The 57,671-nt window shown below is 34.6% G+C and carries 49 protein-coding genes and 4 pseudogenes (2 of these 53 cut by a window edge); 27 read left to right on the top strand and 26 right to left on the bottom strand.

The genetic code is table 11. From position 1 onward, the window contains the following. The 11 genes and pseudogenes from hisF to acpP form a co-directional block, all read right to left on the bottom strand. On the bottom strand, positions 1–550 hold the 5' portion of the coding sequence (gene hisF / locus NAAC61_RS00835) for an imidazole glycerol phosphate synthase subunit HisF (protein WP_012208845.1). Its footprint begins 209 nt before the window's first position; the window shows 550 of its 759 coding nt (coding positions 1–550); the start codon lies at positions 548–550; the stop codon falls past the left edge of the window. Continuing rightward, positions 550–1,209 (bottom strand): 1-(5-phosphoribosyl)-5-((5-phosphoribosylamino)methylideneamino)imidazole-4-carboxamide isomerase, encoded by a 660-nt coding sequence (hisA, locus tag NAAC61_RS00830; RefSeq protein ID WP_237729684.1) that lies wholly within the window; start codon positions 1,207–1,209, stop codon positions 550–552. Before hisA ends, hisF begins: the two co-directional genes overlap by 1 nt. A gap of 49 nt (positions 1,210–1,258) precedes the next feature. Beyond that, a complete protein-coding gene (hisH, locus tag NAAC61_RS00825; protein WP_103065517.1) occupies positions 1,259–1,849 on the bottom strand; it encodes an imidazole glycerol phosphate synthase subunit HisH in 591 nt (196 codons plus the stop codon). 11 nt (positions 1,850–1,860) lie between these two features. Beyond that, complete coding sequence (hisB, locus tag NAAC61_RS00820) at positions 1,861–2,397, bottom strand: imidazoleglycerol-phosphate dehydratase HisB (RefSeq protein WP_103065516.1); 537 nt, start codon at positions 2,395–2,397, stop codon at positions 1,861–1,863. Further along, positions 2,394–3,524 (bottom strand): annotated as a pseudogene (gene hisD, locus NAAC61_RS00815) (histidinol dehydrogenase); the annotation flags it as partial. The gene hisB and the pseudogene hisD, both read right to left, overlap by 4 nt. A gap of 50 nt (positions 3,525–3,574) precedes the next feature. Further along, complete coding sequence (gene hisG, locus NAAC61_RS00810) at positions 3,575–4,207, bottom strand: ATP phosphoribosyltransferase (protein WP_103065514.1); 633 nt, start codon at positions 4,205–4,207, stop codon at positions 3,575–3,577. Then, on the bottom strand, positions 4,204–4,989 hold the full coding sequence (locus NAAC61_RS00805) for an ATP phosphoribosyltransferase regulatory subunit (RefSeq protein WP_103065513.1): 786 nt from the start codon (positions 4,987–4,989) through the stop codon (positions 4,204–4,206). The genes hisG and NAAC61_RS00805 overlap by 4 nt, the downstream gene beginning before the upstream one ends. Before the next feature lie 400 nt (positions 4,990–5,389). After that, on the bottom strand, positions 5,390–5,908 hold the full coding sequence (locus tag NAAC61_RS00800) for a transglycosylase SLT domain-containing protein (protein WP_237729683.1): 519 nt from the start codon (positions 5,906–5,908) through the stop codon (positions 5,390–5,392). Positions 5,909–5,945: 37 nt separating this feature from the next. Then, positions 5,946–7,391 (bottom strand): alpha-amylase family glycosyl hydrolase, encoded by a 1,446-nt coding sequence (locus NAAC61_RS00795; RefSeq protein ID WP_103065512.1) that lies wholly within the window; start codon positions 7,389–7,391, stop codon positions 5,946–5,948. Between the two features lie 15 nt (positions 7,392–7,406). After that, the gene (locus NAAC61_RS00790) at positions 7,407–8,990 is read right to left on the bottom strand and encodes a CTP synthase (RefSeq protein ID WP_103065511.1); all 1,584 of its coding nucleotides are present in this window, start codon (positions 8,988–8,990) and stop codon (positions 7,407–7,409) included. 84 nt (positions 8,991–9,074) lie between these two features. After that, positions 9,075–9,332 carry an acyl carrier protein gene (gene acpP / locus NAAC61_RS00785; RefSeq protein WP_012208836.1) on the bottom strand — a complete coding sequence of 86 codons (258 nt, stop codon included), beginning with the start codon at positions 9,330–9,332 and terminating at the stop codon, positions 9,075–9,077. 260 nt (positions 9,333–9,592) lie between these two features. Between acpP and NAAC61_RS00780 the strand changes: the two genes are divergently transcribed. From NAAC61_RS00780 to NAAC61_RS00700, 17 genes and pseudogenes are all read left to right on the top strand, one after another. Then, on the top strand, positions 9,593–10,156 hold the full coding sequence (locus NAAC61_RS00780) for a hypothetical protein (RefSeq protein ID WP_103065510.1): 564 nt from the start codon (positions 9,593–9,595) through the stop codon (positions 10,154–10,156). Next, positions 10,144–10,825, top strand: a pseudogene (rsmI, locus tag NAAC61_RS00775) (16S rRNA (cytidine(1402)-2'-O)-methyltransferase). The gene NAAC61_RS00780 and the pseudogene rsmI overlap by 13 nt, the downstream one beginning before the upstream one ends. Next, on the top strand, positions 10,797–12,203 hold the full coding sequence (xseA, locus tag NAAC61_RS00770) for an exodeoxyribonuclease VII large subunit (RefSeq protein ID WP_103065508.1): 1,407 nt from the start codon (positions 10,797–10,799) through the stop codon (positions 12,201–12,203). The pseudogene rsmI and the gene xseA overlap by 29 nt, the downstream one beginning before the upstream one ends. Positions 12,204–12,298: 95 nt before the next feature. Continuing rightward, positions 12,299–12,571 carry a hypothetical protein gene (locus NAAC61_RS00765; protein ID WP_103065507.1) on the top strand — a complete coding sequence of 91 codons (273 nt, stop codon included), beginning with the start codon at positions 12,299–12,301 and terminating at the stop codon, positions 12,569–12,571. A gap of 80 nt (positions 12,572–12,651) precedes the next feature. After that, positions 12,652–12,957: an extracellular matrix/biofilm biosynthesis regulator RemA family protein gene (locus NAAC61_RS00760; RefSeq protein ID WP_233186707.1), complete on the top strand. Its 306-nt coding sequence runs from the start codon at positions 12,652–12,654 to the stop codon at positions 12,955–12,957. 3 nt (positions 12,958–12,960) lie between these two features. After that, positions 12,961–13,578: an ATP-dependent Clp endopeptidase proteolytic subunit ClpP gene (gene clpP / locus NAAC61_RS00755; protein ID WP_103065505.1), complete on the top strand. Its 618-nt coding sequence runs from the start codon at positions 12,961–12,963 to the stop codon at positions 13,576–13,578. Between the two features lie 165 nt (positions 13,579–13,743). Next, positions 13,744–16,196, top strand: a pseudogene (mutS, locus tag NAAC61_RS00750) (DNA mismatch repair protein MutS). 54 nt (positions 16,197–16,250) lie between these two features. Next, positions 16,251–16,694: an Asp23/Gls24 family envelope stress response protein gene (locus NAAC61_RS00745; protein ID WP_202694946.1), complete on the top strand. Its 444-nt coding sequence runs from the start codon at positions 16,251–16,253 to the stop codon at positions 16,692–16,694. Then, on the top strand, positions 16,687–17,121 hold the full coding sequence (gene nusB, locus NAAC61_RS00740) for a transcription antitermination factor NusB (RefSeq protein ID WP_202694945.1): 435 nt from the start codon (positions 16,687–16,689) through the stop codon (positions 17,119–17,121). Before NAAC61_RS00745 ends, nusB begins: the two co-directional genes overlap by 8 nt. Before the next feature lie 61 nt (positions 17,122–17,182). Continuing rightward, positions 17,183–19,027 carry a 1-deoxy-D-xylulose-5-phosphate synthase gene (gene dxs, locus NAAC61_RS00735; RefSeq protein ID WP_202694944.1) on the top strand — a complete coding sequence of 615 codons (1,845 nt, stop codon included), beginning with the start codon at positions 17,183–17,185 and terminating at the stop codon, positions 19,025–19,027. Between the two features lie 15 nt (positions 19,028–19,042). Continuing rightward, entirely contained in the window at positions 19,043–19,564 is a 522-nt protein-coding gene (locus NAAC61_RS00730) for a hypothetical protein (protein ID WP_121959509.1), read from the top strand. Then, positions 19,558–21,891, top strand: a complete 2,334-nt coding sequence (locus NAAC61_RS00725) for an endonuclease MutS2 (RefSeq protein WP_121959508.1) — start codon at positions 19,558–19,560, stop codon at positions 21,889–21,891. The genes NAAC61_RS00730 and NAAC61_RS00725 overlap by 7 nt, the downstream gene beginning before the upstream one ends. Before the next feature lie 17 nt (positions 21,892–21,908). Next, positions 21,909–23,996, top strand: a complete 2,088-nt coding sequence (locus tag NAAC61_RS00720; protein ID WP_202694943.1) for a cell division FtsA domain-containing protein — start codon at positions 21,909–21,911, stop codon at positions 23,994–23,996. Next, positions 23,974–24,333, top strand: a complete 360-nt coding sequence (gene acpS, locus NAAC61_RS00715) for a holo-ACP synthase (protein WP_012208822.1) — start codon at positions 23,974–23,976, stop codon at positions 24,331–24,333. The genes NAAC61_RS00720 and acpS overlap by 23 nt, the downstream gene beginning before the upstream one ends. Positions 24,334–24,347: 14 nt before the next feature. Continuing rightward, positions 24,348–26,354, top strand: a complete 2,007-nt coding sequence (ligA, locus tag NAAC61_RS00710; protein ID WP_103077560.1) for an NAD-dependent DNA ligase LigA — start codon at positions 24,348–24,350, stop codon at positions 26,352–26,354. Then, positions 26,317–27,471 carry a hypothetical protein gene (locus NAAC61_RS00705; RefSeq protein ID WP_202694942.1) on the top strand — a complete coding sequence of 385 codons (1,155 nt, stop codon included), beginning with the start codon at positions 26,317–26,319 and terminating at the stop codon, positions 27,469–27,471. Before ligA ends, NAAC61_RS00705 begins: the two co-directional genes overlap by 38 nt. A gap of 86 nt (positions 27,472–27,557) precedes the next feature. After that, on the top strand, positions 27,558–28,928 hold the full coding sequence (locus NAAC61_RS00700) for a cryptochrome/photolyase family protein (RefSeq protein WP_233187754.1): 1,371 nt from the start codon (positions 27,558–27,560) through the stop codon (positions 28,926–28,928). An 83-nt stretch (positions 28,929–29,011) separates the two neighbouring features. Here NAAC61_RS00700 and NAAC61_RS00695 read toward each other — a convergent pair whose 3' ends face one another. From NAAC61_RS00695 to NAAC61_RS00685, 3 genes are all read right to left on the bottom strand, one after another. After that, positions 29,012–30,028, bottom strand: a complete 1,017-nt coding sequence (locus NAAC61_RS00695; RefSeq protein WP_202694941.1) for a 6-phosphofructokinase — start codon at positions 30,026–30,028, stop codon at positions 29,012–29,014. A gap of 320 nt (positions 30,029–30,348) precedes the next feature. Further along, the gene (locus NAAC61_RS00690; RefSeq protein WP_121959501.1) at positions 30,349–32,331 is read right to left on the bottom strand and encodes a sodium-translocating pyrophosphatase; all 1,983 of its coding nucleotides are present in this window, start codon (positions 32,329–32,331) and stop codon (positions 30,349–30,351) included. A gap of 78 nt (positions 32,332–32,409) precedes the next feature. After that, on the bottom strand, positions 32,410–35,073 hold the full coding sequence (locus NAAC61_RS00685) for a calcium-transporting P-type ATPase, PMR1-type (RefSeq protein ID WP_337919675.1): 2,664 nt from the start codon (positions 35,071–35,073) through the stop codon (positions 32,410–32,412). A gap of 344 nt (positions 35,074–35,417) precedes the next feature. On the opposite strand from NAAC61_RS00685, the gene NAAC61_RS00680 reads away from it, so the two are divergent. The 4 genes from NAAC61_RS00680 to NAAC61_RS00665 are packed head-to-tail and all read left to right on the top strand — an operon-like array spanning position 35,418 to position 38,315. Next, on the top strand, positions 35,418–35,819 hold the full coding sequence (locus NAAC61_RS00680; RefSeq protein WP_202694940.1) for a Fur family transcriptional regulator: 402 nt from the start codon (positions 35,418–35,420) through the stop codon (positions 35,817–35,819). A 58-nt stretch (positions 35,820–35,877) separates the two neighbouring features. After that, positions 35,878–36,765: a metal ABC transporter substrate-binding protein gene (locus tag NAAC61_RS00675; protein ID WP_202694939.1), complete on the top strand. Its 888-nt coding sequence runs from the start codon at positions 35,878–35,880 to the stop codon at positions 36,763–36,765. Then, complete coding sequence (locus tag NAAC61_RS00670; protein WP_202694938.1) at positions 36,755–37,504, top strand: metal ABC transporter ATP-binding protein; 750 nt, start codon at positions 36,755–36,757, stop codon at positions 37,502–37,504. The genes NAAC61_RS00675 and NAAC61_RS00670 overlap by 11 nt, the downstream gene beginning before the upstream one ends. Further along, positions 37,497–38,315 carry a metal ABC transporter permease gene (locus NAAC61_RS00665; protein ID WP_202694937.1) on the top strand — a complete coding sequence of 273 codons (819 nt, stop codon included), beginning with the start codon at positions 37,497–37,499 and terminating at the stop codon, positions 38,313–38,315. Before NAAC61_RS00670 ends, NAAC61_RS00665 begins: the two co-directional genes overlap by 8 nt. Positions 38,316–38,428: 113 nt before the next feature. Here the strand turns inward: NAAC61_RS00665 and NAAC61_RS00660 are convergent, their stop codons facing one another. The 4 genes from NAAC61_RS00660 to NAAC61_RS00645 form a co-directional block, all read right to left on the bottom strand. Next, a complete protein-coding gene (locus tag NAAC61_RS00660; RefSeq protein ID WP_041534071.1) occupies positions 38,429–38,620 on the bottom strand; it encodes a hypothetical protein in 192 nt (63 codons plus the stop codon). A 65-nt stretch (positions 38,621–38,685) separates the two neighbouring features. Next, positions 38,686–39,804 (bottom strand): DUF5655 domain-containing protein, encoded by a 1,119-nt coding sequence (locus NAAC61_RS00655; RefSeq protein WP_202694936.1) that lies wholly within the window; start codon positions 39,802–39,804, stop codon positions 38,686–38,688. A 36-nt stretch (positions 39,805–39,840) separates the two neighbouring features. Next, positions 39,841–41,463, bottom strand: coding sequence for a cobalamin-dependent protein (locus NAAC61_RS00650; RefSeq protein ID WP_202694935.1), 1,623 nt, complete (start codon positions 41,461–41,463; stop codon positions 39,841–39,843). Further along, positions 41,460–42,545, bottom strand: a complete 1,086-nt coding sequence (locus NAAC61_RS00645) for an NAD/NADP-dependent octopine/nopaline dehydrogenase family protein (RefSeq protein ID WP_202694934.1) — start codon at positions 42,543–42,545, stop codon at positions 41,460–41,462. Before NAAC61_RS00645 ends, NAAC61_RS00650 begins: the two co-directional genes overlap by 4 nt. Positions 42,546–42,848: 303 nt before the next feature. On the opposite strand from NAAC61_RS00645, the gene NAAC61_RS00640 reads away from it, so the two are divergent. Beyond that, entirely contained in the window at positions 42,849–43,589 is a 741-nt protein-coding gene (locus tag NAAC61_RS00640; protein WP_202694933.1) for a sulfite exporter TauE/SafE family protein, read from the top strand. Between the two features lie 2 nt (positions 43,590–43,591). Here NAAC61_RS00640 and NAAC61_RS00635 read toward each other — a convergent pair whose 3' ends face one another. Further along, positions 43,592–44,929, bottom strand: a complete 1,338-nt coding sequence (locus tag NAAC61_RS00635; RefSeq protein WP_121514999.1) for an alkaline phosphatase family protein — start codon at positions 44,927–44,929, stop codon at positions 43,592–43,594. 129 nt (positions 44,930–45,058) lie between these two features. Here NAAC61_RS00635 and NAAC61_RS00630 point away from each other — a divergent pair, with 129 nt between their 5' ends. Further along, positions 45,059–45,307 (top strand): DUF5320 domain-containing protein, encoded by a 249-nt coding sequence (locus NAAC61_RS00630; protein ID WP_041534070.1) that lies wholly within the window; start codon positions 45,059–45,061, stop codon positions 45,305–45,307. A gap of 25 nt (positions 45,308–45,332) precedes the next feature. Here the strand turns inward: NAAC61_RS00630 and NAAC61_RS00625 are convergent, their stop codons facing one another. Genes NAAC61_RS00625 through NAAC61_RS00615 form a run of 3 tightly spaced genes read right to left on the bottom strand, consistent with a single transcriptional unit; the run spans position 45,333 to position 48,678 of the window. Further along, positions 45,333–46,103, bottom strand: coding sequence for a fumarylacetoacetate hydrolase family protein (locus tag NAAC61_RS00625; RefSeq protein ID WP_012208805.1), 771 nt, complete (start codon positions 46,101–46,103; stop codon positions 45,333–45,335). A 44-nt stretch (positions 46,104–46,147) separates the two neighbouring features. After that, on the bottom strand, positions 46,148–46,789 hold the full coding sequence (locus NAAC61_RS00620; protein WP_012208804.1) for an anaerobic ribonucleoside-triphosphate reductase activating protein: 642 nt from the start codon (positions 46,787–46,789) through the stop codon (positions 46,148–46,150). Continuing rightward, positions 46,786–48,678 carry a ribonucleoside triphosphate reductase gene (locus tag NAAC61_RS00615; RefSeq protein WP_012208803.1) on the bottom strand — a complete coding sequence of 631 codons (1,893 nt, stop codon included), beginning with the start codon at positions 48,676–48,678 and terminating at the stop codon, positions 46,786–46,788. Before NAAC61_RS00615 ends, NAAC61_RS00620 begins: the two co-directional genes overlap by 4 nt. A 253-nt stretch (positions 48,679–48,931) precedes the next feature. Here NAAC61_RS00615 and NAAC61_RS11265 point away from each other — a divergent pair. The 4 genes and pseudogenes from NAAC61_RS11265 (at position 48,932) to murB (ending at position 53,105) form a co-directional block, all read left to right on the top strand. Further along, positions 48,932–50,508: pseudogene (locus NAAC61_RS11265) on the top strand (bifunctional aspartate carbamoyltransferase catalytic subunit/aspartate carbamoyltransferase regulatory subunit). A 95-nt stretch (positions 50,509–50,603) separates the two neighbouring features. Beyond that, on the top strand, positions 50,604–51,200 hold the full coding sequence (locus tag NAAC61_RS00605; protein WP_202694932.1) for an HAD family hydrolase: 597 nt from the start codon (positions 50,604–50,606) through the stop codon (positions 51,198–51,200). Between the two features lie 20 nt (positions 51,201–51,220). After that, positions 51,221–52,168: a sulfotransferase gene (locus NAAC61_RS00600; RefSeq protein ID WP_202694931.1), complete on the top strand. Its 948-nt coding sequence runs from the start codon at positions 51,221–51,223 to the stop codon at positions 52,166–52,168. Positions 52,169–52,184: 16 nt separating this feature from the next. Continuing rightward, complete coding sequence (murB, locus tag NAAC61_RS00595; protein ID WP_202694930.1) at positions 52,185–53,105, top strand: UDP-N-acetylmuramate dehydrogenase; 921 nt, start codon at positions 52,185–52,187, stop codon at positions 53,103–53,105. Between the two features lies 1 nt (position 53,106). Here the strand turns inward: murB and rnr are convergent, their stop codons facing one another. The 4 genes from rnr to NAAC61_RS00580 all read right to left on the bottom strand — a co-directional run. Beyond that, positions 53,107–55,320, bottom strand: a complete 2,214-nt coding sequence (rnr, locus tag NAAC61_RS00590; protein ID WP_202694929.1) for a ribonuclease R — start codon at positions 55,318–55,320, stop codon at positions 53,107–53,109. Positions 55,321–55,419: 99 nt separating this feature from the next. Beyond that, positions 55,420–56,790, bottom strand: a complete 1,371-nt coding sequence (gene dnaB / locus NAAC61_RS00585) for a replicative DNA helicase (RefSeq protein WP_202694928.1) — start codon at positions 56,788–56,790, stop codon at positions 55,420–55,422. Positions 56,791–56,803: 13 nt separating this feature from the next. After that, a complete protein-coding gene (locus NAAC61_RS10935; RefSeq protein WP_273542551.1) occupies positions 56,804–56,929 on the bottom strand; it encodes a hypothetical protein in 126 nt (41 codons plus the stop codon). An 83-nt stretch (positions 56,930–57,012) separates the two neighbouring features. Next, positions 57,013–57,671, bottom strand: the 3' portion of a protein-coding gene (locus NAAC61_RS00580) for an alanine/ornithine racemase family PLP-dependent enzyme (protein WP_202694927.1). It continues 406 nt past the right edge of the window; 659 of the gene's 1,065 nt are visible here — the last part of the coding sequence; the start codon falls outside the window, past its right edge; its stop codon occupies positions 57,013–57,015.

Genomic DNA, 57,671 nt, shown 5'->3' with positions numbered 1-57,671 from the left:
ACCCTTTTTTTACTCCATCGGTGTTCATAGAAGTAACCAGTAGTTCCCCTGCTCCCAACTCTTGACACTTTCTAGCCCACTCAACAGCGTCTAAATCCGTTTTTTTACTTCCTCCGTGTGTGTATACATAGTACTTTTCACTTTCGACGTCTTTTTTTGCATCTATTGCAACTACTACGTTGGAGCTCCCTATTATTTTTGAACTTTCTTTAATTAAATTTGGATTTTCAACGGCAGCTGAATTTATGAACACTTTATCTGCTCCACATTTTATTATTTCTACCATTTGTTCGACTGTTTTTAATCCACCACCCACGGTGAAAGGTATGAAAAGTTCTTTGGCAATTTCCTCAACAAGGTTTTTGAGTATATTACGTTTTTCTTTAGATGCCGTTATATCTAAGAATACGATCTCATCAACCCCATCTTTTTCATATTTTTTGGCAAGTTCCACAGGATCTCCCGCGTCCCGTATGTTCTCAAATTGTACTCCCTTTACGACTCTTCCTTCTTTTATATCCAAGGCTGCTACGATTCTTTTTGTCAACATTATCGTTCACCTCTTAACTCCTGCAGATTGATTTTACCTTCGTAAAGAGCTTTTCCTATTATAGCCCCATCGAAACCTATATTTTCCAATTTTTTTAAATCTTCTTTTTTACTTACACCCCCGGCGTATATTATTTCTTCATCTTGCCAGAATCTTTTTATGTTTAAAGAAACACCTTCTAAAGTTCCGTCTTTGCTTGTGTCTGTATATATGAATCTGTTGGTGTATTTTTTAAAAATAGAAAAAGCATCTTCTAAGGTAATTAGTGAGTTTTCTAACCAACCTTTTGTTTTTAAAGTTCCGCTCTCAACATCCAAACTAATGGTTATATTGTTAAAAGCACTGGTGACTTTTTCTAAGAATTCTAAGTTAAAGGCTGCCGTACCTATGATCACATAAGTAACACCTATTTCGTAGGCATTTTTTATGTTCTCAAAAGTTCTTAATCCTCCACCCAGTTCAACTTTCAACCCGGTTTTTTTGATTATTTGTTTTACAACATCTAAGTTTTTTACAGAGCCTTCAAAGGCACCATCTAAGTCAACAATATGAATCAGATCGACATATTTTGAAAATTCTCTGGCTATTTCTATGGGATCTCCATATTCTTTTATTTCATTTTTGCTACCTTTAAAGAGTCTTACCGCTTTTTTGTTCATAAGGTCTATTGCCGGTATTATTTTTATGTTGTTGATAGACTTCACCTCGTTATAGATTTTTAAAGTTTTCTAATAATTTAATACCTTTTTCGCCTGATTTTTCAGGATGGAACTGTACTCCGAATACATTTTCCTTTTGAACACTTGATGCAAATCTACAAATTTTTCCTTTGCTTTCGTATTCTGTGTATGAAATTGTGTATTGATCTTCAGTTGTTATGTAATAAGAGTGTACAAAATAGAAGAAACTCCCATTCTCTATTCTTCGAAAAATCAGAGAATCTTTTGAAAATTCCACACTGTTCCAACCTATGTGGGGTACTTTCATGTTTTTAAACTTAACCACTTTTCCAGGTAAATAAGAAAGTCCTGTGCCTTCACCTTCTTCGCTACTTTCAAATAACAGTTGCATTCCTAAACATATACCTAAGAAAGGCTTGTTTTTGTCGATATGTTCCAATATATAATCTTTTAGAGGAATTATGTTATTTGAAACTATTCCAAAAGAACCTACCCCGGGTAGTATGATTTTATCTCCTTTTTTTATGTCATTTATTTCATTGCTAATAATGCCTCCGACAGCTTTTTGGACATTTGAAAAGTTACCAACTCCACCATTTAATATGACTATTTTCTGCATATCTACCACCTCTATACTTCGTAAACTCTATTTGTACTTTCGAGTTTGTCACTTGGTTCAAGGGCCGTTTTTAAAGCGCTACCCAATGCCTTGAAAGAAGCTTCAATTATATGATGAGCGTTTTCACCATTTATTTGCTTAATATGGATAGTTGATTGTAAATACCTTGATAACCCCAGAATTAATTCTTTGAAGTTACCTAATTCAAACCCTTTTTCAGCATCTTTTATGTCGATATCTATGTTTGTATAGGATCTTGAAATATCAATCGAAACGAGAATAAGGGCGTCGTCCATTGGTAGGATGGAGGTTCCAAACCTTTTTATCTTCTTGCCTTCCACTTCATTCTTTAAAAATTGGCCGATTGTTATACCCATATCTTCCCATAAATGGTGGTTAAGATCGAACTTTGCCTTGATAATTACATTCTTTCCCATGTAGTAGAATAGGGTTTTCAATAAATGGTTTAACACAGGATCCCCGGTATCAACAAATAATTCCTTAGAATAATTTATTTCTATGTCCGTTTCGTCAGTTTTTCTTCTCATTTCCTCACCTCCATAGACTTTTTGTGTTGGTACATACCCTCGATTTCCGCCATTCTTATACCTAAGTATCTCTCTTTTAACAACTCGTCTTTACTCACTTTTGCAACGGATATTTTTTTTGTAAAATCTGATAAGTTCAAAACGGAGGAGAAACGTGCCGCACCACCCGTTGGCAGTACGTGGTTAACTCCCAAGAAATAATCCGCTGCCGGTACAGGTGTGTAATCTCCCAAATAAATAGCCCCAGCATTTTGTATGAGTGGTAGTACAGATTCAGGATCTTTTGTCATTATCTCTAAGTGTTCAGGTGCTATTTCATTAGTTTTAGCAGCACAATCTTCTATACTTTTGAAAAGGTATCTATCTATCCCTTCTCTTTCGCAATATTCGTATAATTCTTTTGAAGTAGTGACCAAGAAAGCTCTAGATTCATAACCATGTTCAAGTTGGGAAAGTAAGTCGTTTAGAATGTATTCTGGTTTTGCTGTCTCATCGGCTATCACACAGATTTCTGATGGTCCTGCCAAACTGTCTATCCCAACTTCCCCAAACACCTGTCGTTTTGCTTCATTCACATATTGATTTCCGGGACCAAATATTTTATCTACCTTCTTCATGCCTATGCCGTATGTCATAGCGGCTATTGCTTGAATTCCACCAATTTTGTAAATTTCTTTTATTCCTAACTTTTTTGCTATATAAATTATGTAAGGGTTTATTACCCCATCTTTTGGAGAGGAAGTGATCAACATTTCTTTTACACCTGCAATTTTTGCTGGAATGGCGACCATCAACAAACTTGAAGGTAGAGGTTTACCTCCAGGAACATAAATACCTATCCTGTTTATGGGTCTATTAATCAGTCCGTAGGTTGAGTTATATTCATTGGAATACAAGATATCTTCTGTTTTTTGTTTTAGATGGTAATCCTCTAACCTTTGAATCGTTCTTTCTATAATTTCTTTATCTTGCATTGGGATTACTTCGTCGATATCCCATTCTTCAACTTTTAATTCTAAATCACCATCATAATTATCGAATTGTTTTGAATACTTTTTTACTGCAAGCATTCCGTTGTTTTTTATGTCGTTTAATATCTGTGAAACATAGCTCTGCAATTCCATTGATTTTCCCTCCTTCGATTTTTTGCACCGTCTTTATAGACTCTAGAATTTGCTCAGAGTTCTTTTGTTCCGTTTTTATAATTCTTTGCCTTATTTATTAGATCGTTTATAAAATCGAACTTTGTTTTTTGGGTTATCCTGTTTACCAAGAGTACTGCGGAGATATCCATTATCTTGTATGACTCTTTTAAATTGTTTGCTTTTATCGTGTTTCCCGTATCAACAATATCTACTATGGCATCCGCTATACCGGTTTTTGCTGCCAATTCTACCGCTCCATTTAACTTGAGTATCTTCACCTTTAAACCCTTTTCAGAAAAGAAATTTTTTGTAATTTCAGGGTATTTGGTCGCTATTTTGTATCCTTCCATATTTTGAAAAGATATTTCTCTGTTTTCTGGTAAGATGATACTCATTCTACATTTACCAAAAGGTAGTTCTAATGGAATATACACTTCATTGTTTCTTTCAAGGACAACATCACTTCCGCATATCCCAATGTCTACTCCATTTTCTACGTATACAGGGACATCAAAAGCTCTTGGAAAATAAAAGGCATAACCATTTTCATATGATATAAGTTCTCTCTTCGCAGGTTCTTTAACATTTATACCTATCTTTTTTAGAAAAGCCTTACTGTCTTCCAGCAATCTTCCTGATGGCAATGCGGCTGATATTGTTGTCATCTCATCATCTCCCCTATAATATCCAAATTTAAAGCCATTCCACACGAATATTTGCCGTTTATCTTGTATTGACCACCGTTGCCTAAAAGGTAACCATTATCCGGTGAATAAATTTCAAATACAACATCTTCATAGTAATTCATGTATTTCATTGTTCCAAGATCGATATATATTCTTGGGTCGTTAATGTTTTTAATTATTGTGTTTAATTTTGGAATGTTTGTTTCTTTTCCTCTGTAATTGAAAAGAGTAGCTATAGATGCTTTTACCCCCTCATCCAGCGGAAGGTTTTCAATGATCTCAAAATTTCTCAACTCAACAGCCCTTAAAATTTTGTCTCTGTATTGTGGGACTGTTTTTAAAATTCTCTCCCAACTCCTTATTGAACTTACGTCTATAAAGAAATTTTTTATATCCAACAGTGATAGAATTTCGATGGTTAAACGCAGAATTTCTTCTTCGATTTTGACTTCTTCTCCATTTAGTATTTCAAATCCAAACTGCCAAACACCGGATAAATTTTCATCTAAAATTTCCGAAATGTAAAATACTTTTTCTTTTTCTTCTACTTTATCCATGTCGATCAACCAAGAAGTCACATCGGGTTTTAAAAGGTAAAAATTTCTTCCATCAGCAAATTTCAGCCCCTTTATTAAATTTTCAGAATACTTTGTTATAGAAGGGGGAAACAGTTCATAAAAATCGTGTTTAAATAGGACACTCCTAATTTTGCTAACGATATTTGATAATTTTTGAGATTCAGTAAAGATGTCTTTTTTCATTTTAAACCCCTTTCTTTTGTATTTTAAAAATAAAAAACCGGTCACAATTATTCGTGACCGGTTATTACGTTTAGCCTTGTATGCGGTGATTTATAAATAACAACATACATGGCATGTGTTAACTCGGCCACGCCATGTATGATGATGAGTATTTAAATTAAACAATGTTTTTGAATTGATGCTCGTTTTAAAATTAGACATTATATTTACCCCGTTTATAACAAATAATCAAACCAACTAACAAAATTTTATCATATTTTTGCAACAATGTCAATCAAATAAATTGTTTGAACAAAAGTCAGATAGCTTTTTTAAATAATGGGATATTTAATGGCAATCTTATTTATGTTATAAACTACTTTATTTGCGTAATAATCATTTCCGCCGCCATTGTACCACCCTAGGCTTTGTAAGGATCGCCGTGAGTTTCCATCAAATACTTCAAATAAGCTGTCCCGACAAGTATGTTGTACCTAGGATCTAATAAAAGTCTTTCTTCAATCCAATCCAAACTCGTTTCAGTATAATTCAAGCTTGCAAAAAGGTCATAATATTTGTTTACAACAAACTGCGCGGTTGATGGTCTAAGCTGCATGTAACCTACTTCTCCGTAACTGCCAATAATATTTTTGAAATTTGTTTCAGTGTCTATTATTGCCGCTATCATCAAAGGGGATATTTCAAAGATTTTTGAAGCTTCCATAATGGAGGAAACAAGTAATTGCAACCTATCTTGTGGCATATCTTTCCCGACTGCTAGTTTGTATTGTGATGAAATAAAATCGAATAAAACGGTTTTAATAGTTATATCTTCTTTGACATCCTCTTGATTGTTAACATTTACATAGGGGGATAAAGAGAACGCTGCCAACGAAAGCGTTAAGAGCATTATAATAGTAGTGTATCGTTTTTTGTGCATTTTTGTATCACCTCTCTAATGGACCCCCACAATCCCTTCAACTTTTTTTGATTAAATAAACACCGTAAGGTGAAAGTTCAACATAACCTTGTGCTGCTTTATTGTTTCCAATAGACAATAATTCTTCTCCATTTTCAAGCAAAACGGAGCATTTGGAAGATTTTAGGTTATAATAAGCTATAAATTCATTTAATTGACTATAACACCTTAATTTTACCATATTTTGGTCAAAATTCAAAATCTCGATCCGTGCATCGTCAATCCATGGGTTAGACTTTCTAAATCTAATCAAATTTTTTATGATATTTAAAATCGAATTTTTCTTGTTTATCTGCTCTTCAAAAGATTCCCCCGAATATGGAGGGTTGAATTTATACCCTTTCCATTCCGTTTGACCAGGTCCAAAACCATTTTCGTACCAATGAAATGGTTCTTGACTGTCTTCGGTAAAATTAACGTCAAGGGGTATGCCTTTCATTCCTGTTTCCTCGCCATAGTAGATAAAAGGAATCCCTGGAAGGGTATAAAGAATTGAAAAACCTAACTTTACTTTCTCCTCGTCTTTTAAGTCAGACAGAATCCTTGTCATATCGTGATTAGTTAAAAAATTACCTGACATAGATAGAACCTTACCATTTGGTAGATACTCTGTCATACATTTTTTCAATGTTTCTACTAGTTCCTGAGGTGATTCGTTCTTTAGCGTCATCTTTAAATCCTCTGCAAGAGGAAAATTAAAACTTATATCGAATATTCCTTCGTACTTTCTTACTATTTCCGGTGCATCCCAGACCTCACTTATAACTAAAGCATCGTTTTTTATGGATTTTATATAGCTAACCATCTCTTTCCAGAATTCGATATTTTTTTCATGTTGGTAATGGAATCTCATCTTTTCAATGTCAAAATCAAAAATGTGTTTTGCAGCGTCCAATCTAAAACCATCAAAACCATTGTCTAACCAGAATTTAAAGATCCTTTTTATCTCTTCCCACAATTCTTTGCTTTCAAAATTAAGGTCAGGAGAGGCAGGACCGAAGATGCCGTAAAAATATCTGTCACCTATCTTTTGCCAGATTTTACTTTCATCCCAATGCCTTTTTTCTTCTAAATCAGCTTTCTCGTTAGCCCAAATGAACCAATTTTTGTAGGGCTCTTCTCCCCTAAGTGCGCGTTGAAACCATTCTGATGTAACTGCAACGTGATTAATGGGAAGATCAAGGATAAATTTAATACCTTTCTTGTGGCCCTCGTTTAATGTCTCTCTTAAATCTTTTAAATCCCCATAAACAGGGTTAACCTCAAAAAAATTGGAGACTGTATAACCATGAAAGGCTGGAGATTTCATAATTGGTAAGAACCAGACATGATCAACTCCCAAATCACAAAGGTAATCCAGTTTTTGTTTTAATCCCTGTAAATCTCCCAGGCCGTCACCATTTGAATCATAAAAAGAACGTAAATATAATTCATAAAAAGTCATTTATTTTCCCCCTTTTCACTTATTTTGTTCTATTGCTTCAATAAATGCTTTGAAGATAGGATGCGGATCTCCAACTTTTGTTTTAAATTCTGGATGGTATTGAATGCCAATATAAAAAGGATGAGAATTCAATTCAATGGCTTCAACGAAATCTGTCATAGCTGAAATAGAAAGTTTATTAGGAACATTTTTTCCTTTTTCAAACATATTCTCGAACTCTTTGTAATTGACTTCATAACGGTGTCTGTGCCTTTCAAGGACAGAATTTTTTTCTCCATAAATCTTGTGAAGTTTCGTATTTGGAAATATTTCAATTTTTTGAGCGCCTAGTCTCATAGTACCACCCAAATTCAACATCTTTTTTTGTTCTTCCATCAAATCTATAACAGGATAAGGAGTATTTTCATCGAATTCTGTAGAATTAGCTTCTTTGTAGTCGAAAACATTTCTGGCATACTCAATGACCATTAGTTGCATACCCAGACAAATCCCTAAAAGAGGAACATTATTTTCACGAGCATATTTTATAGCCTTTATTTTTCCTTCTATTCCTCTTGATCCAAATCCACCTGGGATAATTATACCTTCGTATTTACTTAAAAGTATTCTAATTTCCTCTTCATTCATTTCTTCCAGTTCTTCGGAGTTGATTAGATCGGGCCTTTTAGTGCCACTTAAAAAAACACTTTCCATTATGCTCTTGTAGGCATCATCGGTACCTAAATACTTGCAAATCATAGCAATTTTTAGGTTTTTAAATGTTTTGGGACATTTCCAACTTAATTCTCCTACTTCTTTTGATATTTCCAGATTCAATTTACTTGAGATAAGCGCATGAATATTCTTTTCATATAGCATTTGAGGAACTTCATAAACATTGGCTAAATCAGGAAGGTTGACAACGTACTCTAAAGGGACGCCGCCAAACAGAGCTACTTTTTCAAGACTGGAAAGATCTATCTCTTTTTCCGTTCTTACCAAAAGCATATCTGGTTGGATTCCTATTCTTCTTAAAAGTTGAATAGATTGTTGGGTTGGCTTGGTTTTAAACTCGTTGGTTACATGTAAATAGGGAACAAAGGTTACATGTATAAACATAAAATTTTCTCGGCCTTTCTCAAAGGATAGCTCTCTTACTGCCTCTAAAAATATTTCACCTTCAATATCGCCAACGGTACCCCCTATTTCAATGAGCAAGACTTCTGTGTCTATCTCTTCGATTCTTTCTTTTATTCTTTCGGTGACGTGAGGCACCATCTGAACGGTGGCTCCTAAATACTTTCCTTCCCTTTCTTTTTCGATAACGTATTTATACACTTGGCCAGCTGTCATATTGTTAAAACTTTTCATCTCTATCCCTAAAAATCTTTCGTAATGGCCCAAATCAAGGTCTGCTTCGTAACCATCTTCTGTCACAAAAACTTCTCCATGTTGATTTGGGTTCATAGTTCCTGCATCTACGTTTAGATAGGGATCTATTTTCAAAGAATTGACTTTTAATCCCAGTTCTTTTAAAAGCCTTCCTATTGAAGCAGAAACGACTCCTTTTCCTATACCGCTGAGTACGCCGCCGGTTACTATAATATATTTTTCAGCCATTATTTTTCACCTCTTTTTTAAGAAAAAATTACCATATTTTAAAAAACAAGGGGGAGCGAAAGCTCCCCTCTTTTTGTGATTAATTCAATCCTCATCGTCGATGTTCAATTTTTCAGATAATAAATTAACCGCATTTTCAACGGTTTTGATTTTTTCTAACTCTTCATCTTCTATCGTTACTCCGAATTCAGACTCAAAAGCCATGGTCAAATCCACTAGCTCTAAAGAATCCGCGTCTAAATCATCGGTAAATGAGGCATCCAACGTAACTTCATCCTCGTCGACACTCAATGTATCTACGATTATTTCTTTTACTTTTTCGAACAACTCATCCTTTGTCATATTCGTTTACCTCCTTAGCCATAATTTATCATCTTCCGAACGTTGGTCATTGATAAAATTCGTGTCAATTATAATGAGTTATTTTGGTTTTGTCAAGTTTCTTATTTTCATAAAAGTAAAATATTTATGAAATTTCTCTTTTTTATAACCTAAAAATTCTTTTTCAAGGATATTTAACAAGATTTTGAGCGTTGTTCAAAGAAAATGGCGTTGATATGGTATAATTATATATATACAAGTTAAGTAAAGAGGAGATTGCATTGAAATATGAGAATGAGAGAAAGTATAGAATACCCGATAAATATACATTTAAAAAGTTAGTCACAAAGGCCTTTGATGAATGGCTTATACTTCAATGGTACGATAAAAATGGTTTGAGAACGCGGTTAGAGATAAAAAAGGGCGAAAAAGTGTGGACTACAAATCTTAAAAAAGAAATAAAAAAAGGACTTAGAGAAGAGGAAGAAGGGTTTATAAAAGAAGAAGATATTGATTTTGACAATTTAAAAAGTCAAAGGATGGTAATGAAAAAAAGATATCTTTTAAATAAAGACCCGGAAATAGTAGTAGATGAGTTGTTAAACCCTGATAATTGTATAAGGTATAAAAAAGAATTTTCGGAGATAATGTATCTTCTAGAAATAGAAGAAAAGGGAAAAAAGGTTGATTTAACTAGGTTCTTGATGGATTTTTTAGGCGACATTTTCTGGAAATTGGAAGACTTAACTTATTTAGATGGATACAACAATTCCGACTTTGCAGGAGAACATCAATGCGATTTAAACAAAATTATTGGATGTGAAAAATCAAAATGGGAAAATTAATTCTAGTTGGCACACCCATAGGTAATTTAGAAGATATTTCTTTAAGAGCCTTAAAAACCTTGAAAGAAGCTGACTTGATACTCACGGAGGATAAAAGGGTTACCTTGAAATTGATAAATCATTTTGAACTGGGCAAAAAGGAGTTATTCACTTTCAACGAGGCAAACTCAGAAAAGATTATGGACACAGTTCTATCTTTGATTGAAAGTCATAATATAACAGCCTTAGTATCAGATGCGGGTATGCCTGTTTTAGCAGATCCTGGCTTTAACTTAGTACAAAGATGTTGGGAAAAAGGTATTCCAATAGATGTGGTGCCAGGCCCTTCAGCCTTAACTTCTGCTTTAGCTGTGAGTGGATTCCCTGCTTCGAAGTTTTTGTTCTTAGGTTTTTTACCTCGGGATAAAAAATTGAGAAGACTTTTGAGAGAGATAAAAGAGTTCGAATATCCAATAGTTTTTTTTGAATCTCCAAATAGAATAAAAAAAAACCTTGCAAGAGATTTTGGAAATTTTTGGAGAGATAGATGTACTCGTTGCTCGAGAAATGACGAAACTGTATCAAGAATTTTTTAAAGGGAAGATTTCTGAAGGGATAAAATTTTTTGAATCAAAAGATCAAGTGAAAGGAGAGCTTACCGTTGTTATTTTCCCAACAAGAAGAATTTAAATTTGAAAGTATACAAGAGTTGATAGAATATTTGAACAGTATATTCAGCAGTTCTCCTCTTTACAGACAAGAGATCGAGGTTATAGGTGATGTAACTCATGCAAAGTATAGCAAAAGAGGGGATCTCTACGTCGAACTTTCTCAAAGGGTGGGAAGTTCCAATTATTCAATAACAGTTGTTTTCAGCCAAACTGTTGTTCCATATGTTTTTGAACATTGCAGTATTGACAACGAAAGGGAACTCTTCAACAAAAGATGGAAGTTTCAAGGGGTTGTTAATTTTTGGAAAAGAGAAGCTAAGTATGTAGTATCAGGCTCATCAATAATACCTTTAGGTGCTTCTGAAATAGAAAAGAAGAAAAAAGAAATATTGGAAAAGCTGGAAAAGAGCAACCTTTTGAGGAAAGTGAAACATGAACTAATAGAACTTGATCCAATAAAAAAGATAGCCGTTATTACTTCACCAACCGCCGCAGGTTTTGGAGATTTTCAAAAAAACATTAATCATTCTAGGTTTATTCCTATTGTACACCTATACCCTGCCCCCATGCAGGGAGCAGAAACAGTGCCTGGAATCAAAAAAGCCTTGTTTGCCATTTTAAAGTCAAGCATCGATTACGATGTAGTTGTTATAATTAGAGGAGGCGGTTCAAAAAGCGATCTGATGTATTTTGATGATTTTGAACTTGGTTCTCTTATAGCAAAGTTTAATAGAAAGATCCCTGTTCTTACAGGAATAGGTCACGAGCAAGATTCTACAATCCCTGATTATGTTAGTTGGAAAAACTATTCAACACCTACAGAGGTATCAAGAGACATAGTCAACCAAATTAACTATTTCGCAGATACTCTAGAAACTTTAGAAAAAAATATAACCTATTCTTTTACCAATGTTTATTCCCAAATGGAGAACTTACTTTCTTTCAATACAATTAACAACATTAAATACTACCTCGGTAGAGAATTGATAAATATGTTCAGAGTTTTGGACGAAGATCAACTTAGCATTAATAGAAAAATTAATCAAATGATTGAAAGTAGTGAAAAATCAATCTCTTTAAACAAATTACTATATATTCAAAGATTCATAGAATATAGCATCAAAACTTACAATCAAAATATAATAAGTACAACGAATGAAATTATTTCTGAGTTGAAAAGTAAGTTCGAAGTATCAGAAAGGCTTTTATTTAGTACTTTTCAAGAGCTCACTAAGTCGAGTCCTTTTGGTGCTTTTTTAAATAACGGAGTTTTGGTAAAAAAAGGCGAAGATATCATTGATAGTGTTGAAAAATTACAAACAAAAGACGAGGTTAAATTAATATTTAAAGATGGAGAAGCTGAATCTAGCATCGAAAAGATTCAAAAATGGGGATAACTTTAGATGGGCGGGCTGCGGGGCGAAGGGGCGCTAAACATGGTTAAAGTTTCTAAAAGCAAGAAGAAATTCAATGAAAGAGGTGAATAAGAAGGATGGAAGAAATAATTAAACTCAGTGAGGAAGAAATTAAAAACTTGAGCTTCAAAGAACAATTAGAACTCTTAGAACGTATCAACGATTACTTTCAAAATGAAAAGCAAGACGAATTGGACATTGAAAATGCCCTTGAAATTTACAAAAAAGCGTTGGATATACTCACCTACGCAAGAGAAAAATTAGTCGGCTTAAAGGAAGAAAAAGCACAAATTGATGAAAAATACGAAAAGATAAAAAATCAATTGAGCGAGTCGGCTGATATCGATTAAGGATAATTTAATCAAAAAATAATATTTGTTGTGTATAATTAATTTAGCAAAAAGCATATGGAAGAGGAAGATTGATAGGAATGTTTATATCGGTTGGAAAAGGTGTTTTTGTGCCTACAGAGAGGATTCATTCTATAGTCCCAGATTCCTTTGTTCAGTTTAGTAAAATAAAAAAGATTTATCATGGAATAGATGTAGTTACTCAGTTTGGAGATGCAAACGAGTTAGAAAATTTGCCTCCACCTTTAACTGCTTCTGTCAGTTTAATTGATGCTTCATATGGCAAAGCAGTCAAATCGATTATTTACATGGATAGCGGTCAAATAGTGTTATCTACACTTGAAGCCAAAAAAATTATAGAAAAGATCAAGAAAGGAAGGCGATAAATTATGTCAATACCTATGCCGGTAGTTATAGAAACTGAAGGAAGATACGAAAGGGCTTATGATATCTATTCTAGATTGTTGAAAGATAGAATAGTTTTTTTAGGGACACCCATAAACGATGATGTGGCTAATGTAATAATTGCCCAATTACTCTTCCTAGAATCTCAGGATCCAGACAAAGATATATTTTTATACATAAACTCTCCAGGAGGTTCTGTAACCTCAGGATTAGGAATATACGATACGATGCAGTACGTAAAGCCAGATATTTCAACTATATGTATAGGTCAGGCTGCCTCTATGGGAGCGGTATTATTGGCTGCTGGTGCAAAAGGTAAAAGGTATTCTTTACCTTATTCAAGAATAATGATACATCAACCTTGGGGTGGCGCCGAAGGAACAGCGATCGATATACAAATACACGCTAGAGAAATTTTAAGATTAAAAGATGATCTAAACAACATACTTAGTAAACATACTGGACAATCTTTAGAAAAAATAGAAAAAGATACTGAGAGAGACTTTTTTATGAATGCACAAGAAGCTCTAAACTATGGTCTCATAGATAAAGTTATAACAACCAAGAGTGAAGCCACCACTAAAGAAAACAACGAAAAATAATGGAACACCGTTTTATTTATCACCAACCAAATTTTATTAACTTTTCAAATCAAAAGAGGGCGCCTGAAATAATGCGTCCTTCTTTTGATTAAAGAGATGATATATTAGTAATAAACCAATTGTTAAAAGGTAACATGGCGTCAAAGAATGTGAGGAGGATCAATTATGAGTGACTTAACTCCGATGATAAAGCAATATCTAAAGATAAAGGAAGAATATAAAGACTCTATTTTACTTTTTAGACTCGGAGATTTTTATGAAACTTTTTTTGAAGATGCCAAAAAAGTCAGTGAAATATTGCAAATTGTCTTAACGAAAAGAAATGGTAATCCTATGGCAGGGATTCCATACCATGCCTTAAACAACTATTTAAAAAGCTTTTAGATGCCGGGTATAAAGTAGCTATATGTGAACAGATGGAGGATCCTCAAAGTTCAAAAGGTATAGTCGATAGAAAAGTAACTAGAATACTGACGCCTGGTACCATCATAGACGAAGGAATGTTGGAAGAAAGTAACAGATTTGCCGCCTTAATTACCAAAAATGGGAATTTGTACAAAATAGCTATTTTTGATTTTTCAACCGGTGACTTCTATTTAGATTCATTTGACTTCAAAGAGGATGAACTATTGGACTTTATTTCCTCTTTTGGTTTGGTACAGATTTTGTTATCTAAAGAACTTGAACAACTATCAAAAAAGATAAAAAATTTAACCAACGAGATTTATGTAGAAATATTGGACGAATGGTACTTTTCAAACAATTTCAAAGACCATTTGAAAGAAACCTACGAAGTTTTAAGTCTTGATCATTTGGATTACGACGATGATGAATTAAAAGTAGCCGACGCCGTTTTAAAGTATTTAGAAGTCACACAATTTTCAAAAATCAAACACATGAAACTTCCAAAAAGATTTAAGACAAAAAAATACATGTTTTTAGATTCCAACACTATAGAAAATCTTGGTATTCTTCCCACCAATTCAAACAAGGGGAAAACTCTTTACGACATTCTAAAATTAACAAAAACCAGTATGGGGAATAGGAAATTGAGAGAATTCATCCTTACTCCTTTGACCGATAAAGAAAATATAGAAGAAAGGTTAAACAAAGTCGAACATTTAGTTGAAGATCCTCTTTTATTAGAAGAACTAAAAGAATATTTGTCATCTATAAAAGACCTTGAAAGGATCTCTTCCAGGATTTCCTTGATGAAGGCAACCCCAAAAGACCTTGTTGCGTTAAAGGATTCTTTGGAAGTGGTTCCCTATATAATCGAATCTTTAACTTCAAATCCAGGATTGTCTGATTTTTTTGATGGTATAGATGTCCTTAAAGAAGTTAAAAATTTTATCGAAAATACCATTATCGAAGAACCATCTCTTGTTCCTGGTAGCGGGAAAGTAATTAAAGAAGGTGTTTCAGAAGAGTTAGATGAATACAGAAACATATTTAATAACCTAGATAGTGTTTTAAAAGGTATTGAAAAGAGGGAGAAAGAAAAAACTAAGATTAGCAGTTTGAAAGTAGGAAGGAATAAGATCTATGGTTTCTATATAGAAGTTTCGAAAGCGCAATCCTCTAAAGTTCCCGATAATTACGTAAGGAAACAAACGTTAGTTAATACGGAAAGGTATACAATAAAAGAATTGGAGGAAGTTGAACAGCGCTTAGCATTATCAGAAGAAAAAATAAAGGTTATTGAAAAAGATATTTACGATAAGGCATTAACACATCTAAGTCAATATGTAGATAAAATAGAAGAACTTTCCAATAAGATCGCTGAACTTGACGTTTTCAGATCTTTCGCAGAGGTTAGTAGAGTTTACAATTACAAAAGACCAACTTTTGTGCAAAACTCCAAAGAAATAAAGATAATCAACGCAAGACATCCGGTGGTGGAAAGATATGTAGATGAGTTTACTCCTAACGACTTATATTTAAGTGAAGATAAGTTTTATATAATCTTGACAGGTCCTAATATGAGTGGAAAATCAACTTTTATAAGGCAAATAGGGCTCATAAGTGTGATGGCACAAATTGGTTGCTTTGTTCCCGCCCAAAAGGCTGAAATCCCTATTTATGATGGTATATTTACAAGAATCGGAGCAAGGGACGATATAGTTAGCGGAAAATCAACCTTTTTAGTCGAGATGCTAGAGGTTTCAACTATATTGAATAAAGCAACGGATAACAGTCTTGTCCTCCTTGATGAAGTGGGAAGAGGTACGAGTACGTTAGATGGTATTTCTGTCGCATGGGCAATTTCAGAATATTTATTTCAAGTTAAAAGATGCAATACAATCTTCGCTACCCATTATACTGAGTTAACTTATATGTCACATATATACGAAGAAGTTGCTGCAAAAAGGATAAAAGTTTTAGAAACTATGGATGGGGTTATATTTTTACACAAAATTGAAGATGGCACCAGTGACAACAGTTACGGTATAGAAATAGCAAGATTGGCAGGATTTCCCATAGAAATAATTGAAAGATCAAAAGAAATATTGTCTCAACTGTCAAATAGAGTTGACTTGGAAAGTAGGTTGAAGAGAATTAAAAATATTAACAAGAAAAAATATGAATCACAGGAAAATCAGTTAAAAATGTTTTAATTTATGATATAATTACAAAATAGGTAAAATATTAATCTTAAGGAGGGAAAAACAATGCCTTTGAACGAGGAAAATGATTTTGGAGAAATAAGCATTTCAGAAAATGTGTTAAAAGATTTAGTTTTCAAAAGTGTAGAAGGTTATCTGAAAGAACAAAAGGTGTATAACGAGAAAATTCAAAAAGAATTGCAAAAAAGTATAAAGATTACAATTAATGACGATGCCAGTGTCAGCATTTCGTTAAAGGTACCTGCTAAATACGGTCAAAACATTGTTGAATTTTCTAAAAATATTCAAAAAGCTATTAAAGACGATCTCGAAAGAATTGCAGAGGTCTATGTATCGAATATTGACGTATCCATCGAAAATCTTGTAAAACCAGAAGAGTTGGAAGAGGAATACGAAGAAATGGAAGAAACGGAAGAAGAACCCTTGGAAAATGAAGAATCCCCTGAAACTGAAAAGGAGGATGAAGAGCAAAAGGGCAAGAATGAGTGAAAACATACCAAAAAAAAGAATGATGAGAAAGCTAATTTTTGAAAGTCTTTTCCAACTATCAATAAAGGATGTTAAATTAGACAACATATTATTCACTTTCGAAAAATTAAACGAAAAGGTACATTTAGAAGAAAGTTATTATTTGGAAGCTAAACAATATATTGAAGATATTTATAAAAATAAAAATGAGTATGATGCGTTGATCAACAAATACTCAGAAGGTTGGCGCGTAGAAAGAATAGGAAACATTGAAAAAACAGTAATGAGAATCTTTATCTACGAGCTAATAAACAAAAAAGATATACCCGTCAAAGTAATATTAAATGAATCAACGGAGTTAACCAAAACTTATGCGACTCAAAAAGCCGCAGCTTTTGTTAATGGAATTATGGATAAGATCGCACGTTCACAAGCATCGATTATGTAGAGCCATAAAATTGAAAGGGGGGAAGTATAGATTTTAAGTAACTAAAATCTATACGACATGTATGACCTCACAAAATACTCCTCTGTATAATGCACTTAAGAACATGAGTTACAAAGAATTAGAAGAAATAGCCCAAGAAATTCGAAAGTATATTTTTAACGTTGTATACAACAACAATGGTCATCTTGCTTCGAATTTGGGCGTTGTGGAATTAACAATTGCATTGTACAGGATATTTGACCCCATAGAAGACGTTATTATTTGGGATACCAGTCATCAATCTTACGTGCACAAACTTTTGACGGGCCGTTGGAAAGATTTCAAAACCATACGTGAAAAAGGTGGCATAAGTGGGTACACAAATATCTACGAATCACCAGCGGATAGATTCGGTGCTGGGCATGCAGGGACTTCCATAGCAGCCTCTTTGGGTTATGCACTATCTGATAAGATAAAAAACAGGAAAAGGAATATAGTTGCTGTTATTGGAGATGGAGCCTTAGGTTGTGGGATGGCTCTTGAATCGTTAAATCAGTTGAACTATCAAGATGTAAAAGTTAAAATAGTTCTAAACGATAACAACATGGCTATTTCAAAAAATGTAGGAACGATCTCCCAATTGTTGAATAATTTTAGAATAAAAAAAGAATATACCCAAGCAAAAGAAATTTTAAAGAGTTCTTTAGAAGATTCTTCTTTGGGTAAGGATGTAGAATCAGTTTTAAAGAAAGTCAGAAACGCTTTAAAATTCTCTATTTACGATACTCCAGCATCACTGTTTGAGGAGTTAGGAATCAAGTATTATGGACCCGTCGATGGACATGATATCAAAAAAATGGAAGAGTTTTTAGAATTCATTAAAGCTTATGATGAGAAGTCTGTAATACTGCATGTTGTTACCACAAAAGGCAAAGGTTTCGAAGAAACCGAGAAATCTCCCACCAAATATCATGGCGTATCCAAAAAAGAACTGAACAAAGTCTCTTACAGTAAAATTGTTGGGCATACGTTATCTCATTTAAAAGATTATGAGTTTTTAGCTTTTACGGGAGCCATGTCCGATGGGACTGGGTTAAATGTCCTTCAAGAAATATGCCCTGACAAGGTCATCGATATGGGTATCACCGAACCAAGTATAGTCACTACGGCGTCTGCTCTGTCTTTAGGTGGGGTTTTGCCGGTTGTTGATATTTACTCTACTTTCATGCAAAGAGCGTTTGATTCACTTATTCATGATGTAGCCTTACAAAAGATCCCAGTTCTATTTTTGTTGGATAGGGCTGGTTTGGTTGGAGAAGATGGTCCAACTCATCATGGGGTTTTTGATATAGCATATACGAGGTTAATTCCAAATGTTGAAATCTGGACGCCGTTGAACGCCCAAGATTTAGCTAATATGATTTACACTTCTGTAATAAAGGGTTTGAAAAAGCCTCGGTTTATTAGATTTCCAAGAGATGGAGAAACGATAGAAATACAAAATATACTCGACAATCTTCAAATAGTAGATGGTGAGTGGAAGTATCTAAAAATGGCTGATTCTGGGATATACGCCCTTGCTGTTGGAACTATCTCTCAAAATGTTTATGATGCTCTTAAAGATTATGACGTTAATATAATCGGGGTACGAAGTGTCAAACCTTTAAATGAGTACTTTTTGGAAATATTAGAACAAAGGGCTGAATATATTTTTGTTTATGAAGAGGGAAGTTTGAAAGGTGGTTTCAACGAAGAGATATTCAAACTGAGAAATAAAAAAATTTACCCATTTGGTGTGAAAGATGAGTTTGTTTCTCATGCAACAAGAGAAGAACAATTAGACGAATGCGGTCTTTCTATAAAAGCGATAAAGGAAAACTTTGAAAAAATCATCTCAAAGGTTAAAACTCAATCATCTTATGAATAAAAGGGAGAGTAAAAAATGATAAAAAATAAACTTTTTTTAGTACTTTCCATATTCTTTATCATAACTACTGTCACGTATGCTTTTGAGTTATTACTAACCCCGTCATACTCCTACACACTTGATTCAACAGGTACTACAGACATTCAAAAAAGTTTAGATTACACGGGGGGAAGGATTTCTTTTTTAATTCCAACCGAAGATAGTGAAGAAATTTCTTATGGTCCCTATTTGGGATTTTTCTACAATTACAATTTATTAGATAGTTTGGAAAGTGTAGAAGATGTTGGAATTTCTCTCGGTTTGAATATGAAATATACTACCAATATAATTGGCAATTTAGATTTATTGGTAACCGCTTTCGGAGGCGTACACACGGAAGACTATTTTAAAACCTTTAAAACGGAAATACTTATTAATGGAGGTATCAGCTACAACAATTTATCTCTGTCTGTTGGTTACGAGACACGGTACTACGAAGAAGAAAGTCTAACGGTTAATTATCTACCAATCTCGTTGGGAGTGAGTTTTAAATTTTAGAAAAAACCTACAAGGATTTGGAAATCGAAAAAATATTAAATTTAATTTCAACCTATAGTCATACCGATTATGGGAAAGATTATTTTTTAAAAAATGTAAAAATGTACAAAGATCTAACAGAATTAGACCGAGAAGTGAACATTTCTCGAGTTTTTTTTGATATGGCGATTAAAGGTACATTAAAAGATTTGTACGGTTTAAGTTATATCCCTTCGATAATTGAAAAGATCGGCAACAAAGAAAGTGTTGAAGGTAGAGAATTCAGAAAAATTGGAGAGTTTTTGCAAGACGGTTATGCCATCCACAAACATTACAGCGGTATAAACGATCTACTCACTGATAAGATATCAGATTACAAACCTTTACTTGAGTTAAAAGATCAGATCTTTAAAGTTTTTACTCCTGAAGGAGAAATTAAAGATAACGCCTCAATCGAATTAAAAAGAATAAGAAACGGCATAGACACGGTAAAACGTCAATTAAATATAGAATTCAACAAGATAAAAAGTAAGTATATTAAATACCTTTCTTTAGATCAGCCTGTGGAAAGAAACGGAAGATTATGCATAGCGTTAAAGAGTGAAAGTAGAAATGTTATAAAAGGTATTACCGTTGGAAGATCCGATTCCGGTGCTACTTTGTTTGTAGAACCAGATACGATTATAGAACTGAACGAAAAGCTTACAGATTTATTCTCACAAGAGAAGAACGAAATCAATAGGATACTCTCAAATTTGACCTTTGAACTTCAAAAAAACAAATTTAAAATAGAAAAAAATATAGAAATAATAGAATATATAGATGCCAATATAGCGAAAGCCAGATACGCCAAAGATATGAATGCAGTATTCACTCTACCCCATACTACTAAAAAGATTCTTCTCAAAGAACTAAAACATCCATTAATACCAAAAGAAAAAATAGTCCCCATAGATGTTGAACTCGATAAAAACGGGATGATAATAACGGGCCCCAACACAGGGGGTAAAACGGTTTCTTTGAAATCAATTGGATTAGCTTTTTTTATGGCTCATTCTGCTTTACCAGTCTTAGCTTTAAAGGCTGAAATCCCTTTTATAGAAGAAATTTACACGGATATAGGAGACCAACAAGATATATCTCAAAACCTAAGCACTTTTTCTGCCCATTTGTTGAATTTAAAAAATATACTTGAAAGTGTCAATGAAAAGTCGCTTGTTTTGATAGATGAATTAGGAACAGGAACCGATCCCATTGAAGGAGCTGCCTTAAGCAAAGCTATTTTGAAGTATCTGCTAATGAAAGGGCCCATAATATTTGCTACTTCACATCTGTCTGAGATCAAAACATTCTCTTTGGAAGAAGAAAAACTACTCGCCGCTTCTATGTCTTTTGACATTGAAACACTTAAACCTACATACAAACTAATTGTAGGCGTACCCGGAGCATCCCATGCCATTGAAATAGCCGAAAGATTGGGCATTGACCCTAAAATTATAGAAGAAAGTAAAATAAATCTCAACGAAGAATTTTCACAAAGTGAAAAAATACTAAGTAGATTAACTTCTATCCACAATGAATACGAAGAAAGTTTAGAAAGGATCAAGAAAAAAGAAGAAGAAATCGATAAAACGAAAAAGGAGTACGAAGAAAAACTACAAAAACTAAAGAAAAAAGAGATAGAAAGTCTTGAACCCGAGTTGTATCAACTTAAAGAACAGATAAAAAATATGAGAAACCAAATTCAAACCGTATTAAAAGAAATTAAGCAAAAAAAAGATCAAATCGATTCACAAGAAATCAGCAAAAAACTAAAAGAATCTGAAAATATGGCTTCACAACTTGAAGAGATGAGAAAAGCGTTATCTCAAAATCAAAAAGGGCGAAAAATCGAAAAGTCTAAGATAAAAGTTGGAATGAAAGTAAAAGCATCCAATAATATTCAGGGGACGGTAAAAAGGATTACAAACTCCAAGATAACCGTTCAGATTGATGGTTCTCCGATAGAGATAACTTATAGTCCAACGGAGATTGAGCCTATAATTAACTCAGATAAAGAAAAAAGTGAAGAAAAAAGGATTTACGTTAAAATAGATCAAAAGAAAAGTGTAAAATCCGAATTAGATATTAGAGGTTATACGGTAAATGAGGCTATACCCGAAATAGAAAAATTTATTTCGGATTTAATAAGTTCTGGAATAAAAGAGGGAAGGATAATACACGGAAAAGGAACTGGGAAACTAGCTATGGGGATTTGGGATTATTTAAGAAAATCATCTCTAATTAAAGATTTCAAAATCGCTCGAAGTGAAGAAGGGGGAACAGGGGCAACAGTAATAGAAGTTTAAATAATGGGGGAATGGAAATGCTCTTTGGACTTGATATAGGTACAAGGACTCTTGTAGGGATATTAGCAGAATATGATGAAGAAACGGAAAGTATAATAATCAAGCATTTTGCAGAAGTTGAACACGAAAATAGAGCGATGCTTGACGGACAGATTCATGATGTCAACAAGGTTGCTAAAGGTGTATTCAAAATAAAGAAAACACTGGAAGAGGAAAGTTCCATCAATCTTTCCGAAGTTGCCATCGCTATAGCTGGTAGGTTTCTAATCTCTTCGATCGGTTCATACAGCCTCGATATTTCAACTCATGGTTATTTAGATAGTGAAACAATCAAAAAGATGGAACTCGAAGCAGTCAAAGCGTCTACAGAAAAATTAAACTACTCACAAGAAATGTACTGCGTAGGATACTCAATACTTTACTACAGTCTTGATAATCAATGGATTAAACATCTAGAAGGGCAAAGAGGTAATCAAGCAAAGGTAAAAGTTTTGGCAGCTTATCTACCAAAAAATGTTGTAGAAGCTATGATGTCTGTATTGGATAAAGTTGGATTAAAACCTATCCATGTCACATTGGAACCGATAGCCGCCACAAGTTTAGTTGTACCTGAGGACTTGAGAAACCTGAATGTTGCAATGGTGGATGTGGGAGCAGGAACAAGCGACATATCTATATCGAATAAAGGTGTAATAACAGGCTATGGGATGGTACCTTTAGCTGGAGATGAGATAACAGATACTATATCTCAACAACTATTGGTGGATTTCAAAACCGCTGAAATGATTAAAAAACAATTATCTCAAAGCGATGAAATTACCTACAACGATATCCTGGATAGTCCACAAATTGTAAGAAAAGAAGAAGTAATTAAGATAATAACTCCTGTTATAGACAACATAACGGATAAAATTGCTAAAGAAATATTAAATCTAAACGGGAAACCTCCCGTTGCTGTGATGGTGGTAGGTGGAGGAGGGAAAGTACCAACTTTCACCGAAAAATTAGCCAGTAAACTTGGGCTTCCCAAAGAAAGGGTATCTCTGAAAACTACCAAAAATTTGGAGAATATCATTTTTGAATCAAAAAGAATGGAAGGTAGTGAATACATAACTCCTTTAGGTATAGTAAATGTCGCACTGAAAAAACAGGGTAGTGTATTCAATACCATCAAAATAAACGGAAGAAATGTAAATATGTTAATCATAGGTAAAGACATGAACGTCTTACAAGCGTTACTACAATCAGGTTATTCGCTAGACAAATTGGTTGGACTGCCCTCCCCTGCGATAGCTTTCGAACTGAACGAAAAATTACAGATAAAAAAGGGGAATATGGGCGAAAAGGCAAAAATAACAGTAAACGGCGTATCTGCGGATATACATTCTCCCATTAAACCAGGAGATCACATTGAAATAGAAGAACCTAAAAATGGCAAACCTGTCAATTTAAAATTGAAAGACGTGATTCAACCCATTGAATTTTACTTAAATGGAGAACCCAAAACCACTTATCCTGTAGTAATAAAAAATGGTGAAAAAATAGAAAGCTTAGAAGAAGAGATCAAAGATGGAGATAAAATATTTACTTCACCTCCAAAAATAGAAGATGTATTTAAAGAGTACAACGAGAAAATTTTCTTCACAATAAATAACCTTCCATATGAAGTCCCTGTGGGTACGATTATCATGAAAGACGAAGAAATCTTAGATAAAGATTATCAAATAAAAAATGGAGATCTTCTAAAAACAAAGGCGGTAAAGCTTCCTAAGATAAAAGAATTCTTGGATATCGAAACCGAAAAGATGAAAGTATTTTTAAACGGGAAAGAGGTTCATTTAAACAAAGAAGAAATAATCGCATCCTATGATGGAAAAATAATTGACATAGAAGAAGAAGTGAGCAATGGAGCAAATTACTCGATTAAAAAGGTAAAAAAGGATGTTCAATTAATAGATGTATTTTCTCATCTTTCCATAAACATGGAAGAAATTCAATCTTATGAAATTTACTTAAATGACCAAAAAGTCGAAAGCTTTCTACAAAAGATCGAACCAGGTGCGAATGTGAGGTTGTTAATCAATGATCAGAGGAATAGGAGTTGACATCGTAAAAGTCGACAGGATCAACGAAAAAAACGTCCAAAAAATTCTCTCTCAAAAAGAAAAAGAAATATACGATACGTTTAAAGGGCAAAAAAGAAAAAAAGAATATGCAGCGGGTCGTTTTGCAGTAAAAGAATCTTTAATAAAATGTTTCAAAAGGTTTATCCCTTACTCACAAATTACCGTTCTAAACAAACAAAGTGGAGAACCCTATTTAGATGAAGAATCGGTGAAATATCTATTCGAAAAGTTTGGAGGTAACGGAACGATACACATATCTATAGCCCATGAAAGAGAGTTTGCCGTAGCAACAGCGGTTGTGATAGATGAAGACTAAAGGGGGATTGTAATTTGGACATACCAAAAAACATAAAAGAACGATACGAAAAGTTAAAAGCAGAAATAGAAGAACATAACTACCGATACTACGTATTGGCTGATCCCATTATCTCGGATCAGGAATACGATAAGCTATTTAAAGAATTAGTAGAGCTCGAAAAGAAATATCCCGAATTGAAAACACCCGATTCTCCCACTCAAAGGATCGGTGGGATAGTTGTTGAGGGATTCAATAAAGTAAACCATTCCATACCGATGTTATCCTTAGATAACACCTACAACGAAGAAGAAATCTTAGATTTTCACAAAAGGGTTTTAAAGAACTTGAACTTAACCCATGTTGAGTACTTCTGTGAACTAAAGATAGATGGAGTATCGGTAGCTTTAAAGTACACCGATGGAGTATTAACTCAAGCTATAACCAGGGGTGATGGAACGACCGGAGAAGATATCACACAAAACGTAAAAACGATCCCCTCTATTCCTTTAAGATTGAGAAAAAATCTAACCATTGAAGTACGTGGAGAAATATACATGCCAAAAAAAGAATTTGTGAGAATAAATTCTGAAAGGGAAGAAAAAGGGTTACCTGTTTTCGCTAATCCTAGAAATGCCACAGCGGGCACTTTAAAACTTTTGGATAGTACTGAAGTGGCAAAAAGAAAGTTAAGCTCTTTTATGTATTACGTTATCTTCCCTCAAAATTACAACTTAGAAACTCAAGAGGAAGCAATAAATTTTCTGAAAGAAGTTGGTTTCAGAATCAATCCTAATTACAAAAAGGCCGAAGATATTGGACAAGTTATAGAATTTTGGAAAGAATGGAATCGAAGGAGAAAGGAATTAGAATACGAAGTAGATGGAATAGTAGTTAAGGTGAACAGTTTTGAATTACAGAGAGTCCTTGGTGAAACTGCCCGATCCCCACGATGGGCAATAGCTTTCAAATTTGAAGCTGAACAGAAAGAAACGAAACTAAAAGCTATAAAGCTTCAAGTTGGGAGTACAGGGATAATAACCCCCGTTGCAGAATTTGACCCCATACAACTCGAAGGAACAACGGTAAAAAGGGCAAGTCTACACAACTTTGATTATATAAAAGAAAGAGATATAAGGGAAGGCGATTACGTATTAATTGAAAAAGCAGGTGGCATAATACCACAAGTTATAGGCCCTATTAAAGAAAAAAGAACTGGGGAAGAAAAAATAATCCAAACCCCTGAAAAATGCCCTGTATGCGGTGGAAAAGTTGGAAAAATAAAAGCTTCCGAAGTGGCAATAAGATGTTTGAATCCCTCTTGTCCAGAAAAGCTTTTAAGAACGTTGGAAAATTTTGTTTCAAGAAACGCAATGAATATCCAAGGACTTGGCCCAAAGATATTAAAAAGAATGGTAGATGCAGGTTTAGTTAAAGATGTGGCAGATCTTTATTATTTAAACGAACAAAAAATTAGAAGCTTAGGAGAAGGTATAGGAGACAAAACGGTAGAAAATATATTGACACAAATAGAGCAATCCAAAAATAGAGAATTGTACAGATTAATTAACGCTCTTGGGATACCAAATGTTGGTTTAAAAACGGCGAAAGACCTTGCTAATCATTTTAAAAATTTAGACAGTTTAATAGACGCAAAATTCGATGAACTTGTAGAAATAGAGGGTATTGGTGAAGATATAGCAAATGCAATTATAAAGTTTTTTTCACAGGAAGAAGTTAAAAAGATCATTAAAAAATTAAAAGATGCCGGGGTCAACATAGGCAAAAAAGAAGAAGAAAAATCAGAAGGGCCTTTAAAAGGTTTAATTATATGTCAAACCGGCGCACTTTCTAAAATGACAAGGCAAGAATTTGCCGAATACGTTGAATCTAAAGGTGGTACCTTCTCTGAAAACGTGACGAAGAAAACAAATATCCTAGTCGTTGGAGAAAACCCTGGTTCTAAACTAGATAAAGCTCAAAGTTACGGAATTACTATAATGAGTGAAGAAGACTTCTTTGATGAATATGGAGAAAGTTAGAAAAATAGTTACGCTTCAAACATTAGTACTTATCTTCATTCTTTTTAATACGAAGGGCTTCTCTGAAATAACTACAAACGAAGTTTATCTACTATCTTCAATATACGCAGGTAAAGATTTTACAAACATAACACCTTACCCAATAAATTCAAATGATGAGTTTGAAGTTTACCCTGGTTTCTTTTACAAATCTTTTGATCCCCTGTGGTTGATTGGTGGAATATTTGAAACCAATTGGTCAGATTTGGAAAGAGGGGTATATCTATCTGACTCATTACCTTATGTTACTGGGTTCATGGGGGGATACGATGCAGGAAGTATGAGAATTGTATCAGCCATGTACTTCTTTGACCCTTACTTAACTGAGGAAGAGTTAGAAAGGCAAAAAGATACCTCTTTTGATGGTAATTCTGATAGATCTGGATTGGAAGATTTTGGGTATTGTGATCCTTCAAAAACCTTGTTCATACACAGATTAGAATTTAATCTTTTCGATAGAGTTAGGCTTTCTTTGAACGAATTGAATTTGATCGGTGGAAAATACCCTGACCTTTCTGATGCTAACCCTTTTGGTATAGCTCATAATAACTTAGGTGAAGGATTCTCAAATAATATGTTGGGAGTAGATGCTTCTATCATTCCTACCAACGGTTGGCAAATATATGGACAATTCGCGATGGACGATTTTGTAGTACCCGATACTGAAGAGGGAGCAACAGATTACAAACCAACCGCATTTGCTTGGGGAGTAGGAACAAGATTAGTAGGTAAAACTTCGCAATACTACATATCTCCAAAAATTGAGTATTATAAGATTTACACTTGGATGTACAATCAATGGGCACCTTACTTGAAATATACCGCCAAATACGATGAAGAAGATATTCCCATAGGCTTTGACTACGGGAACGACATGGAAGGTTACTTAATAGGATTGGATATTGCCAACGAAACAACCAGATACAAAATTACCTTTGAACGCTACCTCAAAGGTGAAATAAATTTAGAAACACCCTACGATGATGAGAGAAAAGAAGATGTGGAAGGTTGGCCTGGACCGTACGGAGAAACAACGCCGTTTATCAAAATATCCTTTTCAATTGAAGTAGGGTTTTAAAATTCTCAATACTTTAAATTTATCTATCTACTAATAAAGTTAGCAAGTTCTATTTAATTATAAAAGGCATGCTAAAGGCATTAGAGGTGACAAAAATACCGAATTATAAATATAAAATTGGGTTGCACATATTCAGACGAGATCTTAGGTTAGAGGATAATACTTCTCTCATAGAAGCACTTCAAAGTTGTGAAAGAGTCATACCTACTTTTATATTTGATGATCGACAGATTAAAGACAATGATTACAAATCAGACAACGCGGTTCAATTTATGATCAACAGTCTAAAAGAACTCAATGATGAGCTACACCAATTGAGCGCTAGGCTATACTTTTTTGAAGGACTTACTGCTAAAGTAGTTGAAAGTTTAATTAAAACATTAGGAATAGAAGCAGTTTTCGTGAATAAAGATTACACTCCATTTAGTAAGAAAAGAGATAACGAAATAAAAGCCATTTGTGAAAGGGAAAGAGTAGATTTCAAGGAACATTTTGATGTTTTATTACATGAACCCACAGAAGTTTTGAAAGATAATGGTATGCCATATATAAAGTTCACCGATTTTTTAAAAAAATCCAAAAAAATAGATGTGCGAGAACCGCAGAAGAATAAATTTAAAAATTATTTTACAGAAGAAATTAGCTCAAGTATAGCTCTTCAGGTTGATAAATTTCCTCAAAATGAAAATTCAATGTTAAATGGTGGGCGAGAAGAAGGGTTAAGTTATATAGAGAGAATAGTCAAACTAAAAAATTACAGTGAAATTAGAAACATACCTTCAATCGATGGAACAACAAAGTTATCTCCCCATCTTAAATTTGGAACAGTTTCTGTGAGAGAGGTATATAGAAAAGTAAATGAAAACTTCGGTAATGAACATGAAATTATTACACAACTTCACTGGCGTGATTTTTTTACTCATATCCTTTATCATTTCCCTCATGTTTTAGGCAATTCCTTTAAGGAGAAATATAACCAAATACAGTGGGAAAATGATGTGGATAAATTTAAGGCTTGGTGTACAGGGAGAACAGGTTATCCTATAGTTGACGCTGGAATGATGCAATTGAATCTAACGGGATGGATGCATAACCGAGTAAGAATGATAACAGGGAGTTTTCTTGTTAAGGATTTACATATTGACTGGCGATGGGGAGAAAAATACTTTGCACAAAGACTAGTTGATTACGATCCTGCAATTAATAATGGTAATTGGCAATGGGTTGCTTCAACAGGTTGTGATGCGCAGCCTTTTTTCCGAATATTTAACCCAATTTTGCAACAGCAAAAATTTGATCCTGAATGTAATTACATAAAGACTTGGTTACCAGAATTAACCAATCTTAACTCAGAGCAAATACATACTTTAAACATTCCAAAAGGCATCGATTATCCGACACCTATTGTCGATCATAAAGTAGCTTCAGAAAAGGCTAAAAAACTTTATAAAATATGATCAAAAAGTCAAGCAAGTTTATTATTTGTGGATTTTAATAATGCGTTTAAAAATAGCGGTGCAAAAAGCACCGCTAAATATTTTTAGAAGAAAAGTCTACCCATTTCGTATAATTCTCTACTTATCTCTTTGTTCTTCAAAATTTCGTCCGTAAATGGTTTTTCTACAACATCAAAACCATCCAAACCTAAAGCCACATTAGATTTTCCTTTTTTAACAGCGTCTATAGCCGAAACACCGAATTTGAAAGCCAGGTATCTATCAAAAGACGAAGGTGTTCCTCCTCTTTGCAAATAATCCAAATCAACGGTTCTACATTCAACATTTTGCAGATTAGCTTTTATGTACTCTGTGATTAATTCTGCTGGTTTCATGTATTGACGAACCTTTGGATCGCCTATTATATTTTGAACTTCTTCGGGGAGTTTGACTTTTTCTTCTACTACGACTATGGAAAATCTTCTACCTGCAGAATATCTCCTTTTAATATTTTCAATCATATCTTTAGGGTCTAACTTGAACTCTGGTACTATTATATAATCAGCACCACCTGCCATACCACCAATTGTTGCTAACCATCCTGCTTCGTCTCCTCCGGTTTCTACAACTATTACCCTATGACCTGCACTCGCAGTTGAATGAAGTTTATCTAATGCATCTGTGACGATCTGTAATGCCGTTAGAAAACCAACGCTAAGATCCGTCCAGTATAAGTCATTATCAACGGTAGCAGGTATTATTATCGAAGGTATACCTTCATTTGCCAATTTTAAGGCGATATTTGCTCCGGTATGGCCTGTTAACAATATAAGACTAGTTATCTGATATCTCTCAAAGTTATTTTTCAACTTTTTCAAATCGTTTGGATTAACAGTAGGATCGTATTTTGACGAACCCAAAATTATGCCACCTTCAGGTAATTTACCTGAGACATGTTCTTTAGCTAAGATTGTTAATTTATCTTCCACGAGACCTAGAAAACCGTCGTAAACGCCGACAACTTCGATATCCTCTTCGGCGCCTTTAACGATGAGTGCCCGGATTACGGCATTTAATCCTGGACAATCTCCACCTACATTTAAAACAGCGACTCTTTTCATTATATACACCTCCACATTTTAATTTGATTATACTAACTTTAGGAGCTCTAAAACCTTTATAGATAGCGCCCCTTCGCCCCGCTCCCCACCCATAAGGAAAAATGGTATTCATTCCCTTTGTCCGCATTCCACCCTTTTAAGGAAGGGACCTGCGGTCCCTAACCCAGCAGGTGGGAGGGCTCCGCCCTGTAACCCTTTTAAAATCAAAGTCTTATTTTTGAAAATAGTTATATCTCAAAAACCTTGTGTTAGCGCCCCTTTGCCCCGCAGCCCACCCGTAAAGAGGATGGTATTCACACCAACCACTTTAACCAAGAGTTTCACTCAAAAATTCTAATTAAGACGGGAATAATCACTATAGAAACTATGGACATAAGTTTTATTAAAATATTTATCGAAGGTCCTGCTGTATCTTTTAAAGGGTCCCCCACAGTATCTCCTACAACAGAAGCCTTGTGAGCCAAAGACCCTTTTCCACCATATTTTCCTGTTTCTATTAACTTCTTAGCGTTATCCCAGGCACCTCCAGAGTTAGCCATGAATATCGCTAACATAACGCCTGAGCCTGTTGTTCCAGCTAACATTCCAGCAACAGCTTGCTTGCCTAACAAGAGATAAATAATTATTGGAGCTATTACAGCGATTAAAGAAGGAAGTATCATATATTTCAAAGCACCATCGGTAGCGATCTTTACACACTTACCGTAGTCTGGATCAGCTTTTCCTTCCATTAATCCAACAATTTCTTTAAATTGCCTTCTTACTTCTTCAACCATAAGATTTGCAGCGTTACCAACCGCTTTCATTACCAAAGAGGAAAACAGAAATGGAAGCATAGCACCGATTAACATTGCTGTGAATACATTTGCATCATTCAAATCAACTACTGAAATATTTGTTACTTGCAAATAAGAAGCGAACAAAGCCAATGCCGTTAATGCAGCAGATCCTATAGCAAAACCTTTTCCCATAGCCGCTGTGGTATTTCCAACAGCATCCAACTTGTCCGTTCTTTCTCGAACGTATGGTTCTAAATGAGCCATTTCAGCAATTCCACCTGCATTATCAGCGATAGGGCCGTAAGCATCGATTGATAAACTCATACCCAGTGTTGAAAGCATTCCAACGGCCGCAATAGCTATTCCAAAAAGACCATAAACGTAGAATGAAATTACAATAGCTGCTCCTATTAAAAGAATAGGGATAAGCGTTGATTCCATCCCTAGCGCAAGACCATTGATAATCAACGGAGCCGAACCTGATGGAGCACTTTTAGCTAGCTCTATTACAGGTTTTTTCGCAGTGTAGTATTCAGTGGAAACCCCTATAAGAATTCCAACTACCATACCTAAAATAACAATTAAACCGCCAGAAAAATCTCCGAATACAATATTAGATAAGAAAAAAACAACTATCGCTTGAAGAAATGCCGTCATATATGTACCAAAGTGTAAGACCTTTTCAGGCTCAACTTCCTTTGCTTTTTTGATGTAGTAATTAACAAAAATAATACCAAAAATTGATAATATCAAACCTGATGAAGCAACAAAAAACGGGAAAAGTGCTCCCTTAGCAGAAAAAACGATACTTCCTAAGACTGAGGCAGAAAAAATAGAACCAACGTAGGATTCGTACAGATCAGCTCCCATACCTGCAACATCTCCCACATTATCTCCCACATTGTCAGCGATAACTGCCGGATTTCTTGGATCATCTTCTGGAATATTTGCTTCAACCTTACCAACTAAATCAGCTCCTACATCGGCGGCTTTTGTGAAAATGCCCCCTCCCACTCTTGCAAAGAGTGCCACAAAAGATGCTCCCATAGCGTAACCACTCATTAGTTCAGTATTTCCTTTGCCAAGAAAAAATATACCTCCCAATCCCATTAATCCTAAAGAAGTAACAATCATACCCATAACCGCTCCGCCATTAAAAGACACAGCCAATGCGTCTTTTAAATTGTTTATCGCTGCATTGGTTGTTCTGGCATTGGCTCTGGTGGCTATTGACATCCCTAGAAAACCTGATAAAACAGAAAATACTGATCCTAAAATAAAAGACAAAGCCATTTGATAAGAACTTACAAGCCACAGAAAAGCTGCGAATAAAAATATAACAACAAAAAGAATCCTATATTCAGAGAATAAAAAAGAGCGAGCTCCCACTTGAATAATTTTTGAAAGTTTCTGCATTTTTTCATTCCCAGGGGATTTTTCTAAAATATTGAACACCAAAAAAACGGTAAAAATTAATCCGATAAACCCAGATATAACCGATATGATTTGAGAAATAGCACCCATACTTTTCCTCCTTTGATAATTTAATTAATTATACCATATGTTTTTGAGTGATAGATAAAAAAATAATTATGAGGTAGATTAAGATACCTTATGCCTAATAAATATCTTTACTATTTCATTAACTACCAAAGGAACTATAGATAGCAATACAACAATTGACCAGTCATAAAGTCTTAAATCGAAGACCCCAAACACATTTCTGAGAAATGGAACTGTTATGACAATTTCCTGGAGGAATATTCCAAATAGGATAGAGACGATAAGGTACTTGTTTGTAAACCAACCAACTTGGAATATGGATTTGGTTGGATGTCTCATATTAAGAGAGTGTATTAGTTGAGATACACTTAACACTACAAAAGCCATGGTTTGTGCGTGAGTTAACGCATCATCTGAAATATTCGCAGGAAATATTGGGAACAAATTAGTGGTACCTGTATAAACTCTTGCCCCAATTACAAAGGCGGTTAATGTTACTAGACCAATTAATACACCGTTTAGTATTAAACTTATGCCTGTGCCGCCTGCAAACAAACTGTAATTTGGATTACGTGGTTTTTCTTTCATAACATCTTTATCCCCCGGCTCTACTCCAAGCGATAATGCAGGAAAAGTATCAGTTATTAAGTTAACCCAGAGTATGTGTATAGGCTTTAACGGTGTAGCCCAACCAAATAATATGGCAAAGAACAACGTAATTATTTCACCAATATTGCATGATAGCAGGAAAACAATTGATTTTTTAATATTGTTGTATATGTTTCTTCCTTCCTCTACAGCAGAAACTATAGTGCTAAAGTTATCATCTGTTAATACCATATCAGAAGCACCCTTTGCAACATCTGTACCTGTAATGCCCATTGCAATCCCAATGTCTGCAGCCTTTAAAGAAGGAGCATCGTTTACCCCATCTCCAGTCATGGCAACGATGTTACCTCTGGCTTTTAAAGCTCTAACTATTTTTACCTTATGTTCAGGTGAGACTCTGGCAAATACTCTCAAGTTATCGATCTTACTAATTAACTCCTCCTCTGTAAGCTTGTCTAGTTCAACTCCAGATATTACCTGTGAAGAATCATCAGCTATACCAAGCTCTTTTGCTATAGCAAAGGCAGTATTTTTATGATCTCCTGTTATCATAATAGTCTTTATACCAGCCTGTTTGCATAAAGATATAGAATCCTTCACTTCGAGTCTTGGCGGGTCGATCATACCTATTAAGCCTATAAAGGTTAAGTCGGTTTCTAATTTATCAATATCTCCGTGAGGAGAATCTATTTTTTTGAAGGCTGCTCCTAAAACTCTAAGGGCATCCTGAGACATTGAATCTACTTTATCCATTATACTGTCTATAATTTCCTGTGTTAGTGGAACAATCTCACCATTGACAAAAGCATTGTTACATATCTTAAGAAGATTATCCGGGGCTCCCTTAGTAAGCACTAAATACTCATTATCATATTTATTTACAGTGGTCATAAGTTTTCTATCTGAATCAAAAGGTACTTCATTTACTCTTGGATGCTGCTCTTCAAAAGTAGCTTTGAGTATATTGAATTTAGCTCCCGCCTCAAGTAGGGCTGTTTCTGTTGGATCACCGGTCTTTGAATCCTGCGAATAAGTAGCATCGTTACATAGTACCAAACTTTCCAAAAGAAGTTTATGTACTGGGTTATTAATATTTAGTAAGTCAAGATCGCCAAAGACGTTGTCTGCGTAGAATTTAACTACAGTCATCTTATTTTGAGTTAAGGTGCCAGTTTTATCAGAGCATATTATGTTTACAGAACCTAAAGTTTCAACCGCCGGAAGCTTTCTAATTATGGCATTCTTTTTAACCATCCTTTGAACACCCATAGCAAGTACTATTGTAACTATTGCGGGAAGTCCTTCAGGAATTGCTGCTACGGCAAGACTTATTGCCGTAAAGAACATTTCAAATAAAGGTCTTCCTTGTATGATACCGACAAGGAACATAGCAATAGAAATTCCAAGAGCTGCAAAGCCAAGTATTTTACCAAGCTCAGTAAGTTTCTTTTGAAGTGGAGTTTGTTCGGTTTCTGTTTCTTCAAGCATCTTAGCAATTTTACCTATTTCTGTTTTCATACCAGTTGCTACTGCAACCCCAATACCTCTGCCATAAGTAGCAAAAGTTGACATGAAAGCCATGTTTTTTTGGTCTCCAAGGGGAGTATCTATCGTCTCTAAAACTAAATCGGCATTTTTATCAACAGGCACTGATTCACCTGTAAGGGCAGATTCGTCAATTTGAAGGTTGACAGTTTCAATAAGTCTTAAATCACAGGGTATATATCTTCCTGCATCAATAATGACAATATCTCCAGGGACAACTTCTTCTGAAGGAATTTCGATAAGTTTCCCATCTCTTTTAACAATGGACTTAGGTGTAGAAAGCTTTTTTAAAGCCTCCAAAGCTTGTTCGGCTCTATACTCTTGTATAAGTCCTACTACTGCATTTATTAGGATGACAACAGCAATTATTATTGCGTCACTGAGTTCCCCCAATATTGCAGAGATCAAAGCTGCACCCAATAAAACATAGATCATTGCATCATTGAGTTGAGCAAAAAATAATTGTAACAAGCTCTTATTTTTTTGGGTAGCAAGCTTGTTTTCACCATATTCATTCAAACGTTCCTTAGCTTCTTGGGTTGAAAGCCCTTGAAGAGGATTGACCTGAAGCTCTTTAACAACTTCGTCTTTGCTTTTTGCAAACCACACAAACTTCACCTCTCCCATATTATATTTTAAATAAAAAATTTTATTTGATAAACAAAAAAGACCTTTGCTCGCTGATAAGAACAAAGGTCTTGCAATCTCTTTATGAGCTAACCGTCCGGGCTTGCGCCGTACTGACGAACAGTTAGAAGCGAAAAGCTTATGCTACTCCCCTTTTTTTGAATTATATCATAAGGTAATTAAAAAGACAATATCACAACACTTGACATTTTAAAATTTTTGTTGTATAATGCTTATGCAAATCAATTGCAAAAACAAATCGTTTGCATTTTATTCTATAAACAGTTTAACATCATTCATGTTTATCCTGAAGAGGTGACCTTTCCATGAGAAACACAAAAGCTCGTAGAGACATTTTAGGGGTGCTAGATGAGTACGATTATCCACTCAATGCCGAACAGATTTATGAAAAACTCAATGAAGATTACGATAAATCTACAATTTACAGAAACCTGAAAAATTACGAAGAAAACGGAGAGATTAAATCCATAGTTTTTTCTGACAAGATCAAATATTTTTTTAAGGGAGAGGGGCATTTTCATTTCATATACTGTATAAAATGTAAGAAATTTGAAAGATTCGATCTATGTTACTCTGAACAGATGAGTAAATATATAAAAGAAAGATTGGGCTTCAGAGTTTTGACTCATACACTTTATTTTGAAGGAATATGTAAAGAATGTCAGAAGATGACCACAGATGACCAATATGATAATTTCGATGAGTAGAAAGATTTTTAAAGTAACCAAAAATATAAAAAATAGATGAGAGTAGGTGAGAGAAGGTATGAAAAAAACGATTATAACAAGCATCGTTCTATTAGCTTCGTTCTTAGTATTCGCTTTAAACGTTTCAACTTCGATATTACCATATTACTATGTAAGTAAAGAAATAATACAAGAAAAAGGTCAAGTCAACCTTGTTGTTCCACCAGGGAAAAGTCCACACACATACTCATCAACACCAAAGGAACTAGTGCCCTTGTACGAATCTGACATTTTAATTACAAACGGTTTAGCTTTAGAAATTTTTATCTCTAATCTGACCCAGAATCTGGAAAAGCAGGGTGTGAAAATAATTCAAGTGTCGGATTACATTCCAGTTGAAGAACTTATAAGTATGAACGGGACTGACGAAGATCATGACCATGGAGAGTTTGCATACAACCCGCACATTTGGTTAGATCCATATATTATGTATACCTACATCATTCCAGGATTGGCAGAAGTTTTTGGAGAATTAGATCCTGCAAATAAGGATTACTACGCCCAAAACGCTGAAAGATATATAAACAGATTGATTTTGCTTGATAACTACCTTGCTGAAAAAGCTAAGGTCATCGATGGTTCAATATTTACGCTTCATAACTCCTATGATTATTTTGCAAGAAGATACGATATAAAAATTGCTGGTGTGATTCAACTCTCTCCGGGGGTAGAACCCACTCCAAAGCAGTTAGTTGAATTAACGAACGTTGCTAAAGAAGAAAATGTAAAGGCTATTTTCAATGAACCTCAACTCAGTGATAAAGCTGTGAATGCTGTAGCTGAAAATTTGAATTTAAGTATAGGGGTTTTGGACCCTTTAGGAAGTGTAGAAGGTGTTTTCGATTTAGAATCTCTGTATGTATACAACTTATTTGAAATCATCCGGGTGGTGAATTATGGCTACTGACCCATTAATATCTGTTAAAGATTTAAATTATTCCACTGACAACAACAATATATTGATCAATATATCCTTTGATATATATAGAAGAGAGTTTGTAGGGATAATTGGACCTAACGGAGCTGGAAAATCAACCTTAATAAAAACTCTAATCGGGGAAGTTCAAGATTATACAGGAGAAATAAAGATAAATGGGAAAATAGGATACGTTCCACAATCCGAGGAAAGGGAAAGAGATTTTCCAATCAAGGTATATGAAGTCGCTTTAATGGGTTTATACAGTGAAGTTGGACCATTTAAAAGGTTTAAAGAAGAACATTATGAAAAAGTGAGACAAACCCTCAAACTTTTACAAATTGAGCATCTCTACGACAGACTGGTGGGGAGATTATCAGGAGGAGAGTACAGAAGGTTAATGGTTGCTAGGGCTTTGGTTTCCGATCCTGATATATTAATATTGGACGAACCTGAAGCCAATATTGATAAGGAAGGGCAAAATATACTGTATGGAACTCTTAGAGATCTCAAAAAAAATAGGGATATGAGTATAATTTTAATAAGTCACGATTTGAACATGATTTTCAAAGAAACAAACAAAATTATGTGTATGAACAAAACATTGCACTGTCATAAAAACACCGCTGATCTCGATATCAATGACTTGCGAACTTTGTATTCTAAAGATTTTGAACTATTTATTCACATCAATGAAAAGATGAAGGTGGTTAGCAATAAAGATGATTGATATTTTAAGTTACCCTTTTATGAGATACGCCTTAATTGGTGCCATTCTTTCAGGTTTTGGCAGCGCGTTGTTATCAAATTTCATAGTCCTAAAAAAGATGGAGTTTATTGGAAACGGAGCGGCCCATGTGGCGTTTGGTGCTATCGCCTTTGCTCTTTTCTTTGGATTAAATATGAATCTTTTGTCTATAATAGTTGCCATTATATTTGCAATAACTATACATCAACTGGGGAAGAAAGAAAGAGTGCAAGAAAATAGCGTGATAGGTATGCTCTTATCGCTTTCTATGGCTATAGGTATAATTTTACTTTCATTCAAAAAAGGATACGTTCCCGAAATCGATAGTTTCTTATTTGGCGACGTATTAATGATAACTCAAGAAGATTTGATTTTATTGGGAATTTTTGACTTACTTATTCTTTTTATGGTTATTTTTTTAAACAAGGAGCTTAAATATTACTCGTTCAATCAAAGATTAAGTAAAATATTTGGGGTACCCGCAAACATAATAAACTTAGTGTTTTTAACGATCACATCTGTTACAATAGTTGTTTCCGTTAAAATAATAGGTATCATACTAATAACGGCTCTACTTATAACCCCTGGTGTTATAGCGAAGCTTTATGCAAAAAGTATAAACCAAATGCTGATAATATCCGTAATAGTTGGTGTATTTTCATCTGTTCTTGGTATTTTTTTATCATACTACTTAAACGTTCCATCAGGTCCAATGATAGTCCTGACACTGTTTCTAATATTTCTATTTGCATATCTTTTAAGAAAAACAGTTCTAAAGTCTTTTGCTCAATAGACCTTTTTAATTTTTTGCCCTAAGTCACATCTTGCTCTATAAATAAAATATTCTGCTCTTTTTAAGATACTACTGAGAGAGCAGAATATTTTTTCTTTTAACTAGTTAATATCTTATTTTAGACGTTTATCGATTGTTCCATCCGGTAGCATATTGTCTGGATGGTACCTCCCCGTTTCTTCCATTTGGTAGCGTACGCAACTTTTATAGTCACCATGACAATAATTTTCTATCCACTTTTTATCTAATTTACCCTCATCATAATATCTCTTCATTGGACAAACTAAATACCATTTGCAAGTCATAATAATATTCTCCTCGTTTTTTTGAGTTTCTTTTTTATCCCTTCTTTTGGAAAAGAACTAAATACTCATTTTGATTTGTTTTCTTCAAATGATTTTTGTATTAGACTCTTGGCATTTTGAAATCTCTCGAGACTATCGATTGTTAACTCAACATCTCCAACTCCCAAGTGTCCGATATTTGAAACATCACGAACATATTCAGCAGGACTCTCTAAATCTCTATAATTCAATTTCAGCCAAACACGAAGTCCACTTTTGTGAATATGAACACAACAAAAAATGTTATTACCATGTGTATATTTTATATAGTGTTTAAGGGCTTCTCTTTGGACTACACTTGGATCAAGTTCTCTACAAAATTTATCAAACGTCTTAAATAACTCTACGACTTCTTGCGGTTTTCCATTTAAGTGATGTTCTTCGTTATACTCTTTTACTTTAGATTCTGATGAAGAAACTGGCTTTTTAGTATATTTATAAGTTGAAGGTATTTCTGTTTCCGATGGTTGGGACCAAAGCATCTTGAGGGCTTTCTTGATTTGAGCTGGTTTGATGGAGTCGTCCTCCAGGGTTGAGCGTATAAGCTTAATTAATGTGTTTGGGGGATCCGTAAAGAGTTTATCTAAAGCTTTTCTTATCTTTCCTGTTGTAAAGATTTGTTCACCAATCTCATCAAGCAGACCTTTAGCCATTGAATCACGTGAGAAACGTGCAAATTGTTCTGCAACTTGCTGAATCGACATTCCTTCGGTTTCTTTTGGATCAAGAGAAATTTCAAAAAGTAGTTTTTTCGGAGCCTCTGTCTTTTCGGTACTATGGTAAACCTTATAGTTAATACCATTGGTAAGGATACACCATTCCACACCCGCATTGGCAGCGTAACCAACTACCTGAGTAATAGCTTTGACATCTGTAAGTGGATCATTTAAGGCTTTCGCTTCAATGAATAAGACAGGCCTGCGGTTTATTTTGGCAGCATAGTCAACAGACTTTCCATCAATAGTGGGATACTCAAGTTCCACTTCATCCGGATCTCTTATATCCCACCCGAGAGCTTCGAGTAATTGATCTACAAATATTGTTCGCGTTGGATATTCTTTAAGACCATGCTTTCGGTACCTATTCAGTTTCATACGAAGGTCTTCAACACATTTAATTACTGCATTTATTTTTATAGAATCCATTTTTTCCATCTCCTCAAGTTTCTGGATAATTCTAATTTACTTTATTCCACGGTTTCTTTCAGCTTCTCTCAGCACTTCGCCGTTCTCTTTCACAGCTTCGTAAGCTCCGTTAATTACAGCCGATTTTATTTGCCCTTTGGCAGCAGAGTTGCCTTGTAATCCAACTGCATCTAAAATTCCTTCTTTTACCGCTAAATAGAGAGTTTCTGGGTCAGTCAAAGGATCCTCTTTTTGAGGGGAGATACTTTTAATTTTTTCTATTATGACCATAGCTTCTTCTTTCAATAAATTAACCCTTTCTTTGATCTCAGGGTCGCTGGCAAAATCAGGTAATCCACGAGAGGCTAAAGAGTTCGCCCTTTTTACCATTTTTACACTTTCTATTATTTCTTTTGAAGTTGCCCTTTTCATGGCTTCGCAGTACGCTACCACGTGGATTATATGTGGTTGTAAGTAAGATGAATAAAACATCGAAGAAACAAGTTGTCCCATAGCGCTGTTGGGGTCGGCTGGAAAAGAAAGAAGCCCCGTTCTTACCATCCTGTAAGGTGTAAAGGCTTCATCTTTTAGTGTTTCTACCAGTTCTAATTTGGCTAAAGACTTAGCTATATCCATCTTTGGAGATAACTTTGGCGGGGTGTTCATCATATATTGTTGAACATACCATCTTACCCCAAGCTTTTTAGCTACATAAGCAGCTAAATAAGTAGTTGCGACTGCTAAACTGTCGTGCGCGTACCTTAGTTCCCATTGGTGAGCGTCGTTAATTTCTACAGGGATACCGTTCTCTGCGTTCCACTTTATTCCTTCCATATTTTCTTTTATCGCATCTAATAAGTTCCTTTCAGACCTTCTATCAAGTTCAGAATACCAAAATATAGGTATCGCTGCCCATGCGTTGTTGATAGTTTTTTTTAGAACTTGAGAAAATTCGACCATGTGGTTGGTTCCAGAGTAACATCTTACCAAAGGATAATTGCCTCTTCTACTTGCTTCATACATGGCAACAAAGTCTTTTTCATTTCTAATGGGAGCTCCTCCAGCTCCGTCTTGGTTGGGGTCCATCTTTTCTTGCTCAAAAAAGTATTGTTGGCAGTTTTGATCCGGCGCCAAAGAGATGATATCCAAAAGTTCAGATTCTGCAAGTCTTTTGATCTCCTCGATGGTTTCCTCCATTGTTTGAAGTCCTATATGGTGCCTAATTAACGGATATGGGGATTTAAATGCAATTCTTTCGGCTAATGTGGAAGGAAAATTTTTCTCTTCTTTATATTTGATTTGACCTCTTAAAAACAAAACTACATCTTCTTCTTCCTCTGAACCATCAAAGATCTTTTTAAAGAAATCGTATTTTTTTGCAACCTGTGAGGTTTCAACCGTTCCTCCAAAGATAAAATCGATTTTCTCATAATTTTTTAATTGTTTTATCTTTTCTATAAATTCCTTTATAAGATTTTCGAAAGCATCGGCTCCCAAACGGTAACTTATTGACACAATATCGGGGGTTTCTTCCTCTATGGTTTTAATAATTTGCTCAATCGGAACCGCTCCACCTAAGTAGATAACATCATACCCTTCATTTCGTGCCAATTCCAAAAAGTTTAAAATACCTGCTGTATGTACGTCACTTCCCATAGAAGCACCAAGAATTTTTTTCATGATTCTCCCTCCTCAACAAGTCTTATTATATCTTCTATACTCATTCCTTCTAAACCTAAATCTTTTACTGTTCTACCCTCTTTCCAAAAATTTTTTCCCATCATTATATTGGCAAGATTTATAATAGAATCAATCACAGGTGTCTTCACACCATACTCTTCTCCAAAAGAAGAGATAGGTACAAGACTCATTGGAAGATCTTCAAGAATATATCTATTATCCAACGTTGGTGGTGCATATATGCCTCTATAACCAACATTGTTCCTAATAGCTTCGTATAGAGAGTTTCCTCTTACATCGTATGCATAGTTTAGCCAATCCTTTGCAGTCATAGGTTCCGCGTTAAAAAGCTCCATAACCTTACATCTTTCCTCATCTATCTTTTCCAAAACTTTTGCTACGGAAGGGGAGATCCCTTCGAAGTAGAATTCAAACTTTCCTGCCGTTGTTTCAACCCTTGCTGCGTTCAGTATTAATGTTGCCGGGTGAAAAACAACGCCAATATTGTTAAAACTAGTGTAAATTACATTCTTAACTATTTCAAACTCAGGTATTGCATTACACAATACTTCTTCTAATTCGGCATTTCTGGTGGCGGGTAGTGCAGAAACAGGAACGGCATTTTTTATTCTAAACACTTTAGCCACCCCTGGATTGGACATTCTTGAGGCAAAAATGAAAGTTTGGGCTTCAGCTACTATAACGTCTTTTTTCACGGTCTCTTCTTTCAATACATTGTTGAATTCTAAAGCACCACCTGTCCTGCCAGGGTTCAACACTATTATTTGACCATCTTCTAAATAAGGAGCCATCCTCTTTGCTATCTCTTTATGTGCGAAAGCAGGAACAACTACCATAATCAACTTTCTGCCCTTTATCGCTTCTTCCATATTTGTTGTGGCAAAAGATATATGATATTCACCTACTACTTGACCTTCTATTTTTATTGAATGTGAGTCTATGATGGGAGATATTCTTCTTTTTGATCTATTAAAGAGAGATACATCGAACCCTTTCATAGCTAAATATCCAGCTAATGCCTGGCCTCCATTCCCCGCTCCAACTACCGCTATCTTAACCATGTAACCACCTCCATATTGTAATTCACTGTGTAGATATATATTATAGCAAGATAAATTGATTGTTGCAAAAATTACCTTTTCATTATATATTTTACATCATTTTTAGAAAATTATTTATGTTGTCTTTTAAAGCTCTAAAACTTGCTTAGCGCTCTTCCTCTAGCACCCACCCATGAGGAATTATAAGGGCTTAGCATGAATTTTAAGGGATTAATTGAAAATTAAAAGTTTACTTGACATTACACTCTAATTGGAGTATGATACTCAATAAGGAGTATTAATTATGGGACGGAGGGATACAGATTGCAAACTTTATGGTTTTTTATAATCGTTGGATTCCTTGCCCAAGTCGTAGATGGGGCTTTGGGAATGGCTTATGGTACTATTTCAAATGCTTTATTGTTATCCGCTGGTGTACCTCCCGCTATCTCAAGTGCTTCAGTTCATTTTGCTGAGATTTTCACAACATCTATATCCGGATTTTCTCATCTAAAACTTGGTAACGTTGATAAGAGCCTTTTCAAAAAACTTTTAATACCTGGTATAGTAGGAGGAGTTTTGGGGGCTTATATCTTGACAAATATAGACGGAGACAAAATCAAACCGTTCATTGGTATCTATTTATTGATTATGGGGATAAGAATATTGTACAAAGTTACCACCATGCATAAACATTCCGAAGAGAAAATTACGAGAAGGAGACATTATTCAATCTTAGGTCTTTTAGGAGGTTTTTTTGATGCCATTGGAGGTGGAGGATGGGGACCAATCGTCACATCAACGTTAGTTTCTGATGGAAAGAATCCGAGAAAGACTATAGGTTCAGTGAATGCTGCCGAGTTTTTTGTCACTATTTCTGAAGTTGTGACATTCTTTGCCTTGCTATCACAATTCAATTGGAGTGTTATTATTGGATTAATTATTGGAGGGAGTTTAGCAGCTCCAATCGCCGCTTTGATAACCAAGAAAATTCCTGCTAAAGTGTTGATGATTTCTCTCGGTTGTATTATTACTTTTCTAAGCATTAGAATGATCGTATTTTAATTTCAATCGGACAAATAATTATAGACTATTGAATTAAAGAAGTCCGTAATTTTGTTGATTTTTAACATTTTATTGCTACTTATAAAAATCCCATGGCTGGCGTGATTAGCATCATCAGGACCAATGTCGTTATCGTGTGTGTAAATGCTTTCATTACCTATGCTACCTTGACATCTCCAAGATAGATCATCAAAGTAAACAATCAAATCGGGGGGAATATTATTTACCTTATTATAAATTTTTTGGGGTTCATAGACCTTTGTATCCATCGCATTGCCATCTTCATTCTTAATGTCTTTCAGCTCTTTTATAAGTTTAGTTTTGAAATTATCTAATTCATTTTTTTCAATTACTCCCAAAGGTTCCCTGCCTTTTATGTTAAAAAATAGCTTGCCATGGTAGCCACCATTTCCCCACACCTTGGTTTTACTCCAATCTATCTTTTTTTCTCTTATCACTTTGTTTATAGAAACAGGTTTTTTTGGATACTCTTTTAAAACCAAATAACCTTTCTTGAAGAGCCAATCGTTAATGGCTATGCCACCGTACATAGGTTTTATGCCGTGATCGGATACTATTATAACGTCGAAATCGCCTTTTATACCATTCAAAAATTCTCCTATCTTTTTATCTAAGTGAATATAATAATCTCTAATAGCTGAATTAAATTTGCTTTTTATATATTTAGGATGTTTTTTATCGTGCAAAGCCCAAAATCCGTGGTGAATTCTGTCTGTCCCCATTTCAACCATGACAAACAAATCCCAGGGTTTGTTTCTTGCTAAATAATTCGCAATTTTAAAATGATTATCCGTCATTTCGTAGATATCTTTTAACAATCTTTCTTTATCTTCGGTTCTGAAATCATTTACATCAAAAATGAAATGCCCTGTATTGGCTAGTAATTCATTTTTTAAATGTTTTGGATAGGTATAATTAGATTCAAAAGAGGGCGTTAAAAATCCGGTAATCATATGTCCTTTCAAAGGAGAAGGGGGGTAAGTCAACGGTACGCCTATCACGATGTTTTGCTTGCCTTTTTGTGTAAAAATATCCCACAATTTTTTATATTTCACGCTTTTGGAAGAAACCAACGAGAAAGAGTGATAATCATAATTTTGCCTATTTGTAAAGCCGTATATTCCAAGCTCACCAGGATCTTTACCTGTAAACATGCTCATCCAGGCTGGTACAGTTATTGGAGGAATAGTCGACTCTAATGCATTGTAAACTCCATTTTCCATAATTTTTTTTAAATTGGGTAAATCATCAAAAAACTCATCAAAGATTAAATTTGGTGAAGCACAATCTAATCCGATGATTACGATTTTTTTGTTCATTAAGACACTTCCTTTAAAGAAGCTATAGACAAATAATAACATAAAGATCTTTCAAAAAGAAAAACCTTTGATTAATCAAAAACGACGTGATATAATACAGTTAAAAGAATCATTTGGAGAGTGACTTTCATGTCTGATAAGGTGACCTTAAAAATACCAAAACCATTGTATGATAAACTTAAATCTATAATAGAAAATACTGGTTATTCAAGTGTTACAGAGTTTGTTGTGTTTGTGCTTAGAGATTTGGTATCTTCTGAGGAGATCCAGCAAACCAAAAAGAATAACAAATCAACTAACCAAATTGAAACATTGACTGAAGAGGAAATAAAGGCGATTAAAAAACGATTGAAGAATTTGGGATATTTAGATGAGTGATATCAACTATTCACTGCATCTATAATCAGAGCCTAGATGCATAGTTTCTAACATAATTTTCTAGTATCCCTATTTTCTCTATTTTAACTGCCACCTTATCTCCAACATTCATTGGTCCCACCCCTGAAGGTGTACCTGTGGCAATTACATCACCAGGATTCAAGGTCATTATTTTTGATATGAAACTTACGAGTTTTTCCATAGAAAAGATTAATTGGTTAGTATTTGAGTTTTGCTTGATTTGATCGTTGAGTAAAAGTTGAATATTTAGGTTACTTGGATCAATATCTGTTACAATTGTGGGACCAAAGGGCGCAAAAGTATCAAAGGATTTTGCTCGTGTCCATTGTCCATCTTTCTTCTGTAAATCCCTGGCGGTAACATCGTTAAAGCAAGTATATCCTAAGATATGTTCTTTTACTTGGTCTTCTTCTATGTCTTTGATTTTGTCTTTAATTACAACTGCCAGTTCTGCCTCATAATCTACTTGATTGCTCATTTTTGGGTATATAATACTTTCTTTTGGCCCAATCACAGCCGTTGACGGCTTTATGAAGAGAACCGGTTCTTCTGGAATTCTATCCTTCATTTCTGCCGCATGATCTCGATAGTTTAAGCCAACGCAAACGATCTTGCTAGGATTACAAGGAGCCTTTAACGTAACCTCAGTGAACGGATAGATATTATCGGTAACTGTGAATTCGTCAAAGATATCGCCGTTAATAACTTTTATAATGTTTTCTTCCAAAACGCCGTAACTTATTTTTCCATCTTTTTGAAATCTGACGAGTTTCATAATTTTACCTCCGTTTTTGTTTTTGATAACCGCCTTGAGAAATTCTAAAACCTTGTATATAGCGCCCCTTCACCAGATACTTCGTTGTGTTCTTTTATATATTTTTCAAGGGTTTTAATGTCTCTGTATTCATTATACATCCAATCTGAGTATTTTAAATCATCCGGAATAATTGATTTCATTTCTTCTAAATCGTCTTTTGTTGTCATGGGTGGGTATAGTGTGGTTCTTAAAATCAGATCACCTTTGAAATCTTTTAGTAGATTTAAGCTTTCTTTTAGTATAACACAATTTCCACCGATAGTTTTATACTTTTGGCAGCTGGTTTTTATGTCTATCGCTATCATATCTACAATATCTATAACCGTATTTAAAACTTTTGGATTGTGACCATTGGTATCAAGCTTTACTAAAAATCCCATATCTTTTATTTTAATGATAAAATCTCTTAAATCTTTTTGTAAAGTTGGTTCCCCTCCAGTGATGACAACCCCTTCTACAACTCCGACTCTTGATTTCAAATAAGAAAATATATTTTCTTCGTCAACCAATTTGCCTGTGAAAAAAACTAATTCAGGATTATGGCAATAGGGGCATCTTAGATTACAATAGGGACAAAATAGCACGGCAGCTATTTTGTCCGGGTAATCAATAAAGCTTACTTTTTGCATAGATGCGATTTTCATACTCTGTACTCAAGCCTTTCTTTGAATTCTTGTTGCTTTCCTTTATTCCAACTTTTCACAGGCCTGTAATATCCAACAACCCTTGAATAAACTTCGGTAGGTTTGCCACAAATGGGACATTCAAAATGTTCTCCTGCAATGTAACCATGGGTTTCGCAAATGGAAAAAGTTGGCGTTATAGTCATATATGGAACTGGGTATTGACTAAAAGCTTTTTTAATAAAAGTTTTTAGAGTACTTGCTTGGGGTTTTTCCTGCAAAAAGATATGTACTACTGTACCGGATGTGTATAAAGTTTGTAATGGTGCTTGATGCTCAAGTACTTCAAACGGGTCTTCAGTGATTCCAACTGGTAAAAATGTCGAATTTGTGTAGTACGGTTCATCGTCACCTGAAGTTATTATGTCAGGATAAAGTTGTTTGTCTTTTTTAGCTAACCGATAAGATGCTCCTTCTGCAGGTGTTGCTTCTAGGTTGTATAAATTTCCAGTTTCTTCTTGATAATCTTTCAAAACTGATCTCATATAATTCAAAACTTCTATTGCAAATTCTCTTCCTTCGTTGGTTTCAATACCTCTCCCCATGAAATTTAAAAGTGACTCATGCATTCCTATTATTCCTATGGTTGAAAAATGGTTGTTGAAATGGCCCAAATAAACTTTTGTATAGGGCATAAGATTTTTGGAAAGATTTTCTTCTATCACGTATCTTTTTATTTCTAAAGAAGTTTTAGCCAAATCCATCATTGATTTTAAGTTTTCAAAATATTCTTCTTTAGTTTTAGATATATATCCTATTCGAGGAAGATTGATTGTTACTACACCTATGGAACCTGTTTTGTCTGCTGAGCCAAAAAGGCCCCCACCTCTATTTTTTAATTCCCTTAGATCGAGTTGTAACCTGCAGCACATACTTCTTACATCGCCCGGGTTCAATGAACTTGAGATGAAGTTTTGGAAGTAGGGTAACCCATATTTGGCTGTAGCTTCCATCAATAAATCGACATTTTCACCTTCCCAATCGAACTCTTTGGTAATATTGTAAGTTGGGATGGGGAAAGAAAAAATTCTGCCATTTGCATCTCCTTCAAGCATAGTTTCTAAGAAGGCTTTGTTCACCATATTCATCTCTTTTTGATAATCTCCATATACTCCAATTTCCTTTCCGCCAACAATTGCAGGTTCGTTTTTTAGATCATCAGGAACTGTCCAATCAAGTGTAAAGTTTATAAAAGGTGGTTGCGATCCCCATCTAGAAGGTACGTTCATTGCGAAGACCATTTGTTGAATGAACTGTTTCACCTCATCATAACTTAATTTATCCGCTCTTACAAAGGGTGCGAGCAAAGTGTCTACAGAGTTAAAAGCCTGGGCACCTGCAAATTCCATTTGCATAACACCCAAAAAATTCACCATTTGTCCAGTTAAGGCGGAAAGGTGTTTGGCAGGCTTGGCATTGATTTTCCCTTCTACACCCCCAAAACCTTTCTTTATTAGATCCATAAGTGACCATCCGGCACAGTAAGCGACTATACCATGGGATAAGTCATGAATATGTAAAGCACCTGATGAATGAGCCTGTGATATTTCTGAAGGGTATATTTCGTTTAACACATAATTTGCTAAAGCGCTCCCAGCTAAGTGTAAGTACAAACCCGGATAAGAATAAGTAGTGTTTGAATTTTCGTTGGTTCGCCAGTCTTTCATTTCGATATATTCATTTATCGTTTTCCTTACATCAAAACTCATTTTTTCTGCATTTGAATAATTCTCTACACTGCGTTTTTTTTGTTCTTTAATTAAATTTTCTTTCCTTAATTCTCCTTCTTGGCGTTTATTTATAGTTACTGGTTTCAACAACAAACTGTCTTTGATAGAATCTAAATCCATATTTTTCAACCCCCTTATAGTTAAATGTCAAAATGTTTTACAAAAGACTCAATTTATTGTGTTATATTTTATATCATACCACTGTATATTGTATTTGTCAATGTTGTTTATCTTACAAAAAAATGGTATAATACAAAAAGTAATTTTACTTAGACTCATAAGAAATTTGGGGGGGCCACAGGGCGAAGGGGTACTAAAAGAGGCTTTAGAATTTTAGAGAGAGTAGAAGAGAAATTACTTGGGAGGGATTCTTATGAAAAATGATTTTTTAGGGAGAAGTTTAACGGTTATGAATGATTTAACGGTTGAAGAGCAGTTATTTCTTTACAACCAAACAAAAAGGCTAAAAGCAAAATGGGCAAATAAAGAAGATCTTACTGAGTTTCAAATAAAAAATCAAACAGGTATTTATATAGTATTCCTCGAATCAAGTACCAGAACCAAAGAATCCTTCATTAATGCTTCTAAATTCCACAAAAACGCTAAAATCAACATCTTCGAATCAGAACACTCCTCGTTTAATAAAAATGAAAGTTATATAGATACCTTCAATATGTTAACGGGCTATTCGGATTATTCTATATTCATTATCAGATCAAAACTGGAAGGTACATGTAAGTTATTAGACGAAAAGGTATCAGAATTTGCTTCAAGGCATAACCTACCACATCCTTCTTTTATAAACGCCGGAGATGGTAAGCACGAGCATCCTACTCAAGAGATATTAGATGAATTCACATTTTTAGAACAGATGGATTTCAGCAACGAGTACATTCATATAGCCTTATTGGGGATCTTCTTCATGGAAGAACGGTCCATTCCAAAGTGGAGGGTTTAAAAATATTTAAAAATGTTGAGGTTGATTTGATAGCCCCGGAAGAATTACAGATGCCAAAACACTATATTAGCAAAATGAAGCAAAAAGGGTACAACGTTAGAATCTTTTCTTCCATAGAAGAGTACCTAAAACAAGGTAAAAAAGCGAACATTTGGTATTTCACAAGGCTTCAATTAGAACGAATGGGTGAAGATATTCTAGAAAAAGAACATATTTTGAGAAAAAGTGTGACTTTTACAAAAGAATTTCTCCCCCTTATTTCCGAAAACGTAAAATTTTATCACCCCCTCCCTCGTCATAAAACTTACCCCACTATCCCAACCTTTTTAGATCCCTTACCGCTTAACGGCTGGGAAAAACAAGCAATAAACGGATATTGGACAAGGATAATCTTACTTTCTATGTTTGGTGGTGCATTGACTGCTCCCTTTGATACCTCAAGAAAGAATGTTGAAATTAATGAAGAGGATTTCATTATCCCTGCTCCGATAAAGGATGGTAAAAAAGGGTTGTTGAGCGAAGGAAAAAGAGGGATCAAGCCGATTGAAAATGGGACGGTAATAGATCACATAGCCAAAGGGCAAAAGTCGGAAAAGATATATGAGACTATCATGAAGATTAGGAAGATTTTGAAGTTTTATAATATTGATAGTGCAGACGGAATATTTAGATCAGCCGATGGTAGATTAAAGGGTTATATCAGTTTGCCCGACGTTCATCTATCAAAGAAAGAAATAAAAAAGCTTTCAGCTATATCTCCAAATACAACTGTGAATATTATTGAAGGTGGAAGAGTAAAAGAAAAATACAGAATTTCTTTACCGCCTATTATATACGGTTTCGAAGAGTTAAGGTGTAAAAATGAAAACTGTATAACCAACCCTCAAAACAACGAAAACGTACAGGTCTCTTTCATTAGAAATGAGGAGAATGAGTTAATATGTGAATATTGTGAAACCCCTCATACCTTTGAAGAAATATGGCGCTTTTAATAGTAAAAAATCTTTTTTTATCTTTGTTTTTAATCTTTTAATATTTTTGTGATAAAATTTAGTCGAAGGGTAGAGACTAAAGAAGGGGGATTTTTTTGAGAAATATCGTTTTTGATTTGGGAAATGTCCTTTTTAAATTCGATCCTGATGAGATTTTAGATGGTTTTTTCAAAGATCCGCTTATAAAAAGGAAGTTAAAAGAGGCTGTTTTTAAAACAAGCATATGGAAAGAATTGGATAGGGGAACCTTGTCTTTTGAGGAAGCCAAAAAGATTTTCATCGAGAAAAATCCTGATTTAAAAGAAGAAATAGATATATTGCTCAAAGACTGGAAGAATTATCTTCATCCCATAACTGAAAACATAGAAATTCTACCTGAATTGAAAGAAAACAACAAACTTTTCATATTGTCTAATTTTCATGAAGAGGCCTTCAATTATATAAGAGGGAAATACTCTTTTTTCGATATCTTTGATGGAATGATTATTTCCTACAAAGAGAAGCTATTGAAACCCGAAAAGGAAATTTATCAACTTTTGCTTAATAGGTATAATTTGAAACCAGAAGAAACTTTTTTTGTGGATGATATTGTTGAGAACATAATGGCTTCCGAAGAAGTTGGAATTAAAGGTATATTATATACGGATCCTGAATCCTTGAGAGAATTGTTAAAAAGAATAGGAGCCTTATAATTGTGAAAGGAGGCAATGAAGTGGATAATGTTTTTGATAAACATTGTGTATTTATCACTTCAACCGGAAGGACAGGTACGAGATTCCTAGCAAAAAGTTTATCAAAAATGGTTGAAGATTGTTATGCGGTCCATGAACCTGCAAATGTGTTTATTAAAGATCTAAAAAAATGGAGTGATGATATAAAAAGGTTCGGTTTTTATCAAATGACCGTGGGGCAGTTTTTACCTTCCAAATCCATGTGCAAGTTGAGTACTTACAGGAGAAGAGGAAAAATAACAGATGAAAAAACTAAAGAGTATATAAAAGGTTTGAGAAAACAGATTTTGGAAGAAACAAAAGAAAGCTTATACGTCGAATCAAGTAACCATCTTCACGGAGTTATAGATCTATTGGGAGATGTCTTTCCCAATAGTAAAGTCGTGTTTATTATAAGGGATCCAAGAACATGGATCCGTTCAGCCATAAGTTCTCCTGTTTATTTATTGTATAGTAAAGTTGATTTTTCATTTTTGGGAATGAGCATGAGAGCTTTCCATTTCAAAGATGATCCTTACTCGACGAAATGGAATAGTATGAGCAAATTTGAAAAGTTTGCCTGGTATTATAATAAACTGAATACCTTGGTATTGGAATCTATGAAAAATAAAAATAATTTCAAGTTATATCGCTACGAAGATTTGTTTCTCAGCGAGGAAAGAGAAAAAAATTTTATGGATCTATTGGAATTTTCCACGAAGTTTGACGATGGATTCAGTAGAAAGTATACTTTTGAGCCTTCTTTCCTAAAGAAGAAAATAAACTCTGCGTCGGATGAGTATAAGATACCACATTGGAAAAATTGGGACAAAAAGAGGGCTCAGATACTTCAAAAACATTGTGGGAATTTGATGGATATGTTTGGTTATGGAAAGGAACCCGAGTGGTTAGAAAAGTTGAATTCGAATTATAAAGAAGAGTATGCCTAATTTATAGGGGTATTAAATGATTTCAGAAGATCTTAAACTCAGCTTGTACGCAGAAGGATGCGATATTAAGCAAAATGAATTTCTCAAATATTATACGAGTTTTAGAATAGGTGGACTTGTTCCATATATATTATTTCCAAAAACTCTAAATGCTTTTATAAATGCTTTATCGCAATTAGTTAAAAGGAGCATTCCTTTCAGAATTATAGGTCAAGGAACCAACCTCATCGTAAGTGATGAGCCTTTAAAATTTGTGGTACTTTCCACGAAATACTTAAATAAAATGAATTTTGAAGAAAAAAATAATATGGATTTGATTGTAGAAGCACAGAGCGGAGTGTCTTTATCTACTCTTTCTTTTTTGCTATCAGAAGATGGATACTCTGGACTTGAATTTGCTTGTGGTATTCCAGGAAGTGTAGGCGGTGGAGTTTACATGAACGCAGGAGCCTACGATGGTGAGATGAAGGATGTCGTTGTGGAAACAACGGTACTCGATTTAAAGGATGGAAAAATCAAGACTTTAAATAAATGTGATTTAGAGTTTGGTTATAGAACCAGTATTCTCCAGAAAGGTTCTTTCGTTCTTCTATCCACTAAATTCTTACTAAAAAAAGATGACCTTAAAAGGATCAAAAGTAAATTGATAGATTTTTCAATCCGCAGATGGGAGAAACAACCAATCGATTTACCATCTGCGGGAAGTATATTCAAACGCCCAAAACCAGATTTTTTTGTGGGTACTACGATAGAAAATTTAGGATTAAAAGGCTTTTCTATAGGCGAAGCTCAAATATCAACAAAACATGCAGGTTTCATAATCAACAAAGGTAACGCTACTTTCAACGATGTGATTTTATTAATTGAGTATGTAAAACGTATTGTAAAAGATAAATACAACGTCGATCTACAGGTTGAACCAGAGATTTGGGAATGAATTACGATTTTTTCTTTTTTTTCTTATTTTTTTTGTTAACTTTTATTTTGGCATGAGGATGTTCCTTTTTCAATTTTTCAAAATTATCTTCCGTATATGGAACAAAATCTACTTCAGTTCTAATTTTATCCGCTCTTACCACCTTGGCTTGTAACTTATCTCCGATCCTATAAACATTGCCGGTTCTTTCACCTTTCAACGTATTGTCACGTTCATCGTAAATGTAATAATCATCACTCAGCTCTGATATATGTATCAATCCATTTATCATTTTTTGGGGGATTTCTACGAATAAGCCAAATCGCGTGACGCCTGTTATGTAAACCCAAAAGACTTCTCCTATATGTCTTGAAATGTATTCAACTTTTTTCATATCTATTAGATCCCACTCAGCTTGGTCTGCGACCCTTTCCATTTCAGAGGAATTTTTAGCTATTTCAGGAAGCATTTCAGAATACTTCTTTATTTCTTTCTTTGAAAGGGTTCCTTTATGTTTGATGAACTCTTTCAACAATCTATGAACCACTAAGTCAGGGTATCTTCTTATTGGTGATGTGAAATGTGTATAGGATGATGAAGCAAGGCCAAAATGTCCCACGTTTTCCTCAGAGTACAACGCCCTCTTCATGGACCTAACAAGCATCATCTGAATATTTTTACTTAAAGGATGATTCTTTGTTTTTTCCAATATTTCCTGTAGGACCTTCGGATGAATATTTTGAGGAAACTTTACATTTATTCCCAACATATCTAGATAATTTCGCAACTGAAGCAATACATCAGGATCCGGATTTTCGTGGATTCTATATATAAAAGGTAAGCCTTGAACATCAAAGTATGAAGCAACTGTTTCGTTGGCCAAAACCATGAACTCTTCGATCATTTCTTCCGATATGCCTCTTTCCACAGGGATGATATCCTTTACATAGCCTTTTTCATCGAATTCAAAGTATACTTCGTTGCTTTCAATGTCAATTATCGAGCCTCTTTCTTTTCTTTTTGCACCAAGTATTTCCATCAGTTCTTTCATCATCTCAAGATCTGGCTTTAAAAAGCCTATTTCTTTTTTTACTTCTTCACTACAATTGTCAGATAGGAGTTCATTAACTTTTCTATAGGTCAATCTTTTGGTACTTCTTATCACTCCATTATATATTTTTGAGTTTACCAAGTTTCCATAAGGGTCAATTTCCATTAGTAGGGACATTGTCAATCTATCTTCACCTTCAACCAAAGAACATATCCAGTTGGATAACTCAAAGGGAAGCATTGGGATAACGGTGTCGATTAAGTAAACGCTTGTACCTCGTTTGTATGCCTCTCTATCAAGAGCACTGTTATTTTTTACATAATGAGATACATCTGCTATATGTACCCCGAGTAAATAATTACCGTTATCTAACTTTTTTATACCAATGGCATCATCAAAATCTTTTGCCGTATCACCATCGATAGTAAATATAGTTTCTTTTCTAAAATCTTTTCTTCCCTTAATTTCATTTTCAGAAAGTTTATTTGGAAGTTCTTTAGCCTCTTGTACCACTTTTGGAGGGAAGTAACCTGGCTCAGGTAAATCATGCTTGAAGATCACTATAGGCAAATCTATGGAAGGGTCATCTTTGTCACCAAGGACATCTACTATCTCGACCTCTGGCTTTTTCGTGGGAGATTGATATTTTGTTATCTGGGCTTTCACTATTTGACCATTCTTAGCTTTTCCTATACTTTCTGGGGCTACGTAAAAATCGGTGTTTATTTTTCCATCAATGGGTATAACGAATCCAAAGATCCCTTTTCTTACGAACTCACCTACTACATATTTTAACCCTCTTTTTAATATTCTAACTACCCTACCTTCTTTTAAATCCCGCCATTTGCCAATTGTTTCGACTAAAACTAAATCTTTATGCAAACTGATTCCAGAATTTTCAACCTTTACAGCAATTTCGCTTCCATCTGGGCATTGTACAAATGCCATATTTCCACTCTTTGTGAATTCAATAGTTCCAATAGCCATGTTTTCATCTAATTTTCTGTATCTGTTTTGTGAATCTTTAATTATTTTACCCTCACTTAGGAGTTTGTTTAAGGTTCTTCTAATGTTAGCCTTTTCCGATTTTTGAAATGCATTTAGATTTTCATATAGTTCTTTTTGTATCATAGGCTTTTTATCTATTATTTCTAATATTTGTTTTTCTAAGTTGTCTTCATTCATATTTAGCCTCCCTTCAATATATTATTATACTTTTTAAAAAAGCTAAAACTTGTTTCAGCGCCCCTGTAACCCTTTTAAATCAGAATCTTATTTTTAAACTTACTGATATCCTCTATCAGCGGCGTAAAAAGTTGCAAGTTTAGGATTGAAAGTTAGTTTTATGGTTCCAACTGGTCCGTTTCTTTGCTTACCTAGAATAAGTTCTGCTTCATGTTCATCATTTAAAGAATCTTTTCCAGGCTCATCTTTTTTTCTTTTGTAATATGAATCTCTGTACAAAAACATAACGAGGTCGGCATCCTGCTCAATTGCTCCTGATTCTCTGAGATCACTTAATCGAGGCCTTTTATCTTCTCTTTGCTCAACTGCACGGGAGAGTTGAGACAAAGCAACGACGGTGATATTTAACTCTCTAGCGAGCAATTTCAAGGATCTTGATATCTCTGTTATTTCTTGTTGTCTGCTCTCATAACCTTTAGATCTAGAAGTCATCAATTGTAAGTAATCGATAAAAATTACTTCTATGCCATATTCTCTTTTCATTCTCCTTGCTTTAGCCCTCAGCATTCTAGGAGTTAAATCTGGTTCGTCGTCAAAGATAAGTCTTGACTTTGATAATTCTCCTGCTTTTTGCACTAATTTTTCCCACTCTTCATCAGAAATTTGTCCAGTCCTAACCTTGTGTAAATCAACCTTTGCTTCAGAACATAAAATTCTGTTAGCTAACTGTTCTTTCGACATCTCTAAACTAAAGATTGCTACGGCAATATTTGCCTGTAAAGCCATGTTAGTAGCAATATTTGCGGCAAAAGAAGTTTTACCCATGGATGGTCTAGCGGCGATGATAATTAACTCAGATCTATGAAATCCTGAAGTCATCCTATCCAAAGATTTAAATCCAGTAGAAACTCCGGTAACGAGATCACCCTCGCCCTTTTGAGCTCTGTTTTTCAATTCTTCTATTTGTTCAAAAACATCATGCATTACGTTGGATAAAAGATCGTACGTTCTGGTTGCACGGGCCTCGGCTATGGAAAATATTCTCTTTTCAGCATATTCTAAAACCTCTTGGGCATCTCCAATATTTCTTACGGCATCAACTATCTCCGAAGATGCGTTTATTAAAGCTCTTAAAAGGGCTTTCTCTTTTACAATTTGGGTATAATACATCACATTAGCCGTTGTTGGGACAACCTGAGCTAAATAAATTATTGTATCTTCTCCACCGATTTTCTGTAAAAGGTTGGACTCTCTCAGTTTTTCAATAACAGATACGGTATCAACAGGTTCCCCTTTGTCAAAAAGCTCTTCCATAACTTTAAATATTATCTTATTATTTTCGTAGTAGAAGTCTTCCCATCTTACCTCTTCGATTACGTCAGGAAGTATGGAAGGGTCTAAAAAGATGCTGCCTATGACCGACTCTTCGGCTTCTTTACTATTAGGAGGGGTAAAAGAAGTAAGTTCCATTTGTATCCACCTCTCAAACTAATAAGCTCAAAAAATAAGATAATACAAAAATTCCCACACTTATCAAAAGGCCTAACAGTCCATTTTTGTCCATTTTTTTTACGTCTTCATCAGAACTTTTACTACCGTTTCTTATCATTTTAGCAGATCTCCATAAAAATACCGTTGAAATTATAAAAAGGATCATTGATATTACAAAAAGAGTGTTTATAAAAGCAAACATTAAAGTATCACCTTTTCAACATAAGGACTTGTAAAAGCCCTCAAAACAGAGGAGTAACCTAGCCTAAATCTTATCTTATCCCCTACTTTATACCTCACTTTAGATTCAGTTAAGTCTACGATCGTATGATCACTACTTGCATGGAGTATTTCAATATCGTCGTCCAACGGATGCATGCTAGTAGGATCAACATCTTGTTCCCCTACCGCTAAAATGCCTTTTATTCTATTGCCTTTGTCTTCAAATGTTGGTTTACGACCAAACGAATCATAACCGATGTTGCCATATGGGACGGAAGGTTTTTCTTTTAATTCCACAATTTCTGCTTCCAAGATTATCGTATCCTGCCTTGCACCTGGAACGTTGCGGTTGTTGGTTGCGTCCGTTCCACAGATGATTGATTCCCCCAATCTAAATTGGTTTATACCCTTTGGTAAACTTCCTTTTTCAATTAAAGGTAAGGCAGCGGTATTTCCACCGGAGATTATATCTAGAGTTCTTCCCGTTTCTTTTTGGATTTCTTCTTTTATTTTAACAAGCCTTCCCATATTAGTCTCATCGGGGATTACTCCACCAAAACACCCTAAGTTTGTTCCTATTCCAACAATCTCTATTCCTTCTATATCAAGGGCTTTTGAAATTTCAGAAACAGCTTTTT

The sequence above is a fragment of the Petrotoga sp. 8T1HF07.NaAc.6.1 genome (genome assembly GCF_016772115.1).
GTDB lineage: Bacteria > Thermotogota > Thermotogae > Petrotogales > Petrotogaceae > Petrotoga > Petrotoga mobilis.
The sequence above is the reverse complement of the archived record's forward strand: the minus strand, read 5'-3'. Positions and strand labels throughout refer to the sequence as shown.

Coding starts and splice junctions, on each gene's coding strand:
- hisA (WP_237729684.1), bottom strand. CDS start 1,209: ATGAACAAAAAAGCGGTAAGACTCTTTAAAGGTAGCAAAAATGAAATA.
- hisH (WP_103065517.1), bottom strand. CDS start 1,849: ATGCAGAAAATAGTCATATTAAATGGTGGAGTTGGTAACTTTTCAAAT.
- hisB (WP_103065516.1), bottom strand. CDS start 2,397: ATGAGAAGAAAAACTGACGAAACGGACATAGAAATAAATTATTCTAAG.
- hisG (WP_103065514.1), bottom strand. CDS start 4,207: ATGACAACAATATCAGCCGCATTGCCATCAGGAAGATTGCTGGAAGAC.
- NAAC61_RS00805 (WP_103065513.1), bottom strand. CDS start 4,989: ATGAAAAAAGACATCTTTACTGAATCTCAAAAATTATCAAATATCGTT.
- NAAC61_RS00800 (WP_237729683.1), bottom strand. CDS start 5,908: ATGCACAAAAAACGATACACTACTATTATAATGCTCTTAACGCTTTCG.
- NAAC61_RS00795 (WP_103065512.1), bottom strand. CDS start 7,391: ATGACTTTTTATGAATTATATTTACGTTCTTTTTATGATTCAAATGGT.
- NAAC61_RS00790 (WP_103065511.1), bottom strand. CDS start 8,990: ATGGCTGAAAAATATATTATAGTAACCGGCGGCGTACTCAGCGGTATA.
- acpP (WP_012208836.1), bottom strand. CDS start 9,332: ATGACAAAGGATGAGTTGTTCGAAAAAGTAAAAGAAATAATCGTAGAT.
- NAAC61_RS00765 (WP_103065507.1), top strand. CDS start 12,299: ATGGAAGAAATAATTAAACTCAGTGAGGAAGAAATTAAAAACTTGAGC.
- NAAC61_RS00760 (WP_233186707.1), top strand. CDS start 12,652: ATGTTTATATCGGTTGGAAAAGGTGTTTTTGTGCCTACAGAGAGGATT.
- clpP (WP_103065505.1), top strand. CDS start 12,961: ATGTCAATACCTATGCCGGTAGTTATAGAAACTGAAGGAAGATACGAA.
- NAAC61_RS00745 (WP_202694946.1), top strand. CDS start 16,251: ATGCCTTTGAACGAGGAAAATGATTTTGGAGAAATAAGCATTTCAGAA.
- nusB (WP_202694945.1), top strand. CDS start 16,687: ATGAGTGAAAACATACCAAAAAAAAGAATGATGAGAAAGCTAATTTTT.
- dxs (WP_202694944.1), top strand. CDS start 17,183: ATGACCTCACAAAATACTCCTCTGTATAATGCACTTAAGAACATGAGT.
- NAAC61_RS00730 (WP_121959509.1), top strand. CDS start 19,043: ATGATAAAAAATAAACTTTTTTTAGTACTTTCCATATTCTTTATCATA.
- NAAC61_RS00720 (WP_202694943.1), top strand. CDS start 21,909: ATGCTCTTTGGACTTGATATAGGTACAAGGACTCTTGTAGGGATATTA.
- acpS (WP_012208822.1), top strand. CDS start 23,974: ATGATCAGAGGAATAGGAGTTGACATCGTAAAAGTCGACAGGATCAAC.
- NAAC61_RS00695 (WP_202694941.1), bottom strand. CDS start 30,028: ATGAAAAGAGTCGCTGTTTTAAATGTAGGTGGAGATTGTCCAGGATTA.
- NAAC61_RS00690 (WP_121959501.1), bottom strand. CDS start 32,331: ATGGGTGCTATTTCTCAAATCATATCGGTTATATCTGGGTTTATCGGA.
- NAAC61_RS00680 (WP_202694940.1), top strand. CDS start 35,418: ATGAGAAACACAAAAGCTCGTAGAGACATTTTAGGGGTGCTAGATGAG.
- NAAC61_RS00675 (WP_202694939.1), top strand. CDS start 35,878: ATGAAAAAAACGATTATAACAAGCATCGTTCTATTAGCTTCGTTCTTA.
- NAAC61_RS00670 (WP_202694938.1), top strand. CDS start 36,755: ATGGCTACTGACCCATTAATATCTGTTAAAGATTTAAATTATTCCACT.
- NAAC61_RS00665 (WP_202694937.1), top strand. CDS start 37,497: ATGATTGATATTTTAAGTTACCCTTTTATGAGATACGCCTTAATTGGT.
- NAAC61_RS00660 (WP_041534071.1), bottom strand. CDS start 38,620: ATGACTTGCAAATGGTATTTAGTTTGTCCAATGAAGAGATATTATGAT.
- NAAC61_RS00655 (WP_202694936.1), bottom strand. CDS start 39,804: ATGGATTCTATAAAAATAAATGCAGTAATTAAATGTGTTGAAGACCTT.
- NAAC61_RS00650 (WP_202694935.1), bottom strand. CDS start 41,463: ATGAAAAAAATTCTTGGTGCTTCTATGGGAAGTGACGTACATACAGCA.
- NAAC61_RS00645 (WP_202694934.1), bottom strand. CDS start 42,545: ATGGTTAAGATAGCGGTAGTTGGAGCGGGGAATGGAGGCCAGGCATTA.
- NAAC61_RS00635 (WP_121514999.1), bottom strand. CDS start 44,929: ATGAACAAAAAAATCGTAATCATCGGATTAGATTGTGCTTCACCAAAT.
- NAAC61_RS00630 (WP_041534070.1), top strand. CDS start 45,059: ATGTCTGATAAGGTGACCTTAAAAATACCAAAACCATTGTATGATAAA.
- NAAC61_RS00625 (WP_012208805.1), bottom strand. CDS start 46,103: ATGAAACTCGTCAGATTTCAAAAAGATGGAAAAATAAGTTACGGCGTT.
- NAAC61_RS00620 (WP_012208804.1), bottom strand. CDS start 46,789: ATGAAAATCGCATCTATGCAAAAAGTAAGCTTTATTGATTACCCGGAC.
- NAAC61_RS00615 (WP_012208803.1), bottom strand. CDS start 48,678: ATGGATTTAGATTCTATCAAAGACAGTTTGTTGTTGAAACCAGTAACT.
- murB (WP_202694930.1), top strand. CDS start 52,185: ATGATTTCAGAAGATCTTAAACTCAGCTTGTACGCAGAAGGATGCGAT.
- rnr (WP_202694929.1), bottom strand. CDS start 55,320: ATGAATGAAGACAACTTAGAAAAACAAATATTAGAAATAATAGATAAA.
- dnaB (WP_202694928.1), bottom strand. CDS start 56,790: ATGGAACTTACTTCTTTTACCCCTCCTAATAGTAAAGAAGCCGAAGAG.
- NAAC61_RS10935 (WP_273542551.1), bottom strand. CDS start 56,929: ATGATAAGAAACGGTAGTAAAAGTTCTGATGAAGACGTAAAAAAAATG.